At 63.2% G+C, this 54,751-nt stretch carries 57 protein-coding genes (2 of these 57 running past the window's edge); 25 read left to right on the forward strand and 32 right to left on the reverse strand.

Going from position 1 to position 54,751, the window contains the following annotated elements; translation table 11 throughout:
• Nucleotides 1-1,296, reverse strand: the 5' portion of a protein-coding gene (gene bchE / locus NKJ09_RS10050) for a magnesium-protoporphyrin IX monomethyl ester anaerobic oxidative cyclase (RefSeq protein WP_352495033.1). It extends 252 nt beyond the left edge of the window; the window shows 1,296 of its 1,548 coding nt (coding positions 1-1,296); the start codon lies at nt 1,294-1,296; its stop codon lies beyond the left edge, outside the window.
• Nucleotides 1,297-1,398: 102 nt separating this feature from the next.
• Nucleotides 1,399-1,875 (reverse strand): Lrp/AsnC family transcriptional regulator, encoded by a 477-nt coding sequence (locus NKJ09_RS10055; RefSeq protein WP_023718203.1) that lies wholly within the window; start codon nt 1,873-1,875, stop codon nt 1,399-1,401.
• A 140-nt stretch (nt 1,876-2,015) separates the two neighbouring features.
• On the opposite strand from NKJ09_RS10055, the gene phhA reads away from it, so the two are divergent.
• Nucleotides 2,016-2,849, forward strand: a complete 834-nt coding sequence (phhA, locus tag NKJ09_RS10060) for a phenylalanine 4-monooxygenase (RefSeq protein ID WP_023718202.1) — start codon at nt 2,016-2,018, stop codon at nt 2,847-2,849.
• Here the strand turns inward: phhA and NKJ09_RS10065 are convergent.
• A complete protein-coding gene (locus NKJ09_RS10065; protein WP_352484322.1) occupies nt 2,844-3,344 on the reverse strand; it encodes a MarR family winged helix-turn-helix transcriptional regulator in 501 nt (166 codons plus the stop codon). The two genes, phhA and NKJ09_RS10065, sit on opposite strands and share 6 nt — an antisense overlap.
• A gap of 93 nt (nt 3,345-3,437) precedes the next feature.
• On the opposite strand from NKJ09_RS10065, the gene NKJ09_RS10070 reads away from it, so the two are divergent.
• A complete protein-coding gene (locus NKJ09_RS10070; RefSeq protein WP_023718200.1) occupies nt 3,438-3,605 on the forward strand; it encodes a hypothetical protein in 168 nt (55 codons plus the stop codon).
• 70 nt (nt 3,606-3,675) lie between these two features.
• Here NKJ09_RS10070 and NKJ09_RS10075 read toward each other — a convergent pair whose 3' ends face one another.
• Entirely contained in the window at nt 3,676-4,437 is a 762-nt protein-coding gene (locus tag NKJ09_RS10075) for a GGDEF domain-containing protein (protein ID WP_023718199.1), read from the reverse strand.
• A gap of 161 nt (nt 4,438-4,598) precedes the next feature.
• Between NKJ09_RS10075 and NKJ09_RS10080 the strand changes: the two genes are divergently transcribed.
• Complete coding sequence (locus NKJ09_RS10080) at nt 4,599-5,306, forward strand: pyrimidine 5'-nucleotidase (RefSeq protein ID WP_023677476.1); 708 nt, start codon at nt 4,599-4,601, stop codon at nt 5,304-5,306.
• A 34-nt stretch (nt 5,307-5,340) separates the two neighbouring features.
• On the opposite strand, the gene NKJ09_RS10085 is transcribed toward NKJ09_RS10080, so the two are convergent.
• Nucleotides 5,341-6,180, reverse strand: a complete 840-nt coding sequence (locus tag NKJ09_RS10085) for an LOG family protein (protein WP_023718198.1) — start codon at nt 6,178-6,180, stop codon at nt 5,341-5,343.
• Nucleotides 6,181-6,325: 145 nt separating this feature from the next.
• On the opposite strand from NKJ09_RS10085, the gene dapD reads away from it, so the two are divergent.
• The 4 genes from dapD (at nt 6,326) to NKJ09_RS10105 (ending at nt 9,720) form a co-directional block, all read left to right on the forward strand.
• Nucleotides 6,326-7,180: a 2,3,4,5-tetrahydropyridine-2,6-dicarboxylate N-succinyltransferase gene (gene dapD / locus NKJ09_RS10090; RefSeq protein WP_352484324.1), complete on the forward strand. Its 855-nt coding sequence runs from the start codon at nt 6,326-6,328 to the stop codon at nt 7,178-7,180.
• Between the two features lie 24 nt (nt 7,181-7,204).
• Nucleotides 7,205-7,576: a DUF805 domain-containing protein gene (locus NKJ09_RS10095; RefSeq protein ID WP_031193743.1), complete on the forward strand. Its 372-nt coding sequence runs from the start codon at nt 7,205-7,207 to the stop codon at nt 7,574-7,576.
• A gap of 21 nt (nt 7,577-7,597) precedes the next feature.
• Entirely contained in the window at nt 7,598-8,386 is a 789-nt protein-coding gene (locus NKJ09_RS10100) for a hypothetical protein (RefSeq protein WP_352495034.1), read from the forward strand.
• A 233-nt stretch (nt 8,387-8,619) separates the two neighbouring features.
• Complete coding sequence (locus tag NKJ09_RS10105; RefSeq protein WP_023718195.1) at nt 8,620-9,720, forward strand: GGDEF domain-containing protein; 1,101 nt, start codon at nt 8,620-8,622, stop codon at nt 9,718-9,720.
• On the opposite strand, the gene NKJ09_RS10110 is transcribed toward NKJ09_RS10105, so the two are convergent.
• Nucleotides 9,710-10,741, reverse strand: coding sequence for a 2-dehydropantoate 2-reductase (locus NKJ09_RS10110; RefSeq protein ID WP_352495035.1), 1,032 nt, complete (start codon nt 10,739-10,741; stop codon nt 9,710-9,712). The two genes, NKJ09_RS10105 and NKJ09_RS10110, sit on opposite strands and share 11 nt — an antisense overlap.
• 129 nt (nt 10,742-10,870) lie before the next feature.
• Here NKJ09_RS10110 and dapE point away from each other — a divergent pair, with 129 nt between their 5' ends.
• Both dapE and NKJ09_RS10120 read left to right on the forward strand, forming a co-directional pair.
• The gene (gene dapE, locus NKJ09_RS10115; protein ID WP_352484327.1) at nt 10,871-12,070 is read left to right on the forward strand and encodes a succinyl-diaminopimelate desuccinylase; all 1,200 of its coding nucleotides are present in this window, start codon (nt 10,871-10,873) and stop codon (nt 12,068-12,070) included.
• A gap of 2 nt (nt 12,071-12,072) precedes the next feature.
• Entirely contained in the window at nt 12,073-12,681 is a 609-nt protein-coding gene (locus tag NKJ09_RS10120) for a hypothetical protein (RefSeq protein ID WP_023718193.1), read from the forward strand.
• On the opposite strand, the gene truA is transcribed toward NKJ09_RS10120, so the two are convergent.
• From truA to def, 4 genes are read right to left on the reverse strand one after another with little or no spacing between them, the layout of a single operon-like run.
• On the reverse strand, nt 12,663-13,418 hold the full coding sequence (truA, locus tag NKJ09_RS10125) for a tRNA pseudouridine(38-40) synthase TruA (RefSeq protein ID WP_023718192.1): 756 nt from the start codon (nt 13,416-13,418) through the stop codon (nt 12,663-12,665). The genes NKJ09_RS10120 and truA overlap by 19 nt on opposite strands.
• 18 nt (nt 13,419-13,436) lie before the next feature.
• The gene (locus NKJ09_RS10130) at nt 13,437-13,946 is read right to left on the reverse strand and encodes a GNAT family N-acetyltransferase (RefSeq protein WP_292662840.1); all 510 of its coding nucleotides are present in this window, start codon (nt 13,944-13,946) and stop codon (nt 13,437-13,439) included.
• Nucleotides 13,943-14,872, reverse strand: coding sequence for a methionyl-tRNA formyltransferase (gene fmt / locus NKJ09_RS10135; RefSeq protein ID WP_352495111.1), 930 nt, complete (start codon nt 14,870-14,872; stop codon nt 13,943-13,945). Before fmt ends, NKJ09_RS10130 begins: the two co-directional genes overlap by 4 nt.
• A 16-nt stretch (nt 14,873-14,888) precedes the next feature.
• A complete protein-coding gene (def, locus tag NKJ09_RS10140; protein WP_023718189.1) occupies nt 14,889-15,419 on the reverse strand; it encodes a peptide deformylase in 531 nt (176 codons plus the stop codon).
• Nucleotides 15,420-15,522: 103 nt separating this feature from the next.
• On the opposite strand from def, the gene NKJ09_RS10145 reads away from it, so the two are divergent.
• Entirely contained in the window at nt 15,523-16,785 is a 1,263-nt protein-coding gene (locus tag NKJ09_RS10145) for a DNA recombination protein RmuC (RefSeq protein ID WP_352495036.1), read from the forward strand.
• Nucleotides 16,786-16,828: 43 nt separating this feature from the next.
• On the opposite strand, the gene NKJ09_RS10150 is transcribed toward NKJ09_RS10145, so the two are convergent.
• From NKJ09_RS10150 to NKJ09_RS10160, 3 genes are all read right to left on the reverse strand, one after another.
• On the reverse strand, nt 16,829-17,233 hold the full coding sequence (locus NKJ09_RS10150; RefSeq protein ID WP_352484328.1) for a GFA family protein: 405 nt from the start codon (nt 17,231-17,233) through the stop codon (nt 16,829-16,831).
• A gap of 67 nt (nt 17,234-17,300) precedes the next feature.
• Nucleotides 17,301-18,263, reverse strand: coding sequence for a cation diffusion facilitator family transporter (locus NKJ09_RS10155; RefSeq protein ID WP_352484329.1), 963 nt, complete (start codon nt 18,261-18,263; stop codon nt 17,301-17,303).
• A 106-nt stretch (nt 18,264-18,369) separates the two neighbouring features.
• A complete protein-coding gene (locus tag NKJ09_RS10160) occupies nt 18,370-19,179 on the reverse strand; it encodes a transglutaminase-like domain-containing protein (RefSeq protein WP_023718185.1) in 810 nt (269 codons plus the stop codon).
• Between the two features lie 215 nt (nt 19,180-19,394).
• On the opposite strand from NKJ09_RS10160, the gene NKJ09_RS10165 reads away from it, so the two are divergent.
• Together NKJ09_RS10165 and sugE are read left to right on the forward strand one after the other, a co-directional pair.
• Nucleotides 19,395-19,520, forward strand: coding sequence for a hypothetical protein (locus NKJ09_RS10165; protein WP_013528464.1), 126 nt, complete (start codon nt 19,395-19,397; stop codon nt 19,518-19,520).
• Nucleotides 19,521-19,673: 153 nt separating this feature from the next.
• On the forward strand, nt 19,674-19,988 hold the full coding sequence (gene sugE, locus NKJ09_RS10170; RefSeq protein WP_352484330.1) for a quaternary ammonium compound efflux SMR transporter SugE: 315 nt from the start codon (nt 19,674-19,676) through the stop codon (nt 19,986-19,988).
• Nucleotides 19,989-20,071: 83 nt separating this feature from the next.
• Here sugE and NKJ09_RS10175 read toward each other — a convergent pair whose 3' ends face one another.
• Nucleotides 20,072-20,500 carry a DUF6481 family protein gene (locus NKJ09_RS10175; protein ID WP_352484331.1) on the reverse strand — a complete coding sequence of 143 codons (429 nt, stop codon included), beginning with the start codon at nt 20,498-20,500 and terminating at the stop codon, nt 20,072-20,074.
• Between the two features lie 231 nt (nt 20,501-20,731).
• Here NKJ09_RS10175 and NKJ09_RS10180 point away from each other — a divergent pair, with 231 nt between their 5' ends.
• The 3 genes from NKJ09_RS10180 (at nt 20,732) to NKJ09_RS10190 (ending at nt 24,228) form a co-directional block, all read left to right on the forward strand.
• Entirely contained in the window at nt 20,732-21,790 is a 1,059-nt protein-coding gene (locus tag NKJ09_RS10180; RefSeq protein ID WP_352495037.1) for an LLM class flavin-dependent oxidoreductase, read from the forward strand.
• 118 nt (nt 21,791-21,908) lie between these two features.
• Nucleotides 21,909-23,069, forward strand: coding sequence for an AI-2E family transporter (locus NKJ09_RS10185; protein ID WP_023718182.1), 1,161 nt, complete (start codon nt 21,909-21,911; stop codon nt 23,067-23,069).
• A gap of 157 nt (nt 23,070-23,226) precedes the next feature.
• Nucleotides 23,227-24,228 carry an LLM class flavin-dependent oxidoreductase gene (locus tag NKJ09_RS10190; protein ID WP_352495038.1) on the forward strand — a complete coding sequence of 334 codons (1,002 nt, stop codon included), beginning with the start codon at nt 23,227-23,229 and terminating at the stop codon, nt 24,226-24,228.
• 157 nt (nt 24,229-24,385) lie between these two features.
• Here the strand turns inward: NKJ09_RS10190 and NKJ09_RS10195 are convergent, their stop codons facing one another.
• A complete protein-coding gene (locus NKJ09_RS10195; RefSeq protein WP_352495039.1) occupies nt 24,386-25,009 on the reverse strand; it encodes a L,D-transpeptidase in 624 nt (207 codons plus the stop codon).
• 254 nt (nt 25,010-25,263) lie between these two features.
• On the reverse strand, nt 25,264-26,283 hold the full coding sequence (locus NKJ09_RS10200; RefSeq protein WP_352484335.1) for a LacI family DNA-binding transcriptional regulator: 1,020 nt from the start codon (nt 26,281-26,283) through the stop codon (nt 25,264-25,266).
• 217 nt (nt 26,284-26,500) lie between these two features.
• Between NKJ09_RS10200 and NKJ09_RS10205 the strand changes: the two genes are divergently transcribed.
• The 4 genes from NKJ09_RS10205 (at nt 26,501) to NKJ09_RS10220 (ending at nt 31,270) form a co-directional block, all read left to right on the forward strand.
• On the forward strand, nt 26,501-28,084 hold the full coding sequence (locus tag NKJ09_RS10205; protein ID WP_352762689.1) for a sugar ABC transporter ATP-binding protein: 1,584 nt from the start codon (nt 26,501-26,503) through the stop codon (nt 28,082-28,084).
• Entirely contained in the window at nt 28,081-29,394 is a 1,314-nt protein-coding gene (locus tag NKJ09_RS10210) for an ABC transporter permease (RefSeq protein WP_023718176.1), read from the forward strand. The genes NKJ09_RS10205 and NKJ09_RS10210 overlap by 4 nt, the downstream gene beginning before the upstream one ends.
• Complete coding sequence (locus NKJ09_RS10215; protein WP_023718175.1) at nt 29,391-30,356, forward strand: substrate-binding domain-containing protein; 966 nt, start codon at nt 29,391-29,393, stop codon at nt 30,354-30,356. Before NKJ09_RS10210 ends, NKJ09_RS10215 begins: the two co-directional genes overlap by 4 nt.
• 161 nt (nt 30,357-30,517) lie before the next feature.
• On the forward strand, nt 30,518-31,270 hold the full coding sequence (locus NKJ09_RS10220; RefSeq protein ID WP_352495041.1) for a DUF5131 family protein: 753 nt from the start codon (nt 30,518-30,520) through the stop codon (nt 31,268-31,270).
• Here the strand turns inward: NKJ09_RS10220 and NKJ09_RS10225 are convergent.
• The 7 genes from NKJ09_RS10225 to NKJ09_RS10255 form a co-directional block, all read right to left on the reverse strand.
• Nucleotides 31,267-32,118 carry a three-Cys-motif partner protein TcmP gene (locus tag NKJ09_RS10225; RefSeq protein ID WP_352495042.1) on the reverse strand — a complete coding sequence of 284 codons (852 nt, stop codon included), beginning with the start codon at nt 32,116-32,118 and terminating at the stop codon, nt 31,267-31,269. The genes NKJ09_RS10220 and NKJ09_RS10225 overlap by 4 nt on opposite strands.
• A 143-nt stretch (nt 32,119-32,261) precedes the next feature.
• Nucleotides 32,262-32,723: a MarR family winged helix-turn-helix transcriptional regulator gene (locus NKJ09_RS10230; RefSeq protein WP_023718174.1), complete on the reverse strand. Its 462-nt coding sequence runs from the start codon at nt 32,721-32,723 to the stop codon at nt 32,262-32,264.
• Nucleotides 32,720-33,304 carry an amino acid synthesis family protein gene (locus tag NKJ09_RS10235; protein ID WP_023718173.1) on the reverse strand — a complete coding sequence of 195 codons (585 nt, stop codon included), beginning with the start codon at nt 33,302-33,304 and terminating at the stop codon, nt 32,720-32,722. The genes NKJ09_RS10230 and NKJ09_RS10235 overlap by 4 nt, the downstream gene beginning before the upstream one ends.
• On the reverse strand, nt 33,297-34,172 hold the full coding sequence (locus NKJ09_RS10240) for a UPF0280 family protein (protein ID WP_352495043.1): 876 nt from the start codon (nt 34,170-34,172) through the stop codon (nt 33,297-33,299). Before NKJ09_RS10240 ends, NKJ09_RS10235 begins: the two co-directional genes overlap by 8 nt.
• Nucleotides 34,172-35,713, reverse strand: coding sequence for a 6-hydroxynicotinate reductase (locus NKJ09_RS10245; RefSeq protein WP_352484339.1), 1,542 nt, complete (start codon nt 35,711-35,713; stop codon nt 34,172-34,174). Before NKJ09_RS10245 ends, NKJ09_RS10240 begins: the two co-directional genes overlap by 1 nt.
• Complete coding sequence (locus NKJ09_RS10250) at nt 35,710-38,463, reverse strand: molybdopterin-dependent oxidoreductase (RefSeq protein WP_352762742.1); 2,754 nt, start codon at nt 38,461-38,463, stop codon at nt 35,710-35,712. Before NKJ09_RS10250 ends, NKJ09_RS10245 begins: the two co-directional genes overlap by 4 nt.
• A complete protein-coding gene (locus tag NKJ09_RS10255) occupies nt 38,463-39,323 on the reverse strand; it encodes an FAD binding domain-containing protein (protein ID WP_352495044.1) in 861 nt (286 codons plus the stop codon). The genes NKJ09_RS10250 and NKJ09_RS10255 overlap by 1 nt, the downstream gene beginning before the upstream one ends.
• A gap of 272 nt (nt 39,324-39,595) precedes the next feature.
• Between NKJ09_RS10255 and pncA the strand changes: the two genes are divergently transcribed.
• Both pncA and NKJ09_RS10265 read left to right on the forward strand, forming a co-directional pair.
• Entirely contained in the window at nt 39,596-40,195 is a 600-nt protein-coding gene (pncA, locus tag NKJ09_RS10260) for a bifunctional nicotinamidase/pyrazinamidase (protein WP_023718168.1), read from the forward strand.
• Between the two features lie 40 nt (nt 40,196-40,235).
• Nucleotides 40,236-41,663 carry a sodium:proton antiporter gene (locus tag NKJ09_RS10265; RefSeq protein WP_023718167.1) on the forward strand — a complete coding sequence of 476 codons (1,428 nt, stop codon included), beginning with the start codon at nt 40,236-40,238 and terminating at the stop codon, nt 41,661-41,663.
• Here the strand turns inward: NKJ09_RS10265 and NKJ09_RS10270 are convergent, their stop codons facing one another.
• The 8 genes from NKJ09_RS10270 to gcvA form a co-directional block, all read right to left on the reverse strand.
• Nucleotides 41,664-42,383 carry an ABC transporter ATP-binding protein gene (locus tag NKJ09_RS10270; protein ID WP_352495045.1) on the reverse strand — a complete coding sequence of 240 codons (720 nt, stop codon included), beginning with the start codon at nt 42,381-42,383 and terminating at the stop codon, nt 41,664-41,666.
• A complete protein-coding gene (locus NKJ09_RS10275; protein ID WP_023718165.1) occupies nt 42,376-43,104 on the reverse strand; it encodes an ABC transporter ATP-binding protein in 729 nt (242 codons plus the stop codon). Before NKJ09_RS10275 ends, NKJ09_RS10270 begins: the two co-directional genes overlap by 8 nt.
• Complete coding sequence (locus NKJ09_RS10280; RefSeq protein WP_023718164.1) at nt 43,101-44,063, reverse strand: branched-chain amino acid ABC transporter permease; 963 nt, start codon at nt 44,061-44,063, stop codon at nt 43,101-43,103. Before NKJ09_RS10280 ends, NKJ09_RS10275 begins: the two co-directional genes overlap by 4 nt.
• A complete protein-coding gene (locus NKJ09_RS10285; RefSeq protein ID WP_023718163.1) occupies nt 44,060-44,941 on the reverse strand; it encodes a branched-chain amino acid ABC transporter permease in 882 nt (293 codons plus the stop codon). The genes NKJ09_RS10280 and NKJ09_RS10285 overlap by 4 nt, the downstream gene beginning before the upstream one ends.
• An 86-nt stretch (nt 44,942-45,027) precedes the next feature.
• Nucleotides 45,028-46,332, reverse strand: coding sequence for an ABC transporter substrate-binding protein (locus NKJ09_RS10290; protein WP_352495046.1), 1,305 nt, complete (start codon nt 46,330-46,332; stop codon nt 45,028-45,030).
• 163 nt (nt 46,333-46,495) lie between these two features.
• The gene (locus NKJ09_RS10295; RefSeq protein ID WP_352495047.1) at nt 46,496-47,938 is read right to left on the reverse strand and encodes a hypothetical protein; all 1,443 of its coding nucleotides are present in this window, start codon (nt 47,936-47,938) and stop codon (nt 46,496-46,498) included.
• A gap of 168 nt (nt 47,939-48,106) precedes the next feature.
• On the reverse strand, nt 48,107-49,411 hold the full coding sequence (pncB, locus tag NKJ09_RS10300; RefSeq protein WP_352484344.1) for a nicotinate phosphoribosyltransferase: 1,305 nt from the start codon (nt 49,409-49,411) through the stop codon (nt 48,107-48,109).
• A 192-nt stretch (nt 49,412-49,603) separates the two neighbouring features.
• A complete protein-coding gene (gene gcvA, locus NKJ09_RS10305; protein WP_023722516.1) occupies nt 49,604-50,578 on the reverse strand; it encodes a transcriptional regulator GcvA in 975 nt (324 codons plus the stop codon).
• A 181-nt stretch (nt 50,579-50,759) separates the two neighbouring features.
• On the opposite strand from gcvA, the gene speB reads away from it, so the two are divergent.
• The 4 genes from speB to NKJ09_RS10325 all read left to right on the forward strand — a co-directional run bounded on the left by speB (nt 50,760) and on the right by NKJ09_RS10325 (nt 54,088).
• Complete coding sequence (gene speB / locus NKJ09_RS10310) at nt 50,760-51,821, forward strand: agmatinase (protein ID WP_352495048.1); 1,062 nt, start codon at nt 50,760-50,762, stop codon at nt 51,819-51,821.
• 138 nt (nt 51,822-51,959) lie between these two features.
• On the forward strand, nt 51,960-52,769 hold the full coding sequence (locus NKJ09_RS10315; RefSeq protein WP_352495049.1) for a transporter substrate-binding domain-containing protein: 810 nt from the start codon (nt 51,960-51,962) through the stop codon (nt 52,767-52,769).
• Nucleotides 52,770-52,775: 6 nt separating this feature from the next.
• Nucleotides 52,776-53,444: an amino acid ABC transporter permease gene (locus NKJ09_RS10320; protein ID WP_023722519.1), complete on the forward strand. Its 669-nt coding sequence runs from the start codon at nt 52,776-52,778 to the stop codon at nt 53,442-53,444.
• Entirely contained in the window at nt 53,441-54,088 is a 648-nt protein-coding gene (locus NKJ09_RS10325) for an amino acid ABC transporter permease (RefSeq protein ID WP_352484347.1), read from the forward strand. Before NKJ09_RS10320 ends, NKJ09_RS10325 begins: the two co-directional genes overlap by 4 nt.
• Nucleotides 54,089-54,104: 16 nt before the next feature.
• On the opposite strand, the gene NKJ09_RS10330 is transcribed toward NKJ09_RS10325, so the two are convergent.
• Nucleotides 54,105-54,751: the 3' end of an MATE family efflux transporter gene (locus NKJ09_RS10330; protein WP_352484348.1), read on the reverse strand. Its footprint extends 757 nt past the window's final position; 647 of the gene's 1,404 nt are visible here — the last part of the coding sequence; its start codon lies off the right edge, out of view; it ends in the stop codon at nt 54,105-54,107.

Here is a 54,751-nt window from a genome sequence, read left to right on the forward strand (position 1 = left end):
CTTGGGCCGCGACTGCACGGCCAGTTCGATCAGCTTGACGGCGAAGAACAACATCCACGGCTTGAGGCGGGTCATCTGCAGCACCTGGTGCTTGTAGTCCCACAGGCGGGCGTCCAGCTGGATCACCTTGCGATCCCTGGCAATCCTGAAGAACGGCGTCCAGCGGTGCGGCGTCACATAGAGCGCCTGGATCTGGTCGGGGTCATAAGCGATCAGCTGGCGAAAGCCGCGCCAGAGGTCGCGGAAACTTTCGTCCTCGAAACCGGCCACCCAGGTCGCCATCGACAAGATGCCGTTGAGGCGCAGCAGCCGTATCGCCTCGCGGTCGGATGAGGTGCTGCCGCCCTTGCGGATCAACTGGAGCGTCTGCTCGTCGGTATTTTCCATGCCAAGCAGCCAGCGGATGACGCCGGCCTTGCGATAGAGATGCAGGCTGCCGGCGTCGCGGACGATGTCGTCGGCGCGGGTGGAGCCGACGATCAGCACCGGCACATTCTCGGCGATCATCGCATCGAGAAAGGCGCGCCAGGCTTTTTTGGACGAGGTCGGGTTCTCGTCGGCAAGGTTGATCAGCTCGACGCGGTGCTCGCGGTATAGCCAGGCAATCTCCCGCGCGAACTTCACGGGGTCGCGGTGCCGCCAGCGCGTCCAGAACCCCCGCTGGCCGCAATAGTTGCACAGATGCGGACAGCCTCGCGAGAACTGCATGACCACCGCACGCTTGCCTCCCCAATAGCTATAGCGAGTGATATCGATCAGTTCCCAGCCGATGCGGTAGTCGTCGAGATTGGCGATCGTCCTTGCCGGGTTGGTGGCAAAAGGCCGGCGCAAATCGTCGCGAAAGGCGATGCCCGCCACATCCGACAGCGGCTTGCGTTTTTCAAGCGCTTCGACCAGCGCGACGATGGTCGCCTCCCCCTCGCCACGAACGATGAAGTCGAAGGCCTCCGTTTCGGCCAGTATGTCGCGCCAGTGATAGGTCGGAAACACGCCGCCATAAATCAGGATTGTCGCCGGATCGATGTGTTTGACCATGCCGGCGATCAGTAGGGCTGTCGGATGCGCAGAGGTCGAGCCGGAATGGCCGATCAGAATACAGTCGGGATGATCGCTCAAGGCGTCCCGGACCAGCGTGGCAAGCGGCATCGGCCCGAATTCGGCGTCCACAAGTCGCACTTGATGTCCCGCGTCGATCAGCGGACCGCCCAGTGCCAGCAAACCGAGCGGCGGCAGATGGTCGTCCGGCACACGGCTGCCGATGGCCGTATGTGGCGGGTTGATCAGGACGATTTTCATGGCGGACCTTATGCAATGGCGGTCCGCATGTCGTAGTCGGCGATCTAGCGCTGGAGATTGGCTCGCTTCAGCAGTTTGTGTGCAGCTTTTCCGCAGAAATGCCTACCGTCTGAGATGTGCAAGCGGGACATGGCCCGGCCCCTTGATGTTCTGCAGCACAAGCTGGGTGTGGACGTCGCGCACGCCTTCGAGCCGCATCAGCCGGTGCATGACGAAGGCATTGAGCTCGTCGACCGACGGCACCATCACATGCAACAGGAAATCATGATCGCCGGTCATGGTCCAGCATGAGGACACCTCGTCCATCCGCTGGACGGCGGCGATGAAGCTTTCGGGCGAGCCGTCGCTGTGGCTGGTCAGGCGCACCTGGATGAACACCTCGACCATCAGCCCGACGGCGCGACGGCTGAGCACCGCGGCGAAGCCCTTGATGATGCCCGCCTGCTGAAGCGCCTCGAAGCGCCGCGCGCAAGGTGTCGTCGACAGGCCGATCTCCTGCGCCAGTTCGGATACCGGCTTGCGCCCGTCGCGCTGCAGGCTGTCGAGCATCTTGATCTCGAATTCGTCAAACTGAGGCATTTTCACTCTCCCAAAGCTCGATCGTGGAGTCTTTTACCTCCAACCCCGCATTTGAGCCACCATCAAAGCTGATTTGCCTCACGCCATCCGGCTAGAATTTCCGACGATCCGCTGATCATGATTTCCAGGGAGAGCAAGCCATGACGATGAACGTTGCCGACTACGCCCGCGAATGCGCGGCGCGAGGCCTTCGCGGCGATTATTCGGTCTGCCGTGCCGATTTCACCGTGGCGCAGGGCTACAATTATAGCGACGAAGAACAGGCGGTGTGGCGCACGCTGTGCGACCGCCAGACGAAGCTGACCAGGAAGCTCGCCCACCATTCCTATCTCGATGGCGTTGCGGCGCTCGGCCTTCTCGACAAGATCCCGGATTTCGGTGAGGTCAGCGAGAAGCTGCGCAAGCTCACCGGCTGGGAGATCGTCGCGGTGCCGGGGCTCATTCCGGCCCAGCCGTTCTTCGACCACCTCGCCAACCGCCGCTTCCCGGTCACCAACTGGCTGCGAACCCAAAAGGAGCTCGACTACATCGTCGAGCCCGACATGTTCCACGATTTCTTCGGTCACGTGCCGATCCTGACGCAGCCGGTCTTTGCGGACTTCATGCAGATGTATGGCAAGAGGGCCGACAGCGTGATTGCGCTCGGCGGCGACGAGATGATCACCAGGCTTTACTGGTACACCGTCGAATACGGGCTGATACGCGAGCCGGGCCAGCCGCTGAAGGCGTTCGGCGCCGGGCTGATGTCATCCTTCACCGAGCTTCAGTTCGCGGTCGAAGGCGGCGACGCGCACGATGTCCCCTTCGACCTGGAAACCGTAATGCGCACCGGCTACGAGATCGACAAGTTCCAGCGTGCCTATTTTGTGCTGCCGTCTTTCGACGTGCTGCGTGATGCTTTCGAGACCGCCGATCTTGCGGCGATCGTGGCGCGCCGCAAAGGCGAGCCGGCGCTCGACCCGGCGAGCCTATAGGCTGTCGGCTGTTTCCAGGGCCTCGGCTTTCAGCCGGGCAAGCTGGTCGCGCTGAAGGTCGAGCGATGCGGTGACGAAGCGAAGGATCGTGGCCAGCTCGGTGTCGCTAAATGTGGCGATTACCCTTTCTCCCTCCTGCGCGATCGCACCATAATAGCGCGCCGATAGTTCTCGCGTGAGTTCCGTCGCCTCTATGACCACCTTGCGCCTGTCCTCGAGGCTGCGCGTTCGTGTCAGCAGGCCGCGCGCCTCCAGCCGGTCGATCAGCGCGGTGACTGCGGCCGGCGTCAACCCTGTTGCGGCCGCGACCTCGCCAGCCGATTGCGGGCCGCCATAGAGCAGCGCCAGGCAATGGCGTTCCGCCGTACTCAGCTCAAGCCTATCGCCTACTGCCTCGTCATAAGCCTGCGTCGCGTCCTGCCAGCCCATAATGGCGAGGCTGATGGCCGTCTTCATGTCGGCCCGATTCATGCTTGACGAATTTACTTCGATCATCTAACTATCAATTTGCCTAACATTACGGCTATTATAGTAATATGCTGCGTCGGGCGCAAGGCACGGCCTGTCGCAGCACGCAAGGAGTGGACAATGAACCAGAACCAGACGCGCGGCCCACTCACACCGGCCGAAGAATTCAAATACGCCAAGCTGGCGATGGAATGGTATGGCTGGGGTTCTCCCATTGGCCTTGGTATTGCACTGGTCGCGCTGGCGGCCGCTGCCCTGCTGTTCCGCATCGCCATCTTCGGATTTTGACAGCACTGGCCGCGGCGCGGTTGAATTCTGATAGGGTAGAATTTTTCCAGCACAAGGCTTAGGGTTGAGCTCACGCCGCTTCGGAAATGTCACGATCGATGATCGACAGGTTGCGGCCGCGATGCTTGGCCTCGTAGAGCCGCTGGTCGGCGGCGCGCATCAGCTCCGACACTGCGGCGTCCTCGCCGCAGGTGGTCCCGCCGATACTGACCGTCAGCGGAACGGTTCGTTCGTCGACGGGCCGGAAACGGATACGCTCTACTTCACGGCGGATGCGCTCGGCGACGCGCCTGGCTTCGTGTTCGGTGGCGCCGATCAGAAAGGCGCAGAATTCCTCACCGCCGATGCGGCCAAGGACATCGCCGCTGCGCACGCCACGCTCTATCGCACTTGCGATCAGGAGCAGCGCCTCGTCGCCGATCAGATGGCCGTAGCTGTCGTTGATGGTCTTGAAATGGTCGGCATCGACGATCAGCAATGCCCCGCGATCGGATTTACGCCGAGAGCCGTCGAGGGCGGCAAAGAAACTTTCGCGGTTGAGCATGCCGGTCATGTCGTCGCGGCTCGCCTTTTCCGCCAAGCGCCTGTGGGCGGCCGCGAGCTGGGCATGGGCGCGGGCGAGTTCGCGATGCGCGGTCTTCAACCTTTCGCCCTGCCAGACCGTATAGGCGCCGGCGCCCCAGGCAAGAGCCAGCGGGCATACGGTAGACGTCAACCAGATGGTGCGATTGATCGGAAAACCCATTGCCGGCACGACGATCAGCGTCAGCAAAAGTGAGACGGCGACGGAGGCGAAAGCGATGGCGGCAGACTTTAGAAATATGCGATTCATCGCTTGCTCCCACTGGTCCGTCTTGGTGCCAGCAAGCGCTGAATGTCACCTTTCGGCGATGCTTAAGATTTTAATCACGGCACCATTTTCACCACCCAGGGCGCGCATAGGTTGTGGATAAACCTCCTGTTAGAAAGATCGTTTCGTGCCATAAGGACGGTATGACCACGCTTCCCGACCCCGCCCGCTTTGCCCATGTCACCGACTGGGTGTTCGATCTCGACAACACGCTCTATCCGCACCATTCCAATCTGTTCTCGCAGATCGATGTGAAGATGACCGCCTATGTCGGAGAATTGCTGACGCTGCCGCGCGAGGAAGCACGCAAGCTGCAGAAGGAGCTCTACCGGGAATACGGCACGACACTGAACGGGTTGATGACGCGCCACGGCATCGACCCCGACGACTTTCTCGAGAAGGTCCACGACATCGATTATTCCTGGCTGGTGCCAGATCCCGTCCTCGGCACCGCCATACGCCAGCTTCCCGGCCGCAAATTCATCTTCACCAATGGCGATCGCCGGCATGCCGAACGCACCGCGCGGCAGCTGGGCATTCTCGAGCATTTCGACGACATTTTCGATATCGTCGCAGCCGGGCTGAACCCCAAGCCGGCGCGACAATCCTACGAGAAATTTGCCGAACTCCACGCCGTCACCGGGCAAAATGCGGTGATGTTCGAAGACCTCGCCCGCAACCTGTCGGTGCCGAAATCGCTGGGCATGACCACGGTGCTGGTGGTGCCGCGCAATTTCGAGCCGACCTTCTCGGAAATCTGGGAACGCGACCCGGCCAACGAGGACGACGTGGACTTCGTCACCGACGATCTCGCCGGCTTTCTCACGGCGATCGTCGAAGTCCCCGCTTGAGGCAGCCGGCGCGCTTCAAGTCCTTGCTTGCATGTCAAAGTTTATAGAAGCGGCTGACGATCCCCCAGGCCTCATCGGCGGTGTCGACGAAATCGATGATATCCTGGTCGCCGGGCGTGATCGTGCCTTGCTCGGCGAGGAAGTCGAGGTCGATAGCCCTTGCCCAGAAAGCCTTGCCGAACAGGATGACCGGCACGCGTTCCATGCGGCCGGTCTGGATCAAGGTCAGCGTCTCGAAGAACTCGTCCATCGTGCCGAAGCCGCCGGGAAACACCGCAACGGCCTTGGCACGCATGACGAAATGCATCTTGCGGACCGCAAAATAGTGGAAGTTGAAGCAGAGTTCCGGCGTCACGTAGGCGTTTGGCGCCTGCTCGTGCGGCAGCACGATGTTGAGACCGATCGACGGCGCGCCTACATCGTCGGCGCCGCGATTGCCGGCCTCCATGACGCCAGGCCCGCCGCCGGTCACCACGACGAATTCGCGATAGTACGAAGTGGCCGACTGCTGCGAGCAGAGGCGGGCGAATTTGCGCGCCTCCTCATAGTATTTGCTGTTTTGCTCGAGATTCTTCTTCTGCGTCTCGTTCTTGGCCGCCCAGGCTTCACCGCCGGGCTCGGGGATGCGCGCGCCGCCGAACAGGATGACGGTCGATTGGATGCCGCGCTCGGCCAGGATCATCTCCGGTTTCAGCAGTTCGAGCTGCAGCCTGACCGCGCGCAACTCGCGCCGCGTCATGAAATCGGGGTCGTTCCAGGCCAGCCGATATGTCTCCGCGCGCGTTTGCGGCGTGTCCGGCACGCTTTTCGACCGCTCCAGATCCTCGTCCGAATGCGGTAGCGGCGTCCACCCCGCCTTTTCCATGGGAGTCATATTTGCTTTACCCGTCCAATCATTCACTTGCGCCGTCCCGTGACGCTGCCGCGATTGACCCTCCCCAAGCCTTCACATAGGGTCCGCGCGACTTTCAAACAGGTTAAGGCGCCGGCCCTTAACAGCTTGGTAATGGAGCGAATTCATGTCGAAGCCCGATCTCGCGAGTCTCGAGAAGATCATCGAGAACGCCTTCGAGGAACGCGACACCATTTCGACCGCAACCCGCGGCGAGACGCGCGAGGCCATCCAATCGGCGCTCGACCTGCTCGACCGGGGCGTCGCCCGCGTCGCCGAGCGGCAGGCCGACGGCAAATGGCACGTCAACCAGTGGCTGAAGAAAGCGGTGCTGCTGTCCTTCCGGCTCAACCCGATGGAGATCATCAAGGGTGGTCCCGGTCAGGCGGTATGGTGGGACAAGGTGCCTTCGAAGTTCGACGGCTGGAGCGCCGTCGATTTCGAGAAGGCCGGCTTCCGCGCCGTGCCGTCGTCGATCGTGCGCCGCTCTGCCTATGTCGCGCCGGGCGCCGTGCTGATGCCGTCCTTCGTCAATGTCGGCGCCTATGTCGATAGCGGCACCATGGTCGACACCTGGGCGTCGGTCGGCTCCTGTGCCCAGATCGGCAAGAATGTGCATCTGTCGGGCGGCGTCGGTATCGGCGGCGTGCTGGAGCCGATGCAGGCCGGCCCAACCATCATCGAGGACAATTGCTTCATCGGCGCCCGTTCCGAAGTGGTCGAGGGCTGCATTGTTCGCGAGGGCTCAGTGCTCGGCATGGGTGTCTTCATCGGCCAATCGACCAAGATCGTCGACCGCGCCACCGGCGAGATCTTCTACGGCGAAGTGCCGGCCAATTCCGTCGTCGTCGCCGGCTCACTGCCGGGCAAGCCTTTTCCAAACAACGAGCCCGGCCCCAGCCTCTACTGCGCTGTCATCGTCAAGCGGGTCGACGCAAGAACCCGTTCCAAGACCTCGATCAACGAATTGCTGCGCGATTGATCTCCCGAGAACGGATGCACCGGGTTGACTGACAAACCTCAATTCCTATGGCTTTTCTTCAGCCTTTCTGGGCGGGTGAATCCGAGCGCTTATGTTTTGGCTGGCCTCTTGCCGGTCATCGTTCAACTCTTTCTGCTCTACCAGTTCGCGCGAACGCCGTTAGGCACTGCCGCGAGCCAGTATTGGGCGCTCGCCTTATGGATCGCTGTGTTCGTCTCGACATGGTCGACCTTTGCGCTAACGGCGAAGCGGTTCCATGATTTCGGCAAGCCTGCCTATTACGCATTGATCTCTCTCATTATCGGCTTCGTCCTGCTTTTTATCCTGGCTTTTTTCAAAAGTGACCCAGGCCCCAACCGCTACGGCAAGCGCACCAACGCACCGGCCGAACCCTGAGCGCCAATCGGACATTTCGTCATGCGCTACCGCTCGCTTGATTCGAAACTGATCCTCGAAACCGCCGAACGGCTGGAAGAGCGCGTCGCCGAGCGCTTTCCCGATGCAGGCCTGCGCGGCGTCGCCGCCGAGCTCGTGTCGCTGTCGCGCGATCTGGCAAAGGCAGCCAAGGCGCTGGAGGCGCCGATCTGGTGGCTGCGCGGCCTCATCATCGCCGCTTTCGTCATCGGAGCGCTGATGTTCCTGTTCGTCGGCACAATCCTGCCGCTCGGCCGCATCTCGGGAAACCACGATGCCTTCCAGTCGGTGCAAGGCATCGAAGCCTCCCTCAACATGATCATCCTCGCCGTGCTGGGCTTCCTGGCCCTGATCCGCTCCGAGGAGCGGATCAAGCGCAAGCGGGTGTTCCGCCAACTTCACGGGCTGCGGTCGCTCATCCACGTCATCGACATGCACCAGCTGACCAAGGATCCGGCAGCACTTTCAGCCAGTTTCAAGCCGACTGCACATTCGCCAGCCCGCATCACCAACGCCGCCGACCTTGCCCGCTATCTCGACTATTGCTCCGAAATGTTGTCGATCACCGGCAAGATCGCCGCGCTGTTTGCCCAGTCGGTCAATGACGCCGTGGTCATCGATGGCGTCAATGACATCGAGAACCTGGCGTCGAACCTGTCGCGAAAGATCTGGCAGAAGATCACGCTGATCGAAACCCCTCATGGGCAGCCGGCACATGCGAAGAAAACCGATCCCGAGCCGGGTCCGCCGCGTCGGCCTGCAGTCCGCAGACGACCGGGGCCGGCAAGCTAAGACCCGCGAGCCGGCGGCAGATCCGCTAGAGCGGCAGAGCGGGGAGTTCCGAAACCCCGGTTTTGCGCCGGACGCTCTAAGCGAATGTTAATCACCCTGGCCCAGCATGCCGGCGAAAACTGTGTCGACCGGCACGGAGCGCTCGACTGGCAAGCGACCTATCCCTGACCACCAAGGAGCCGCGCAAAACGTGGAGCGCCGCCGCTCGCCTGTTTGCCTGGTTCTCTTCGCCGATGAGATTGGAACCGGAAGCCGTCCGCGCCCGGCTTCTCGACACCACTTTCGACCGCAAATTCGCAGTCTTGTTCGGCACCATCAGCGTTTTGGTGGTTGCGGTCAGCGCCGCACTTGCCACGAAGGATTGGTGGCCCTACGCCTGGATCGCAGCCGACCTGATGCTTTTCGTCGTCCGCGTTCTGCTGATGCGGGAATGCGAGCAGGCCCGCAGGCGCGGCTCGAAAGGGCCGCTGGCGGGCCTGATGGCAGCCAGCGGTGTATGGTCGGTCGTTTTCGGCCTCGGCTGCTATGGCTGTGTTGCCAGCGGGAATATGGCGCTTTCCGTACTTGCCGCCTTGAATGTCGCAGGTGTCGTTGGCGTGGTGTCGTCACGCAATGCGGCCACCCCGCGCTTCGCCATATTCGTCATGTTGGCCGTAAGCCTGCCTTACGTGGTCGGTGCATTGTTTTCCGCAGCGCCCGGAATGCCGATCGTCGGAATTCAAACGCCGTTCTATGTGGCCGGCGTCATCATCGTGCTGCTTCAGAACCACGCAATCAACGCCCGCATGATCCGCGCCGAGCTGGACAATCGCGACCTAGCGATCAAGGACGCGCTGACCGGCCTGCCAAACCGCATCTTCCTGCAGGAAAAATTGCGCGACATGTGCCGCGACCTTGCGGCGCCGGCCGCCAATGGCGGCAAGCCGTTTGCCGTGCTCAGCATGGACCTCGACGGCTTCAAACAGGTCAACGACCGTTTTGGTCATGCGGTCGGCGACGTGCTGCTGCGCAAGGTGGCCGAACGATTGAAGCGCGGCTTCCGGCCGGGGGACGTGGTCTTCCGTATCGGCGGCGACGAATTCGTCATCCTTTTGCCCGCAACCTCGGAGATCGAGGCCACCTATCTGGCAAAGCGGGCCATCGAAAAGGTCTCGGTGCCTTTCGACCTCGGGGTCGGTTCCGCCATCCATGTCGGCTTGAGCGTCGGCAGCGCCTTTGCACCCGCCGACGGCGGCGATCCGGAAATCCTGCTCACCTGTTCCGACCATGCACTCTACGAAGCCAAGCGCACCGGCAAGGGCCGTTATTGGGCGCCTGTGCGGGCTACGATCTGACGGTCGCAGCGACAGCTTCCGGCGGCAAGCAAGGCGATCCGCGCCTCTCCTGCTCGGCCGCGCGCACCAGTGCAGTGACATGCTTCAGCAAAGGCGCCGGCGTGCCGGCCTTTTCGGCCAAACGCAGGACCGCGCCTTGCAGTTCGCCGATCTCCGTCGACCGGCGGCGCCGCAGGTCATCCCACATCGACGAACGCGCGGCCGGATCGATGGCAAGCATCCGCCGCGCCAAGAACTTGAACAGCCCGTCGGGCAGGCGAAGCACTTTCGGCAGCAGTGCGGGACGCAGGCCGGCGATGCGAGCGGGTTCGATGCCTGTCGCCGTCATTGCCGCCAATGCTTCGTCGATCTGACCGGCCAGGATCAGCCGCCAGCGGCGATCGGCAAGCTCTGCCGCCAGCGGCAGACCGGAAAGCGCCACCAGCGCGTTGTTGAGGTTGAGCAGCAGCTTGTCCCATAACACCGCGTCGATGTCACCATGCGTCGCGACGGCAAACCCCTCGACATCAAGCAGTTCGTCAAGGCCCGCCGAGCCCTGTTCGATCATCACTTTGCCGCCGCTGGCGCGGTGCAGGCGAAGCGGCAATTCGCCCTCCGGCGATTGGACCACGTTGAACGGCACCATGCCCGCGAGCACCGGCTGGGCGGTGAGATGGGCTCGCAATTTATCGGCATTGTCGACGCCGTTCTGCAGGCTGAGTATCACCACGTCCGGTCGGGCATGGGCGGCAATCAGCCCGGCCATGTCTTGCGTCGCGCCGCTCTTGACCGTTACCAAAATGACATCGGCATCGGAGAATGCTACCGCCGGATCGGCGGTGACCGACAATGCGTCCGGTTTGACAGAACGGTCGCGGCCGTCAGGGTCGGTGATGCGCAATCCAGCTTCTTGCAGGGCCTTCTCGACGCGCGGTCGCGCCAGCAGAAACACCTTTCGCCCGGCAAGTATCAGGCAGCCGCCGGCGTAGCAGCCGATACTGCCGGCACCGGCGATTACGATCGTCTTGCCACGCGTGACCATGCGATGGCCCTGTTCTGGTCGAGAGACCTTGCCGCAATTATACGACATGAAAACCATAATGTCGGCGGCATGGCTGGCCCTCACGTCTGGCCGTGACAGACCTTGCGCTTTCGACTATCGCTTTTGCCCATGATGCTGCCTACCGATCCGGTTAGAAATCTCGCTGCACTCATCCGCTGTGCTTCCGTGACGCCCGCCGAAGGCGGTGCGCTGCGCGCGCTGGAGGCGATGTTGAAGCCGCTCGGCTTTGCGGTCGAGCGACCGGTGTTTTCCGAAGCCGGCACACCGGACATCGAGAACCTTTACGCGCGGCGTTCCGGCAATGGCCCGCATCTGATGTTTGCCGGCCATACCGACGTGGTGCCGGTGGGCGACGAGGCAGCCTGGACGCACCCGCCCTTTGGCGCCGAGATCGCCAATGGCGAGATGTTCGGCCGCGGCGCCGTCGACATGAAGGGCGGCATTGCTTGTTTCGTCGCGGCGGTGGCGCGACATGTCGAGCAGAAGGGCGGCCCGAAGGGGTCGGTCTCGCTGCTGATAACCGGCGATGAGGAAGGCCCGGCGATCAACGGCACGACGAAGCTGCTCGAATGGGCGGCCGCCAAAGGCGAGAAATGGGATGCCTCGATCGTCGGCGAGCCTACCAATCCCGACGCGCTTGGCGATATGATCAAGATCGGCCGGCGCGGCTCGCTATCGGGCACGGTCGTCGTCAACGGCCGCCAGGGCCACGCCGCCTATCCGCAGCTAGCCGACAATCCGGTGCGCGGCCTGGTGACGCTGGTCGACGCCTTGCTGCACCCCGTCTTCGACAACGGAACAAGGGATTTCCAGCCGACGAACCTTGAGGTGACCTCCATCGATGTCGGCAATCCCGCCACCAACGTCATCCCGGCGAAGGCAGCAGCTACCTTCAATATCCGCTTCAACGACACATGGACCGCCGAGACGATCCAGGCCGAGATCCACAACCGCCTCGACCGGGCGGCGAAACGCAAGAAATACCGCGCCGGCAAGAAGACGCCGGTCGACTACGAGATCGTCTGGCGCGACGGGCCGAGCCATGTTTTCCTGACACGCGACGACAGGCTGATCGAGACGCTTGGCGGTTCGGTCAAAGCGGTGACCGGCAGGAAGCCGGCGCTCTCCACCTCCGGCGGCACCTCCGATGCCCGCTTTATCAAGGATTATTGTCCGGTGGTCGAATTCGGCCTGGTCGGCAAGACCATGCACATGGTCGACGAACGTGTGGCGATTGCCGATCTCGAGACGCTGACGCAGATTTATCTGCGCTTCGTTGAAGACTGGTTTGCGCAGGACATATCCTAGGGATGCTTTCAGCGGATGAAACCTATGCTTCGCTTGCCGGCGCCTGGCGGCTGATGCTCGGCAAGGCCGACGGATTTCGCCTGCTCGACCTTTCGGCGGACGGTTTCTGGAACTCCTTTTTTGCCATCGTCGTCGCGGCGCCGGCATTGATCGTCGGCTGGGTCGGCATTGCCAACGAGATCGGCGATCCCGACGCATTCGTCGGCCGTTTCAGCATGTTGATCCGGCTGGCCACCGTCGATATCGGCGCCTGGGTGCTGCCGCTCATCGGCCTGGCCCTGGTCGCGCCGCGGGTCGGCGTCGGCAGCCGTTTCGTCCATTATGTCGTCGCCAGCAACTGGGCCTCGGCGATCATCGCCTGGATGATGCTGCCATCGGCGTTGATCCGGCTTTTCCTGACATCGGCCAACGAAGTCTCCGGGCTGGTGTCGCTGCTGCTGTTCGCGCTGTCAATGGTATTGACCTGGCGGATGACCAACGTTGCCATCGGCAGGGGTGCGGCTGTCGGCAGCGCTGTTTTTGCCGGCATGTTCGTGGCGTCGCTGATCGTCCTGTTCGGCCTGCAGGCGCTGCTCGGTATCAGCGTGCCGGATCAGCCAGGCGTCGGATAATCGACGCCGACTAGAAACAGCCCGTCGGGCGGCGCCACCTGACCGCAGGCCGCACGGTCGCGCGCCTCGAGCGCGGCCTTGAGGTCGGCAATGGCCCAGCCGCCTTCGCCGACACGTTTGAGCGAGCCGACCATCGAGCGCACCTGGTTGTGCAGGAATGACCGCGCCGAAGCGCGGACTTCGATGAAATCGCCCGCCCGGCTGACATCCAGCCGGTCGAGCGTGCGGACCGGGCTGGTGGCTTGGCACTGGGTCGAGCGGAAGGTGGTGAAATCATGCCGGCCAAGCAGCACTTTTGCCGCTTCGTGCATGGCGGCGGCATCGAGCTGCTTCGGTACCCACCAGATCTTGCCCTTGTCGAGCGCTGCTGGCGCGCGGCGGTTGACGATACGGTAGAGATAGTGGCGGCCGATCGCCGAGAAACGCGCATCGAAGCCATCCGGCACGACGGCGGCCTTCAGGATGGCGATGTGCGCCTTGGCCGCTTGCAGATGCGCGTTGACGGCGTCGCGCACCTTGTCGCCGGGCCATGCCTTGACCAGATCGACATGCGCCACCTGAGCGGTCGCATGGACACCGGCATCGGTGCGGCCGGCGGCGCGCAGAGAGACCTGCTCGCCGCAGAACTTCTCGATCGCCTGCTCGATCGCCTGCTGCACCGAAGGCTGATTGGCCTGGCGTTGCCAGCCGGCAAAGAGACTGCCGTCATATTCGATGTCGAGGCGAAAACGCGGCATTCCCGGATCGAGGCGAAATCAGGCGGCGAGGGCTGAGCCGAAGGCCGAGGCGTAGACCAGCCTGCCGGTCTCCGGCGCCTCGCCCCAGGCAAGCGCCTGCAAAGCCTCGCCTTGGTAGTCGCTCTCGAATTTCGCTGCACGGGCGCGGCTGTAGCCGAAGCGGCCATAGTAGGCCGGATCGCCGAGCACCACAGCGAGCGTCTCGCCGGCGGCTTTCAGGCGGATATGAGCCTCTCGGACCAGGGCACCGCCGATGCCGGTGCCGTGGAACGACGGCTCGACTGCCAGCGGCGCCAGCGCGACTGCCGGGAAGCTCTTGCCGCCATTCTGCACGAAGAGCCGTGAAAACAGGATATGGCCGACCACTTGCCCGTCTTCGTCCGCCACCAGTTCGACGACGGCATCACCGCCGGTGACCAGCGCGTCGACCAGTCCGGCCTCCGCCTGCTGGCCGAATGCGTGTTCTTCGACAAGGCGGATCGCCTCGCGGTCCCGCGGCGTCGCCGCGCGTATGGACATCATGCTCATGACAATTTCATCCCTTTTTCGAGCTTGGCCCCGCGCAGAAACTCCTGCGCGGCAATGGGCCTTCCGCCCGCACGTTGAACTTCGACCAGCCTGATCGCGCCTGACCCGCAGGCAACCGTCAGCCGGTCATCGAGAATTCCTCCCGGTTCGCCGGCGCCTTGCGAGAGCGTCGAGCGAAGCAGTTTCAGCCGTTCCATGCGGCCGCCGATTTCGGCCTCGCACCATGCACCGGGAAAGGGCGACAGGCCGCGAATCTGGTTGTGCACGTCGCCGGCAGGTCGCAGCCAGTCTATGCGAGTCTCCGATTTATCGATCTTCTTGGCGTAGGTCACCCCCACCTCCGCCTGTGTGGTAAATGTCAGCGTATTCCGCTCGAGCCGTTCGAGCGCTTGCACCATCAGCGCAGCACCCAGGATCATCAGCCGGTCGTGCAGATCGCCGGCCGTCATGTCGGGTCCAATGGCGCATTTTTCAACCATTGCCACAGGCCCGGTGTCGAGGCCTTCCTCCATCCGCATCACCATCATGCCCGTCTCGGTATCGCCGGCCATGATGGCGCGCTGGATAGGGGCAGCGCCGCGCCAGCGCGGCAATAGCGATGCGTGGCCATTGAGGCAACCGAGCCGCGGCGCCTCGAGAATAGGTTTGGGCAGAAGCAGCCCGTAGGCGACGACCACGGCGACATCGGCGCGCAAGGTGCGGAACGCCTGCTGCTCCGCCTCGCTCTTCAGCGACACCGGCGACCGCACCTCGATGCCAAGCCGCTCCGCCTCACGCTGCACCGGCGACGGCGTCAGCTCGAGCCCGCGCCGGCCTGCGGCGCGCGGCGGCTGCGTGTAGACGGCTGCCAATTCATGCCCTGCCCCGGCGATCGCTCGCAGCGTCTGCACGGAGAATTCGGGCGTACCCATCAAGATGACACGCAGGGGCATTCGTCGACCCCTATCCCACCATCTTGCCCGGCGCCTTGTCCCTGGCGAGCTTCTTGAATTTCTTCACCACCATGTCGCGCTTCAGCTTGGAGATGTGGTCGATGAACAGCACGCCGTTTAGGTGGTCGATCTCATGCTGCAGGCAGGTCGCCATCAGCCCCTCGGCCTCGATCTCCTGCAGCTTGCCGTCGCGATCGAGATACTTCACCCGCACCGCTGCCGGACGCTCGACCTCGGCATAGTAATCCGGGATCGACAGGCAGCCTTCCTCGTAGACCGAACGCTGGTCGGAGCTGTCGAGGATTTCGGGATTGATGAAGACGTGCGGTGCCGGCGTCTCGTCCTCCTTGGCGAGGTCGATCACCAGCAAGCGCAAGGGTTCGCCGACCTGGATCGCCGCGAGGCCGATGCCGGGCGCGTCATACATGGTGTCCAGCATGTCGCCGGCCAGTTTACGCAAATCACCGTCGACACGCTCGACCGGTTTTGAAACCTGACGCAGGACGGGATCGGGGAGGATGATAAGCGGCTTGATCGACATGGCGTCTCACCTAAGACCTCGCAGGAAAAGCGTCAACCGGGACGCCTTCTGGTCGTTCACGTTTTGATCTGTGCCGCCAGACCGAATCATCTATGCTGTCGGCATGAACGATCTGGCCACCATCCTGTCCGAACCTGTCGCCCGCCTCGGCGCCACCACGATCACGCTCGGCCATGCCCTGGGTTTCGGCGCAATGCTGTTCCTCGGCCTGTTCGTGGCGCTCGTCATTGCGCTCTGGCGATCGGCCAAGGCGCGTGCAATGGCGACCGCCGAAGCCGCCGACCACGCCCGCGACGCCGAGGTGCGGATGGCCGGCATCTTGGCAAGCCAGGCGGAAATGCAGGGCCGTATGGGCGCTATCGCCGAAGTGTTCGGGGCGCGTCAGGCCGAACTGACCCAGTCGATCGGCCAGCGCCTCGACGCCATGACCGGCCGCCTCGGCCAGACCATGACCGAGCAGACGAGATCGACGCATGAGAGCCTCGCCAAGCTGCAGGAGCGGCTGGCGGTCATCGATATCGCGCAAGGCAACATCCAGTCGCTGGCCGGCCAGGTCGTGCAATTGCAGGCGATCCTTTCCAACAAGCAGACGCGCGGCGCCTTCGGCCAGTCGCGTATGGAAGCCATCGTCGCCGACGGATTGCCCCACGGCGCCTATGAATTCCAGGCGACCTTGTCGAATGGCAGCCGGCCCGACTGCCTGGTGAAGATGCCGAACGGCGCACCGTCGCTTGCCATCGATGCAAAGTTTCCACTCGAGGCCTGGAATGCCATCCGTGCCGCCGAAGGCGCCGACCTGCAGAAGTCCGCCGCTCAGGCTTTCCGCCGCGACATCGAGGTGCATGTCCGGGATATTTCCGAAAAATACCTGATCCAGGGCGAGACGCAGGACACTGCCTTCATGTTCGTGCCCTCGGAATCGGTGTTCGCCGAAATCCACGAGAATTTCGAGGCCGTTGTCCAAAAGGCGCATCGATCGCGGATCGTCATCGTCTCGCCATCGCTTTTGATGCTGTCGATCCAGGTCATCCAGGCGATCCTCAAGGATGCCCGTATGCGCGAGCAGGCGCACCTGATCCAGGGCGAGGTCATCCGGCTGATGGAAGACGTCTCTCGGCTCGACGAGCGGGTGCGCAAATTGCAGACGCATTTCGGTCAATCGGCCAAGGATATCGAGGACATCCTCGTCTCGACATCGAAGGTGACCAGGCGCGGACAAAAGATCGAGGCGCTGGAGTTTGGCGTGCAGCCGGCGGAGGACACCGCTGGGTCGAATGGCAGCGGAGCAAAAGCGGAAAGCAGCGCGCGTGTTGCCGATTCGAAAACCGGGCAGCTGAGGCTAAGGGTCGTCGAAGGCGACGATTGAGAGCTACGCCGGAACCGGAGCCGAGGCTTCGCCCGGTCTGGCGCTACTGCTCCTCGATGATGGTTGTGCCTTCGAATTCCGGCAGCCAATGCAGCGCCGAGCGATGCCAGATCTGCTTTCTCGGCACCAGTTGATCGCGCTGCCATGCCGTGCCGACCCTGATGCCGTAAACCTTCGGTCCCGCGCCCGCCGACGTGGCGTAGAGATGCGAGCCGCACTCACCGCAAAATGCCTGAGCGCGCTTGGCACCACTCGAACCGGTCTTGATGTAGATTTTCGGCGCGCCCTTGGTGATCGTGTAATTGTCCTCGGACGCCGGCACGGTGACGCGAAAGGCCGTTCCGGTTAGCTTCTGACAATCGATGCAGTGACAAATGGTGGTCTTTTCCGGATCGACCTCGGCCTCGTAAGTAATGGCGCCGCAATGACACCCGCCGTCGATTTTCATCTTCGTTCCTCCTGGAGCTTTTGCGCGCAATCATAACCGGGACTGCCCGATGGCGCAGCCATTTTCCTCAGGCCGGCTCCCCTCCGGACGCCGCCAAGGCCTTGCTCCGCCGTTCCCAGGTGCCGGTGGTCTGCGGCTTGACGAACAGGCGCGTGACCTCCGGCATCTCCGCCTTCAGCCGTGTCTCGAGGCGTTCGACGCAGGTCTCTATCTCGGGCGCCGACAAGTGGTCCTCGAACTCGATGCTCAGAGCGGCGACGATCTCCTGAGGCCCCATATGGAGCGTCAGTACGCCATTTGCCCGCCGCACCGCCGGGTCCTGCTGGACAATGGCCAGCACTTTCATTTGCACCTCGGGCGAGGCCGGCTCGCCGAGCAGCAGGCTCTTGCTTTCGCGGGCCAGGAAGATCGCGGTCGCGCCCAGGATCAGCGCGATGCCGATCGACGCGGCGCCGTCGAGCTTCGGCATGTCCAGCAGTTCCGCCGCCAATATGCCGGCGAAGGCGACAACGAGGCCGAGAAGTGCCGCGCTGTCCTCGAAGAGTACGGTGTAGACACTCGGGTCCTTGCTGAGCTGCACCGCCTCGAGCCAGCCGTGGCTGCCTTTTTGGTGGCGGAACTCGTTCAGCGCCACCAGCCAGGAGGTGCCTTCGAACAGGAAGGAAAGGCCAAGTACAGCGTAGTTCACCTTTGCGTTGGCAATCGGCTCCGGCGCCATGATGTGCGTCACGCCTTCGTAGAACGATATGCCGGCGCCCAGTGCAAAGACGAGGAGCGCGACGATGAAGCTCCAGAAATACAGCTCGCGACCATGGCCTAGCGGATGCGTCCGATCGGCCGGCCGGGCGGCGCGGTGCATGCCGTAAAGCAGCAGGCTGCCATTGCCGGTATCGACGAGCGAGTGGACGCCTTCCGAGAGCATTGCCGAGCTGCCCGTGAACAAGGCAGCGGCGAATTTGGTCAGGGCGATCGCAAGATTGCCGGCGAGCGCCGCATAGATCACTTTTTTCGACCCGCCATGCGCCGCCATGGTGTGCTGCCTTGGTTGATGCACCGAGATTAGCGGAGCACGCCCACGCTCCACAGCTTGAACAACGCCCGAAGTGTCGAGTTGTTCAAAAGGGCAGCGCGAGAGGCTATTCGATGACCTCCTCCGTCCAGACCTTGAAGCCAGCCAGCGCGCCCGGTCCAAAAATGTGGGTGAGTGGGACATCGGCGGCATCGCGTCCGGAGGCAATCAGGATGCGGCCGATGCGCGGCGCGTTGTTGCGCGGGTCGAACGCGTGCCAGCGGCCGCCGAGATAAACCTCCATCCAGGCGGCGAAATCCATGTCCGACCACGGCTTTGGCAGGCCGATATCGCTGATATAACCGGTGCAGTAGCGGGTCGGGATGTTCAGGGCGCGGCAGAAGGCGACTGCGAGGTGGGCAAAGTCGCGGCACACACCACTCTGCTCGCGATAGGCTTCGGCTGCGGTGCGTGTCGGCCGTGCATTGAAATAGTTGAAGACGATATGGTTATGGACGAAGTCGCAGACCGCCTGGACGCGCGGGATGCCGAGCGGCGTATTGCCGAACAGCCGCCAGGCTTCGTTCGCCAGCACGTCGCTCTCGCAATAGCGGCTGGGCAGCAGGAACAGCAGCGTCTCCGACGGCAGATCGCGCACCTCATGCTGCCATGCCGTCAGCTCGCGCGTCTCGAAGGAGCCGGGGTCGCGGATGACCGCGTCCGTGCCGAACGCAAAGCGCCCGGCCGGCGCAACGAGACGGTTGCACCAATTGCCGAAACTGTCGCGATAGCTTTCGATCGGCACCGGCGGGTTCGACGTCAGGAAGTCCGGCCGCTCGAGATCGGATGCGCGCGAATAATGGACGTTGAGCATCGCGATCAGCGGTGTTTCCTGCGGGAAGTCGAAGCTCATCTGGCAACCGATGTGGATCCGCATTGTCGTCCTGACCGGACTGCGCGATCATCAGCCGGCGAAACGCAAGGGCTGATGCTGCAGTGCGAAGAGGACCATCGCACGGACCGCTGCGGTTTACGAGGGAATTAGAAACCGGTTGACAGCCATCGGCCAAGGCGACTGCACGGCAGCGGCCTCTTGCAGTCTAGCGTTTTCTCTTGTTTCACTTCGCCAGACATCAACCGGAGGAACGAATCATGGCTAAAGGTGCGATGAAGGCAGGCAAGGAAGCCCGCAAGCCGAAGAAGGACGCGAAGAAACCCGCTCCGGCGCCGGCCCTGAAGGCACCGCCGGTGAAGGCGATGAAGCTGAAGGACAAGTAGGGCCGCAGCTACCGTTTTGGCTTATTTCGACCGGCCGCAAATGCGGCCGGTATTGTTGTTCATTAAGCGCACGAGCATCCCATATGGATGCGGCGAAGATAGTTTTTGCGCTTTCAAGAGATCGGCCGGGAGCCATCGAAACGGAGCGTTCCGATGTCGTGGATTTTCCTGTTCTTCGCCGGCCTGTTCGAGATCGGCTGGGCGATCGGCCTAAAATACACCGACGGATTCTCGAAGCCGCTGCCAACCGTCCTGACGGTAGCCTCGATGATTGTCAGCCTGACCTTGCTCGGCCTGGCGCTGAAGGCACTGCCGGTCGGCACAGCCTATGCGGTATGGACCGGCATCGGCACCGTCGGCACGGCGCTGTTGGGGATATGGCTGCTCGGGGAGCCGGCGACCGCGATCAGGCTGGCCTGCATCGCGCTCATCGTTTGCGGCATTATGGGACTGAAGCTCGCGGCTTAAGTCGGCCCGACAGACCAAACGCCTTCAGGGCCGCTGCAAGGCGGCCCTGATTCTTGAATTCGGCCGATCAGCGCCGGAAGGCGCTATCGGGCGGAGAAGCCGGGCGGCGTCCTGCCGGTGCGCTGCTTGCGCGCGGCATAGCGTGCGTCACGCTTGGCCTTGCGTTCGGCCTCGTCGGCAAGAAAACGGGCGATGCGCTCGTTCTCTTCAGCTTCCCGGATCTTCGCTTCGGCCTGTGCTGCCTCTTCGGCGGCAATGCGTGCCGCTTCGGCAGCTGCCTCGCGCTCGGCCTTTTCGGCCGCTTCGCGCGCCAGCTTTTCCTGCTTCAGCCTGGCCTTTTCGGCCTCGCGTATCGCGCGGGCCTCGAGGACTGCCTTGCGCTCGGCCTGTCGTGCCAGCACCGCTGGATCATCTGCCGCCGGCTTTGCCTTGAAGCGCTCCAGAAGCGCCTTCTTTGCCTCGTTTGCGGCATTGCGCCGCTCGAAAACGTCTTTTTCCCTGTAGATAGCCAAGTCCACTTCCCTGGAGTCAATTTGCGAGGCTTACATACGCGTGAAAACCGAGAGTTCAAGCGCCAAAACGGTATGCCAGCCATGAAATTCTGATCTGTTGCAACCGGGAGACGCCATTTCGATCGAATTCGGCTGAAAGCCACCCGCACTGTTCACCATCCAGGCCTCTGGCGGCGCAGCGGACTGATCGCTACCTGTAGCGCCAAGACAAAACGCTAGGATGACACCACTATGGAACTCGGTCTCTACACCTTCGCTGACGTCAGCCCGGAACCGGGTCCCGGGGCGATCGGTGCGCATGAGCGGCTGCGCAACCTGATCGAGGAGATCGAGCTCGCCGATCAGGTCGGGCTGGACGTCTTTGGTCTCGGCGAGCACCACCGTCCCGACTATGCTGCCTCCGCTCCGGTGGTGGCGCTGGCGGCGGCTGCCGAACGAACCAAGCGCATAAGGCTGACCAGCGCGGTCACCGTTTTGTCCTCCGACGATCCGGTGCGCGTCTTTCAGCAGTTTGCCACCCTCGATCTTCTGTCCGGCGGCCGGGCCGAGATCATGGCCGGGCGCGGCTCGTTCATCGAATCCTTTCCGCTGTTCGGCTATAATCTCGAAGACTATGACGAGCTCTTTGCCGAGAAGCTCGACCTGCTGCTCGCCATCCGTGATCATGTCAAGGTGACCTGGTCGGGCAGTCTGCGCGCGCCGATCAACGATCGCGGCGTCTATCCCCGGCCCTTTCAGGACAAATTGCCGATCTGGATCGCGATCGGTGGTACGCCGCAATCGGCGGCGCGGGCTGGCGTACTCGGGTTGCCGCTGGCTCTGGCGATCATCGGCGGCGAACCGGCGCGGTTTGCACCACTGTTCGACATCTACAGGGATGCAGCCAGGCGGGCCGGCAGCGATCCGGCGAGCCTTGCCACCAGCCTCAACGTGCACGGCTTCATCGCCGACACCGCCGACCAGGCAGCCGACGATTTCTACAGGCCGCAGGCCGAAGTGATGAACCGCATCGGCCGCGAGCGCGGCTGGGGGCCGACGTCGCGGGCTCATTTCGACCAATCGCGCGGCCCGAACGGCGCCCTGTTCGTCGGCAATCCAGAACAGGTGGCGCACAAGATCATTGCCCAGCACAGGATATTCGGCAACGACCGCTTCCTGCTGCAAATGGCGATCGGCACCATGCCGCACGCCAAGGTCATGAAGGCTATCGAACTCTACGGCACCAAGGTGGCGCCGATCGTGCGCCGGGAAACTGCGAAGGCCGTCGCCGCGGCAGCGCCGGTTGCCTGATTCACCAGCAAAGCCGCGAGGCGGCCTTGCCGGTGACGCCGGCTAACGGAACCTTGAAGCCGCAGAGGCGTTTTCGCCAACGGTCTACACCAATCGCGGTGTGCCGCCGAGGGTCAGAATGAAGGCCGAACCCGCCGCTTCGGGCGCAAGCGCTGCCGAAAGCCCGGATTCGCGCGTCGAGGCGCGGGCGGATGCGCATCTGATGCGTTCGCTGCTCGTCGGCATCTTCATCCTCATGGCGATCTACGCGCTTTACTTCGCCCGCGCCTTCTTCATGCCGGTCATTCTGGCTTTTCTGCTGGCGCTGACGCTGACGCCGATCGTTCGCTTCCTGCGCAAGCATGGCATGCCCGATGTCATTTCGGCGACACTGCTGGTGCTGCTTTCGTTTTGCCTCGTCGCCGTCGCGGGATATCTGCTCAGCGGCCCGGTCATCGACCTCATCAACAACACCTCGACGATCGGCCAGCAGCTTACCGAACGTCTGGCACAACTGCGCCGTCCGTTCGAACGGATCGTGGAGATTTCGCGCCAGATCGAGGGCCTGACACAGACGTCCCAGGAGCCGGGCGTTCAGAGGGTGGCGATGGCGCCATCGGGTATTCTCTCGCAGGCCGCCGGCAATGTGCTGTCGGCCGGCGCCAGCGTCACCATCGTCTTCGTCCTGTCGCTGTTCCTGCTCGCCTCGGGCACGATGTTCTATGAAAAGATCGTCCAGTCCTTCCCCAGTCTAAGCGAAAAGAAGCGGGCGCTGCGCGTAGTCTATGACGTCGAGCGTGAAATCTCGCACTATCTGCTTACTGTCACGGTCATCAATACATGTCTCGGCGTGGTCATCGGGCTCGGCCTGTGGGCACTCGGCGTGCCCAACGCGCAGGTCTGGGGCGCGGCAGCGGCCTTGCTCAATTTCCTGCCCTATATCGGGGCGCTGACCACCATCACGCTGGTCACGATCATCGCGCTGATCAGCTTCGACACGATTTCCTATGCGCTGCTGGCGCCGGCCTTCGTCCTCTTATGCGACGTCGTCGAAGGCCAGTTCGTGACGCCGACGGTGGTCGGCCGCCGTCTCGAGATCAACGCCGTGGCGATCCTGATCGCCATCGCCTTCTGGTCGTGGCTATGGGGTTTCGTCGGCGCGCTGATGGCGGTGCCGCTGCTGGTCGTCATCAAGGTATTCTGCGATCATTTCGACGGTCTCAGCCATGTCGGCAATTTCCTCGCGGCGCAGCACACGGCGGTAATCGAGGATGAAGAGATTTCCGAGCCAAAAAGGTAGCGGCTTAAGAGCCCAAAAGCGTCACTGATTGGTGTGCATATCAACGACCTTGCATCGGTTGCACATCCGTCAGGCGCACAGCGCTCGATCAACATTTTGAATTTGCCGCCCCGGCAACGGCTTCCTACATCCGTCCGGTCCACAGGAATCCCCGCCGATGACCGCTCTTTCCGTTCTCGACCTGTCGCCGATCGTCGAAGGCAGCAATGCTTCGCAGTCGCTCGCCAATTCGCTCGATCTCGCCCGTCATGCCGAGCGGCTGGGATATAAGCGCTACTGGCTGGCTGAGCATCACAACATGCCAGGCATCGCCAGCGCCGCCACCTCGGTGGTCATTGCCCATGTGGCCGGAGGTACCCGTACGATACGCGTAGGCGCCGGCGGCGTCATGCTGCCCAATCATTCGCCACTTGTCATCGCCGAGCAATTCGGCACGCTCAACGCTCTGCATCCCGGCCGCATCGATCTCGGCCTCGGCCGGGCGCCCGGCACCGACATGCCCACGGCACGGGCGCTGCGCCGCAACCTCGACGCTGGCGCCGACAATTTCCCGCAGGACGTCGTCGAGCTGATCGGTTACTTCCAGCCAGCCGAAGACGGCCAACGCATCCGCGCGGTGCCCGGCGAAGGCGAAAAGGTGCCGATCTGGATTCTCGGCTCCAGCCTCTACGGCGCGCAGCTTGCCGCCACGCTCGGCCTGCCCTACGCCTTCGCTTCGCATTTTGCGCCGGCCGAGCTCGACCATGCGCTGGAGATCTACCGCTCGCGCTTCCAGCCTTCGGAGCAGCTCGACAAGCCCTATGTGATGCTCGGCCTCAATGTCTTCGCTGCTCCTTCCGATGCCGAGGCGCGGCTGTTGTTCACCTCGCTGCAGCAGGCCTTCGTCAATCTGCGCACCGGCCGGCCCGGCCGATTGCCGCCGCCGGTCGAAGGATATGAGCGCGACCTCGATCCAATGGCCAAGACCATGCTCGGCCAGGCGCTTTCCTGCGCCGTCGTCGGCTCCCCCGAAACGGTCAGGCAAGGCATCGAGGCATTCGTGCGCCGCACCGGCGCCGACGAACTGATGGTCACAGCGCAGATTTTCGACCATGCGGCGCGGGTGCGCTCGTTCGAGATCCTGACCGACGCCCACAAATCGCTGTCGGAAGCTGCCTGAGAGCTGGTTCGCCACTTGGCACTGTTGCGGGCAAGGCCGGCCTTAGGCAGGGAACATCGCGAACAGGTGTGCGAAGACATCGCGAACAGTTCGCGCGCTTTACGCGGAGAGTTTTCGATCCGTCATGCTCGTCTGTTAGACGGAAACGCGGCGTCTACTAAATGACGATCACCTTGGTGCCGATTGTGGAGCGGTTGTAGAGATCGATGATGTCCTGGTTCATGAGGCGAATGCAGCCCGCCGACACAGCTTTGCCGATGGACCACCATTCAGGGCTACCGTGCAGGCGATATCCAGTGTCACCTTTCTCGTTGAAAAGATAGAGCGCCCGCGCCCCGAGCGGGTTCATGAGTCCGCCCTCCATATGAGCCGGTATGATGCGGCCCCGCTTCTGCTCGCGTACGATCATCGCAGACGGCGCGCTCCAATCCGGCCATTCGCGCTTCCTCGCAACGTGAGCAGTGCCATGCCACTCGAAGCCCGCCTTGCCAACGCCGATTCCGTAGCGCAGCGCCTGACCGTCTCCCAACACGTAGTAGAGGAACTTCGCTCCTGTATCGACAATGATGGTGCCAGGCGCCTCTTCAGTCGCATAAGGCACTGTCTGCCGATGGAACTTTTGGTCAACCTTGTAGATCGGAACCGGCGGAACGCGAAAACCGGCGTCGGTGAGGCCGCCATAGGCCGAGGGGAAAGTCTTTAATGCGCGGCCGGTGGTGCAGCCGAAGAATGCGACCATCCCAGCAAGTACCAGCCCGATTAGGATCGATTTCACGCACATGACTCAAGCCGGCGCCCGTGTAGGCGATCAGCCGCATCTCGTCATATTCCTAATCCGACATGCTTCGATTGCCAAGATTTTCCTGCTTGTCGGCGGGCTGATTGTTGCCCACTTGGCTCGATCGGCGCCGCGTCCTTCAATTGCTCGGTTTTCGAACGACGAACGCCCGTAGCGGCTGCGAAGGGCCGGGGTCGGCAGGACAGGGGGAGCGCTGTCCGTCCGGCATTACAACGTTTCTGAACAGAGCCCAAGCGCTACGCGCTGACGCTTTGTGCGATCGCGCCAAGTGGCCGGCATGAATTGCGGATCATCAGGCGTCCCTTGAGCGTCAGCTTGCGCGGCGGCGCATCCCTGTTGCCGGCGAGCCGGTCGAGCAGCAGATTGGCCGCCTGTTCGCCAATCGCCTGCACCGGCTGTGCGACCGTGGTCAATTGCGGCCGGAACACATCCGACCACGGAAAATCGTCGAAGCAGGCGACCGAAATATCCTCCGGACAGGACAGGCCGATATCGCGGATGGCCTTCATCGTGCCGATCACCATCGGGTTGTTGGCCGAAAAGATGGCGCTCGGCCGGTCGTGCAGCGAAAGCAGCTGCATGGTGGCGTTGTAGCCATCGACTTCGTGGAAATTGCCGAAGCGGACGAGCTCGGGCTCGGCCGGCAGGCCCGCGGTCTGGAGGGCTTCCCGGTATCCCGCCATGCGGTCATTCATCGGCGAGATATCGAACGAGCCGGAGATGTAGCCGATGCGCCGATGGCCGAGATCGATCAGATAAGTGATGGCGTCGAACACCGCGCGCTGATTGTCGAGAACGACGGCATCGGTGTCGACACCCTGGCAAACACGGTCGAGTAGCACGACCGGCACATTGGCGTCGTCGACAATCCCTTTGAGGATCGCGCCGTCGCCGACACGCGCGACGATCAGCCCGTCCACCTTCCGGTCGAGCAGCAGCCTGATCTGATCGTCCTGCGTGTTCAGGTGCTCGTCGGTGCAGCACAGCATGACGGCGTAGCCGGCCCTGTCGAAAGCCTGCTGGATCACCGAAACCACGTCGGTAAAGAACGGGTTGGTGATGTGTGGGACGGTGAGCCCGATGGTGCGTGTGGTGCCCATCTTGAGGCTGCGGGCGATGGCGTTGCGCTTGTAACCGATGTCGCGGATCGCCTGTTCGATGCGCTGGCTGAGCTCGGGGCTGACGGTCGCGGTGCCGTTGATCAACGCCGATACGGTGGCCACGGAAACACGCGCCGCTTCGGCCACGTGAAGCATGGTCGGTGCAGTGGATTTGCGCTGCTTTTTTCGTCCTGACGCTGTCATTTTCGAAACGTTTCACCACTCCGCGGCAGCAATACGTACGGAATCTTATGGTTTTGCGCAAGAATTGAAATGGAACAATCTTCGACACCAGATATTGGCTTGACATGATCGAAACGTTTAGATTAGCGTTTGAGGCGTTCGGTGACGACGGAGGGAGGCCGTCCTTGTCATGCAGCACGGCAATTCCATCCCTGCGGAAGGCGTTATGGCGGACGGCTCGGCTATCGTGCTGAGCGCCGAGCACATCTCCAAGTCCTTCGGCGGCATCGCCGCGCTTGTCGATGTCGGCTTCGAACTGCGGCGCGGCGAGGTCCATGCGCTGATGGGCGAGAACGGCGCCGGCAAGTCGACGCTGATGAAGATACTATCCGGCGTCTATACGGACTATAACGGAACGGTCAGTATCGATGGCCATCCGGTGCGCTTTGCCGGCGTCCGCGAAGCCGAGCGCGCCGGCATCGCCATCATCCACCAGGAGCTGAACCTCGTTCCCGAACTCAGCGTCGCGGACAATATCTTTCTCGGCCGCGAGAAGCTGATCGCCGGGCTGATTGTCGACCGCAAGGCGAGCAGCCGCGCTGCCGGCGCGCTCTTGCAAAGGCTCGGCATCGAGCTCGACCCGGATGCGCGCGTCGGTGCCTTGCGCGTCGGCGAACAGCAGCTGGTCGAGATCGCCAAGGCGCTGTCTATGTCGGCGCGCATTCTGATCATGGACGAGCCGACCTCGGCGCTGTCGCCAGCCGAATGCCAGCGGCTGTTCCGCATCATCCGCCAGCTCGCCGATAGCGGCGTGGCGATCGTCTACATTTCGCACCGCATCGACGAGGTCATGCATCTGGCCAGCCGGGTCACCGTGTTTCGCGATGGACGCCACGTCCTGACGCAGACGATGGACAAGCTCGACGAAGACGCCATAATTTCGGCGATGGTCGGGCGAAACCTGCTTGCTTCCTCCCAGGAGCACCGCATCCCCGGTGGCAACACCATCCTTTCCGTAAGCGAGCTGTCGCTATCGAAGCCCAATCGCCATGGCTGGCGCACCGTGCTCGACGGCGTCAGCTTCGATCTTGCCGCAGGAGAAATCCTCGGTATCGGCGGGCTGCTGGGCTCGGGCCGTACCGAAATCCTGGAAACGATCTTCGGGTCCAGCGGAGGACGTGCTGGCGGTGAGATCAGGCTCGATGGCGAGGCAGTAGAAATCCGTTCGCCGCGCGATGCGCGCCGGCTCGGCATCGCCCTGGTCACAGAAGACCGCAAGACGCAAGGCCTGCATCTCGAGGCCTCGATCACCGACAATGTCGCGCTGGCGCTGGTCGGCGCGCTGGCGCGGTTCGGCCTGCGCTCGCCGGCCGGCGAGCAAGGGCTGGCACGGGACGCCGTCAAGGCGCTCGGTATTCGCTGCGAAACCGTCGAGCAGCCGGCCGGCACGCTGTCCGGCGGCAACCAGCAGAAGGTCGTCATCGGCAAATGGCTGGCGACGAGGCCACGGGTGCTGCTGCTCGACGAGCCGACGCGCGGCATCGATGTCGGCGCCAAGCGGGAAATCTACGATCTCATCTTCAAGCTGGCGCGAGACGGGCTGGCGATCGCCGTCATCAGCTCGGAATTGCCGGAGCTGCTGCATCTTTCCGACCGTATCCTGGTCATGGCCGATGGCCGCCAGACGGGAATCCTGTCCCGCGCGCAAGCCAGCGAGGAGGCCATCATGCGGCTTGCAGCGCCGCGACGGACCATGACGAGGCCTGCCGCATGAGCATTTTGCATATCCTGTCCCGGACGAAGCTCTATTGGGGCCTGATCGCCATCTTCCTGATCGGCGTGCTCGGCTCGCCGATCAGCTCCAAGGGCAACAATATCTTCCTGTCCTATGGCAACCTGCTCGACGTGCTGCGCCAGGTGTCGACCACCGGCCTGATTGCCACCGGCATGACGGCGGTGATCATCACTGGCGGTATCGACCTTTCCGTCGGCTCGCTGATGGCGATCTGCACGGTGGTCTGTGCCATGCTGCTGACGGTCCCCGGCGTGACGCCGGCGGTGGTGCTGGGGGTGCCGACAGTTGCCGTGGCAGCCCTTTGCCTCGGCATTCTCGTCACCCGTTTCATCCTGCTGAACATCGAAAAATCCCGCGCCGGCGCGCAGGCCACGCACGACATCAGGTTGGATAGCGTTCGTGGGCTGGTTACCCCCGGCATTGTCGGGGTGATCCTGTGCAGTCTGGTGCTGTGGTTCCTGCTGCCGCAGGTAGGCTCAAAATTCGGCGTGCTCGGCGTGCTGCTGGTGGCGCCTTGCGTCGGCCTGCTGTTCGGCGCGCTCAACGGCTTCATCATCGTCGCCGGGCGGCTGCAGCCCTTCATCGTGACGCTGGCGATGATGGTCACTGCGCTCGGCATCGCCCGGCTGACCGCCGGCCAAAACAATGCGGTGCTGCCGGTCTATACCGGTTCGAACGCCACGGCCGATTTCGAAATGCTGCGCTCGCTGGTGTTCGGCGTAATCCCGATGCCGGGCCTGTTCTTCCTCGGCGCGATCCTGATCTACGGCGCCGTGCTGCGCTTCACGCCGTTTGGCCGCTATGTCTATGCCATCGGCGGCAATGAGGAAGCGGCCCGGCTGTCCGGCATCGCCGCCGGCCGCGTCAAGATCGCCACCTACGCGGTTTCGGGGCTGCTGGCCGGCATCGCGGCGGTGCTCTATGTCGCGCAATACCGGCAAGGCAAGCCGGACGCCGGCGCCGGGCTGGAGCTCGACGCGATCGCCGCCGTGGTCATCGGCGGCACCAGCCTGATGGGCGGACGCGGCAGCCTCACCGGGACGTTCTGCGGCGTGCTGATCTTCGGGCTGCTCTCTAACATCCTGCAGCTGCACAACATCAATTCGAACCTTCAGCTGGTGCTGAAGGGGATGATCATCATCGGTACCGTGCTCGTACAGGAGCGCAATGCCGGCGATCTTCTCTTCTATCTGCGATTGCCCGGTGGGCAAGCGCACAAGGAAACGGCCGCGGCAAAGCGGCCGTCGCAAGAGACCGCGTCTCTGAATATTGGAGGAAACAAGAAATGAAACGACGTGAATTGTTGAAGCTTGCCGCGCTGACAGCGGCACTCCTGACCACGACCGCGATGCTTGCCAGCGGTGCCCACGCGCAGGACAAGAAATGGAAAATCGGCTTCTCGCAGGTTACGACCATCGAACCCTGGCGTGCCCAGTTCAACAAGGACATCCTGGCCGAAGCGGCCAAGCATCCGGAAGTCGAGCTGATCGTAACCGACGGCGAGGACAAGACCGAGAAGCAGGTCGCCGATGTCGAAAACCTGATCCGTCAGGAGGTCGATGCGCTCTTGGTGTCGCCGAAAGAGTCCGCCGGCCTGACCGGTGTCGTGCAGCAGGCGATCGATGCCAAGATCCCGGTCTTCGTGCTCGACCGCAACGTCGAAACCAACGACTACACGCAGTTCGTCGGCGGCGACAACAAGCTGATCGGCCGGGCTGCCGGTGAATATGCCGTCGAGCTGCTTGGCGGCAAGGGCAAGGCCGCCGGCAACGTCGTCGAAATCTGGGGCGGCATGGGCACCCAGCCGGCGCATGACCGCCATGACGGCTTCCATGAATTCACCGACAAGGAGCCGGGTATCAAGAACCTGCTCGACCAGCAGTCGGGCGACTGGAAGCAGGACCAGGCCTACAACATCATGGCCACGGCGCTGCGCAACAACGAAAAGATCGATCTCGTCTACGGCCACAATGATCCAATGGCCTATGGCGCCTATCTTGCCGCCAAGGACGCCGGACGTGAGAAGGACATCAAGTTCATCGGCATCGACGGCCTGCCCAATGAAGGCGTGCAACTCGTCGCCAATGGCGAGCTGACGGCGACGTTCACTTATGTGACGCCGGGCGCCGAAGGGCTGCGGCAGGCGATCAAGTTCCTGAACGGCGAGAAGGTGGAAAAGACCATCATCCTGCCGACGCAGAAGATCACCAAGGAAAATGCTGCCCAGATCCTGAAGGACAACGGCCTCTGAAGCCTATTGCCGGAGAAGGCGGCTCCGGTGTTCAGGATTCGGCCACGGCTCTCCTGCTCTTTGGGTGGGAAAGCTGTGCCGAACCCTACTCAGTCGTCAAAACCCGATAACGGAAGCTTCATCACCTTGAATTAACCATCAACGTGAAGGAGAATCTTCCTATGGCTGAGACCTCAATCGAATGGACCGACGCGACGTGGAACCCGGTGGCCGGCTGCACGATCCTAACCGCCGGCTGCACGAACTGCTACGCGATGCGCATGGCGGCACGGCTAGAAGCCATGGGCGTGAACAAATATCAGGGCCTGACGCGCAAGACGGGCGGCCGAGCGAAGTGGACCGGCAAAGTAATGACCGATCCGAAATCACTGTCGATCCCTGTAACTTGGTCGAAACCACGCCGCGTTTTCGTGAACTCGATGTCTGATCTCTTTCATGTCGACGTGCCGGCAGATTTCATTCGACAGGTATGGGCTGTGATGGAAGAGACGCCGCGGCATACGTATCAGATTCTGACGAAGCGCCCGGAAGTTATGGCCAAGGTTCTGACTCGTGGCGACTTTCCCGTTCTGCCGAATGTCTGGCTCGGGACCAGTGTTGAAGATCATCGAGTGCTGGGTCGGCTGGATGACCTTCGCCGTGCACCAGCAGCAATCCGGTTCGTTTCTCTAGAGCCGTTGATCGGGTCTGTAGCCGGTGCCAATCTCACCGATATTCATTGGGCGATCGTTGGCGGTGAAAGCGGGCCAGGGGCACGATATATGAATCCTCACTGGGTCGACGAGATCCAAACGATGTGCCGACGCGCGGGCACGGCATTCTTCTTCAAGCAGTGGGGAGGCAATAACAAGAAAGCCGCCGGCCGCACGCTCAATGGTCGTATCTACGATGAAATGCCGGCAGCTACCGCCTAGAAAAGGTTGCCTTGTCTCTGCTTGTTAGCCGCGACCTTCCAAAACGCCAGAGCGAGTTCATGCTTGGCGACTAGCAGGAGCCAATAAAGCGGCTGGTTGCCGGGCCCGGTTATTAGCTTGGGTTCCGGGGAGGGCCACACGCCAAGTCGCCCAACAAGCTCGGACCAATAGCGCAAAATTGCCTGGCGTGTTGCCTTGGCGTTTCCCGCTTTGATGGCGCTACGCCAGCCAGGAATGAAGGCATCGAAAACCGCCGAGTCGCCCGACGAGTATTTGTCGAGGTTTCGCTGCAGGTCCATCTGACTGACATGTACGAGTATGTCGACGTATCGGAGGTCTGACAGCGTCCTAATCATCTCGAAATTGAGAGTCTCCAGGTTGTAAGGATCCAGGTATGCGAAGTTCCGGCTATGAGGATTCACAAGGCTGACGATCGTCTTGATGGTGGCAACAGCATTACCCGTGATAGCCACGACCGGAGCGTTCAGCGCGCGTAGCCGTTTCTCGCAAGCCTCAACCCGCTCGGTTTCGATGTCTCCGATATATACCGCGGAGAATGGCGTTTTGCTGTCGGCGCTCTTTTTCCAGGCGGCAACCACACCGCCATCAATAAATTCGCTGGTACCGCGAATCCTGCACCTGCCTGGTCCACAGAACGGATCAATCAGAGTTGCGCCAGCTTTTCCCTGGTCGAGCCATTTCGATCGAACACCGCGACTGATGTCGACATAGCGACATAGATACTCGTGCTTGGTTTTGGCCCAAGCGCCGACCACCTCTACAGGCGATCCATCGTCGCCTTCAATAAGCTCCCCCACCAACGCCCCCGTTTTGATCGATCCAACCACCTTTAGTGTCAATCGACAACCGAGGAGCTAACCACATCCTCCTAAGGCACCCCCCGACTGATACGCCGCCACCCTTCCCATTTCATGTGGACGAGCAAGCTAAGCCTTGCCAAGTCAGGCCATTCTCTCGTGGCAGCGCCGCCCTAAGCCAGCTTGGCCAGCAGCTTCATGAAAATGGCCGCCTCCTTGGCGGAAAGCGGTGCCAGCGTTTCCTGCGTAATCTCGCGGGCAAGCGGAATCAGCCGCTCGATCGCGTCGCGCCCCTCGGCCGTCAGATTGACCAGCAGGCGCCGTTTGTCGACTTCGTGTTTGCTAAGTTCGACAAAGCCTCGCGCTTTCAGCCGGTCGATGACACCTTTCACCGTCGCCGCATCCATGGCGATCAGGCTGCCAAGCTGGTTCTGCGAGGTCTCGCCGACGTCGCGCAATTTGGCCAAGGCGGCAAATTGCGGCGGCGTCAGATCGGCGATGTGTGCGGCGAAGATCGAGACATGGCGCTGGTGCGCCTTGCGCAGGATAAAGCCGACCTGCTCCTGCAAGCGATAGTCGTTTTCGTCAGGTTCCTCGGCCTCGACCAGCTTGAGCAGATTGTCTTCGGCGCTCACCTCAGCCCATCCCATGCCTTGATGTCCTTGGCAGCCAGCCCGCCCATGCGGTCATGCACGCGCGGGCCGCAGGTCATTGCGAGGCAAAACAGGATCTCGTCGGGACGCGGGCCATCGCTGATGCCGATTTCCATGGCATCGAAATGGCTGCGCACATAGGCCGCGTTGATGTGGCCGAGCGGCACATCGAGCCGCGCGCCGAAGCCGCCGACCTTCTTCGACGACGGCACGATCGACTTGGCGTCGCCAAGCCGTTCGCGCATGGCATAGCCGCCCGGCACATGCCACAGCGCGCCATGCTCCAGCTCGCCCGCCGCGCCGACGATGGCACCCTTGCCATAACCGTCGATCTGTTTCACGTCGCCGCCCAATGCGGCAATGAGCCTGTCGGAGAGCAGCAGCCCGAGCGGCTTCAAATCCTCCATCGCGCTCTGCAGTTCCTCGACGTAACGGCCGGCGAACGGGTTCTTCACCACGGCCATGGCCGCGGCGCGGCGCCGCGGCACCTTCGCCACCGGCCCGCCTTCGTGAAAAATCTCTTCGGTCAGCACGGCGATCTTGCGGATCGGAAACTCAGGCATGGGCAATTTCCCTCTCTAAAACTTTATTGGCGAGCGCCATCGGACCTGCGATGCGCGCCTGACCGTCGAGGAAAAGCGCCGCGGCGGCAATCAGGCCGCGCCGCCGAAAGTCTTCCGCCACGGCAAGCCCGCTGTCCAACGCGGTAGCGATTTCGACGGCGGACAGTGGCCCTACGTCTTGCGTCACCTGTCGGTCGCCCAGATCGCTGTCCGGGGCGAGATCGCGCGCCCGTACGCGCGTAACGGCGGGATGACCGGGCAGATCGACGGCGTTGGCGATCAAGGTCGCGGCGGCGTCGGCTTCAGCACCCGTCCGCGCCAGCACGGTGACAGCGTCGGCGATGCCGAGCGAAAACGAACGGCCGCGCCAGCCGCTTGTTGCGACGCCGCGGATCCCGTCTTCGGCGCGGATCGTGAGACGGTCTGCCAGTCCGTGACCTGTTCGGGCAATGGCAAGCGTCATCGACTGGCCGTGGCCGAGATGGATCGCGCTGTCGCCGCCATTGTTGACATAGGCGCGCTCGAGCCGGCGGCCGGCGAGCAGCGCGCCAAGCACTTCGTCGGCTACCGAGCCGGCGACGGCCGCCATCGGTGTGATAAATTGATTCGCTAGCGGAACGACCGCCGCTTCCATGCGACGTGCCGTCGGGCCGACAAACATGCGAGGACGCAGCGGCGCCTGGCGACGCAGTTCGGGCAACTCTTCGACCAGTTCGGGCAGGATTGTCTGGAAGCGCGTTGCCGCCTGATGATAGGCGGCGCGGCATTCGCTCGCCTCGCCGAAGGCCTCGACGATCAGATCGATCGGCCCATGATTGAGGTGAAGCCTTCGGCCGTCCTCGAGCCAATGCGCCTGCGGGCCGTTCATCACCCTGCCCCATTTGTCGTCGCGCGCCGCAGCTGCACCAGCGGCGGCCAGGGATTGTCGCGAGGTGCGGCCTTACCGCGGCGCGGGTTGAGATACTCGCCGCCCTTGGCCAGGATATCGTCGACGCTGCGGATTTCGGCTTCATAGCCGCCGAGCCTGACATAATCGTCGCGGCGCATGGTGAATTCGATGGGCGCCACCAGCGCCGGCGTCGGGACATAGCCGAAGGCGCCTTCCGGCACGCGGATGACGTCGACCATCAGCGTGATGCCGCCGCCCGGCCAGACATAGACCGGCGCGCCGCCGACCGTCACATAGGTCTTGAGGCCCTGCACCGAGCGGGTCAGATTGACCGGGTTCTCGGTGACGCCGGCGCGCAGCGAGCCGCCGGCGCCGCCGACGAAAAGCACGGTGCAGAGCGCCGGCTCGCAATTGTCCTCGATCAGTTCAACCGACTTCCGCAGCCGCTCCGGGAACGGTTTCTGCACCGGCTTCAATTCGTCGTCGAGCTCGTAATAGGCGAATTGCTCACCGGTGGTCGAGACCATCAGCAGCGACATGCCGGGGCGCGCACCCTTTTTGGCGCTCCATTCACCAAGGATCGACAGCGGGTCGGAGATATTGGTGCCGCCCCAGCCGAGGCCGGGCTCCGACACCTTGAAATAGCGGCCCGGCGTCGAACGGCGGCCGATGATCTTGATGCCGGTATCCTGCCAGCCAAGCACCTTGCCCGCCTGATGCTCGGAGACGACGCCGGTGATGTGGTCGTCGACCACCACCACCTCGTCGACAAGGCCGCGCCACTGGGTGGCGAACATGCCTATGGTGGCCGAACCGCAGCCGACGCGCATGCGCTGCTCGAGTTTGCCGTCGATGACAGGCGGTTTGCCGGCTTCGACGATGACGGTGGCGCCGCCGTCGATGACGAGCTCGACCGGCTTGCGGTTGCACAGCCTGAGCATGGCATCACAGGTGGCGCGCCCTTCAGCCTTTGAGCCGCCGGTCAAATGATGCACGCCGCCCAGCGACAGCATCTGCGAGCCGTATTCGCCGGTGGTGACATGGCCGATCGCCTCGCCTTCGGCACGGACCGTTGCCGTTTCGGGGCCGATATGACGGTCGGTGTCGATCTTCACCTTGACGCCGCAATAGGAGAAGATGCCCTCGGTGACGACGGTGACCAGATCGACGCCCTCGACCTCCTGGCTGACGATGAAGGGCGCCGGCTTGTAGTCGGGATAGGTGGTGCCGGCGCCGATCGCGGTGACGAAGCGGCGGCCGGTGTTGACCAGTTCGCCGTCCCAGCCCTTGCCTTCCTCGGCAAAGGGCACGACCGCGCCGCCTGTCTCGGCCGCGTGGTCGAGGATGGTCAGCGGATCCATCCGCACGATCCTGCCGCCAACATTGCCGTAGCGATCGCAGGCGCCGGTGCGGCCATCGGCGATGTAGCACATGACCGGACAGGCATCGCAGCGGATCTTCTCCGCCACCAGCTTCTCGCCGGGATCGTGTGTCTCGAATCGTTCGGCAAGCTCGCTCATCGGCGCGCCTCCTTGTCGAGGATGGCGGCGCGGATGCGGGTCGGCGTCGCCGGAATTTTGGTGACCACCACACCGGCGGCATGGCGTATGGCGTTGAGGATCGCCGGCGCCGTCGGGATCAGCACATGCTCGCCCAAACCCTTGGCGCCGAAGGGTCCTTCCGGATCCGGAACTTCTATCAAGATGGTCTCGATCGGCGGCACGTCGCCGATCGTCGGGATCAGATAGTCGTGCAGGTTTTCGGTGCGGCCGGGGATGTATTCTTCCATCAGCGCCATGCCGATGCCCTGGGCGATTCCACCCTCGATCTGGCCTTCAGCAAGCAAGGGATTGATGGCCTTGCCGACATCGTGCGCGGCGGTGATTTTTATCAGCTTCACGGTGCCGAGCCTGAGGTCGACCTCCAGTTCGGCGATCTGGGCGCCATAGCCATAGACGGCGTAAGGCTTGCCCTGACCTTTTGCATCGAGCGGCTGCGTCGGCGGGTCGTAGCTTTCCTCGGCCCGGAAGACGAATCCTTCGGCGTCTGCCTTCAGCGAGGAAAGATCGATGCGGCGCGTCGCTTCGCCTTCCCCGATGCTCAGACTTGTGCCGTCCAGCGCAATCGCCGCCTTTTCCGAGACATTGGCGAAACGCAAGATCTCATCGCGCAAGGCGCGGCCGGCCTTTTCGGCGGCCTTGCCGGTGACGAAGGTCTGGCGCGAGGCCGATGTCTTGCCGGCGTCGGGGGTGATCGCCGTGTCGGCGCCTTTCAGCCGGAGCTTTTCAAGCGGAAGCCCCAACGCGTCGGCGCAGATCTGCGCGATGACAGTGTTCGAACCTTGCCCGATATCGACCGCCCCCTGATGCAGGACGACTTCACCCGATACCGAGATGCCGACCTTGATGGTCGACGGATTGGGCAGCGAGGTGTTGCCGCAGCCGTACCAGCAAGAGGCCACGCCGACGCCGCGTTTTTTGATGCTGCTGCCGGCATTGAACGCTTCGGCATCGCGAAGGGCACGCTGCCAATGTGAGCGGAGGGCCTCCAGGCAGTCGGCGATGCCGACGCCCGACTCGAGCCGCTGCCCGGTAACTGTTTCGGATCCGTTCCGAAGGCAGTTCTTCAAGCGGAAGTCGAGCCGGTCCATGCCGAGCTTGTCGGCCAGCTCGTCATAAAGGGTCTCCTGCATGATCGTCGCCTGCGGCACGCCGAAGCCGCGAAAGGCGCCGGCAATCGGGCCATTGGTGTGGATGGCGCGGCCTTCGGCGCGATAGTTCGGCGTCGCATAGGGGCCGGAGGCGTGCACCGGCACGCGGTTGGCGACCGTCGGCCCCCAGCTGGCATAGGCGCCGGTGTTGAAATCGCCGGCGAAGACCATGCCGGTGACGCGGCCGTCGGCATCGGCGCCGATGCTCGCTCTCATCCGAGCGGGATGGCGCTTGGTGGTCGAGATCATCGATTCGGTGCGGGTATAGGCGAGTGCCGCCGACCGGCCGGTTTTCATGGCGACGAGGCCGATGAGCGGTTGCAGCGAGACATCGAGCTTGGAGCCGAAGCCGCCGCCGGTGGCGGTCGGCACGATGCGCACCTTTTCCGGGGCAAGGCCGAGCACTTTTGCCGTGTCGTCGCGGTCCATATAGGGGGCCTGCGTGCAGGCGACGACGACCAGCGTATCGCCGTCCATGAAGGCATAGCCGGCTTCCGGTTCGATATAGGCATGCTCGACATAGGAGGTGTCGATGGCGCCGGAAACGACGAAAGCCGCACCGGCAAGGGCGGCCTCGGGGTCGCCACGCTCGACGAAGCCGGAGGTGAGCAAGTTCGAGGGCCGGTTTTCATGGACCAGTGACGCAGCGCCGGCCTGTGCTTCGCAAGGCTCCAGAAAATGCGGCAATTCGGTCCAACTGACAGGAAAATCGGCAAGGTCGAGATCGACGATGGCCTCGCGTTCGCCGGCAACCAGCGCCACCGCCTCGCCGCGAAAGCGCGAAAATGCTTCGGCCAGCGCCGGCTGGTCGGCGAAGGGCGCGATGACGCCGAAACAATTCTTTCCCGGAATGTCGGCGGCGGTAAAGACGCCGGCAATGCCGGGACGGGATTTCACCCAGCCATCGAGATCGCCGAAGCTGAAGGCCGCATGATAATGCGGCGAGCGGATCACCAGCACCGACAGTGCATCCATGGGAAAGGAATCGCCGCCGAATTTTTCGACGCCGGTGACTTTCGGCACGCCATCGAGGCGGATCGGAGAGGAGCCGACGGCATGGCCGGACAATGGCATGCGCGGATCGAGACCATCGGCGTGGCGCCAAGCATCCATCACCGCGGCGACGATCTTGCGGTAGCCGGTACAGCGGCAGAGCACGCCGCCCAGCGCATCCTGCGTTTCGGCCTCGCTCGGGTAAGGCGTCCTGTCCAGGAGTGCCGTTGCGGCGACCAGCAGGCCGGGCGTGCAGGCGCCGCATTGTGCTGCGCCATGGCTGAGAAACGAGGCCTGCAGCGCCGACAGCCTGCCATCGCCGAGACCTTCGACGGTCGTCACCACGGTGCCGGAGGCGGAAGCCGCCGGCATCAGGCAGGCGCAGACCGGCTCGCCGTCGACCAGCACCGTGCAGGCGCCGCAGTCGCCGGCATCACAGCCGATTTTGGTGCCGGTCAGCCGCAGCTCGTCGCGCAACACGGCGGATAGCCGCCGCACCGGCGGCACGCAAACGCTGACGGCGGCGCCGTTGACCTGGAAGGCGATGTCGGCGCGCTCCATGCCCATCATGCTGCCACCCTTTCGCCGGGAATAGCGCCCACAGCACCAAGCACGGCACGGGCAACGATCTCGCGCGCCGCATCCAGCCGATATTCGGCGCTGCCGCGCACGTCGCCGATCGGCGACAGCTCGTCCATTGGCGCGGATTGGATGGCAGTGGCCAGCGCGGGGCCGACCGGACGGCCGCGCAGCGCCGCCTCGACGCCCGCCAAGCGCATGGCGACGACCGAGCAGGACCCGACGGCGACGACCGCGTTCCTGACGATGCCATCTTCGATGGCCAGGCGTGCGGCAGCCATGGCGATGGAGATGACGAGATAACGCCGTGCGCCAAGCTTCACGAAGGCGGAGCTGCCGGCGGTCGCGGGTTTGGGAATGCGGATTGCCGTGACCATTTCGCCGGGCTGCAGAGCGGTGCGACGGTTGCCGAGGATGAATTCTGCAAGGGGCAGATGCCGGGTCGCCACCGAGGAACGCAGTTCGACCTCGGCGTCGAGCACCAGCAGCGCCGGCACGCCGTCGGCGGCCGGCGAGGCATTGCAAAGATTGCCGGCAATCGAGGCAACGTTCTGGATCTGCACCGAGCCGACTTCCCGCGCCGCCTGCTTCAGCGCGTCGAAAGCCGCCGGCAGCGGATGGCGGACGAGATCGGTCCAGGTGGTGCGCGCGCCAACGAGCCAATGGTTCTCGGCTTCGGCAATGCCGCGCAATGCCGCCAAGCCATTGATGTCGAGGACATTGTCGCGGAAAGGCTTGCTGCCCTGTGCCGGATAGAAGTCGGTGCCGCCGGCGAGGATGCGCCATTGTCCTTCGCCCAGCAAAGCGAGGGCCTCGTCGACCGTGGTGGGTTTTGCGTAACGGATCACGCTTTGCCTTCCCAGAATGGACTTCCCGAGAGGGGATCCTGCCGAAAGATTTTCCCGAGCATGCAAGGCAGGAAATTCATTCGTATGCAAATGATATCAAGCCGGCAGGAATTGTCAAAGCCAGAGTTTGCACGGCTATGGGCACCGGTGCGCCCGGAACGCATTTGTTATGCCGTGAGAGGTTGACGCAGCCGGCCATCTGGTCAAGTTTCTGCGTCCGGTCGCGTTTTCATTGGAGCCTAAGCTCAAGACCAAGAAAATAAGGAGGCTCCATGGCCGACGAAGCGCTTGTCGTCATCGACCTGCAGAACGATTTCTGCCCGGGTGGCGCCCTGGAAGTGGCCGGCGGCGACGAAATCGTGCCGTTGGTCAACGACCTGATCCGGCGGACCGAGCACGTCCTGCTGACGCAGGACTGGCACCCTGCCGGCCATTCCAGCTTTGCCTCCAGCCACCCCGGCAAGCAACCGTTCGAAACGATCGATGTGCCTTATGGCCACCAGACGCTGTGGCCGGATCACTGCATCCAGGGCAGCCTGGGATCGGATTTCCATTCGGGCCTCGCCTGGAGCAAGGCCGAGCTGGTGATCCGCAAAGGGTTCCGTCCTGCGATCGACAGCTATTCGGCATTCTTCGAGAACGACCGGACGACGCCGACCGGCCTTGCCGGCTATCTTCGGGATCGGAACATCGAGACGCTGACCCTGGTCGGCCTAGCGACGGATTTCTGCGTCGCCTTTTCGGCGCTCGACGCGGTCAAGCTCGGTTTTGAGACGTCCGTGCGGCTCGACGCCTGCCGCGGCATCGATCTCAACGGCTCCGTGGAGAGGATGCTGGGCCGGATGCGCGATGCCGGCGTGGCACTGATTTGAACGTCATCCAGCCGAACCTGACAGACTTTTGAGGGGCTTCATGCGGTTTGCGGCGTTGACGGCAAGTGCTGCACTGATTGCCGCAATCTTTTCTCCGGGAGCGGTTCTCGCGGCCGAAGCGCACGAATTGCCGGGCGCCGCCATGTCGCTGTGGTGGGTGCTGCCGTTTGCCGGGCTATTGCTTTGCATCGCGACCGGGCCGTTGCTCTTCCGTCATGCCTGGGAGCACCATTACGGCAAGATTGCCGCTTTCTGGGCAGCGTTGGTGATCGGGCCGCTGGCGCTCGCCTTCGGCATCCCGTCGGCAACGCAGGCGGTGCTGCACGCGCTGCTCACCGAATATATGTCGTTCATCATCCTGTTGTTCGCACTGTTCACCATTTCGGGCGGCATCTTCGTTGCCGGCAACATCCACGGCACGCCGCTGGTCAATGCCGGGCTGTTGCTGGGCGGCGCTGTGCTTGCTTCGATCATCGGCACAACCGGCGCCTCGATGATCCTGATCCGGCCGCTCATCCGCGCCAACGACAACCGGCGCTTCAACGCCCATGTCGTCATCTTCTTCATCTTCCTGGTGTCCAACATCGGCGGGTCGCTGACGCCGCTCGGCGATCCGCCGCTGTTCGTCGGCTTCCTGCGCGGCGTCGATTTCTTCTGGACGACAGTTCACCTGTTGCCCGAGACACTGTTCGTCGCCGGCGTGGTGCTGGCGGTTTTCCTGGCGATCGACATCATCATGCATCACCGGGAGGAAGGCGCGCCGAAGATCAAGGATCCGACGCCCGACAGCAAGGTGCGCATTCGCGGCCTGGCCAACATCCCGCTGCTGGCAGGGGTGATCGCCGCGATCCTGATTTCCGCTGCCTGGAAGCCGGGAGTGAGTTTCTCTTTTCAGGGCGTCAGCCTCGAGCTGCAGAATCTGGTGCGCGACGCCGCCATCCTGATACTGGCCTTCACGTCGCTTGTCGTCTCGCCAAAGGAGTTTCGCGGCGCAAACGCCTTCAGCTGGGGGCCGATTGCCGAGGTGGCGAAGCTGTTCGCCAGCATCTTCATCTGCATCGTGCCGGTCGTCGCCATATTGCGGGCCGGCCTCGACGGCGCGCTGGCGCCGTTGGTGCTGCTGGTCAGCTCGCCGACCGGCGCGCCCGACAATCTCGCTTATTTCTGGCTGACCGGGGCGCTGTCGTCCTTCCTCGACAATGCGCCGACCTATCTGGTGTTCTTCGAGCTGGCCGGCGGCGATGCGCAGCATCTGATGACCGAGCTCGCCTCGACGCTGGCGGCGATCTCGGCCGGCGCGGTGTTCATGGGTGCCAACACCTATGTCGGCAATGCGCCGAATTTCATGGTCTATGCCATTGCCAGGCATCGCGGCATCAAAATGCCGAGCTTCTTTGGCTACATGGCGTGGTCGGGCGCCGTGCTGATCCCGACTTTCCTGCTCGCCGGCTTGCTGTTTTTTGCCTGATCAGCCGACGCCGACATAGCGGCGGACCGCCGAGGGATCAGCACGCAGTTCCTCAACGTCGACCGTCTCGCGATTGCGGCCGTTTTCGATGAAGCAAACGCGGTCTGCGACCGAGAGCACGGCATCGACGCGCTGCTCGACAAGGATTGTCGACACGCCAAGCGCACGCAGCTTCGAAACGGTTTCGCGGATCTTGGCGATCATCGACGGCATCAGCCCTTCGGTCGGCTCGTCGAGCAGGAGCACCTGCGGTTCCAGACACAGGGCGCGGGCCATGGCCAGCATCTGCTGCTCGCCGCCCGATAGCGTGCCGGAACGCTGCCTGAGGCGCTGGCGCAGCAGCGGGAAGAGATCGAGCACGTTTTCGCGCGTCGCCCTGCCCTTGTTGCGGGCCATCAGGCCGATCTCGATGTTTTCCGCCACTGTCATCTCGGCGAACAGCCGCCGGCCCTGCGGCACATAGGCGACGCCGGCCTTGGGCACCTCGTGCGCCGGCAGGCCGGTCAATTCCCGCCCTTCGAGCCGGATCGAGCCGGCGCTTGCCGGCACCAGGCCCATGATCGCCTTCAGCGTCGTCGTCTTGCCGGCGCCGTTGCGGCCGAACAGGCAGAGCACCTCGCCCTCGTTCAAGACGAGATCGAGGCCATAGAGCACCTGGACCTCGCCATAGAAGCAATCAAGCCCGGAGATCGTCAGTGCCCTGGACTGGGCCTCAGCCATGGGTCGTCCCCAGATAGGCGTCCTGCACCGCGGCATTGGCGCGGATCTGCTCGGGCGTGCCTTCAGCTAAAATCCTGCCGGCGTTGAAGACGGTGATGCGGTCGGCGAGCTGCATGACCACCGGCATGTTGTGCTCGATCAAAAGCACGGTGGCGCTATCGGCGATCTCGCGCACCAGCTCGATGAAATTGTCGATCTCGCTGTCGGCCAGCCCTTGCGTCGGTTCGTCGAGGATCAGCAGCCGCGGCTTCAGTGCCAGCCCCATCGCCACTTCCAACAGGCGCTGGTGACCGTAGGACAACTGCCCGGCCGGCATTTGCGCCCAGTCGGCAAGTCCGGTGCGCTCGAGCGCCGCCATGACGCCGGTGTGAACCGCGCCCTTCGAGCGGCTGTCGGTCAGCGTGCGCTGCACCGGCAGGGCAACATTGTCGTAGGCGCTGAGATTGGCAAAGACGCTGGTGATCTGGAATGTATAGGCGATGCCAAGGCGAACCCTGGCGTAGGCAGGCAGGCTGGTGATATCGGCGCCGTCGAAGATGATCGTGCCCGACGAGGGCTGGATGCGGCCGCTGACCAGGCTGACGAAGGTGGTCTTGCCGGCACCGTTGGGGCCGATGACAGCGCGGATCTCGCCCGGCATCAGCGCGAAGTCGACGCCGTCGACGGCGCGCAAGCCGCCGAAACTGCGCGACAGGTCTTTGGTGGTCAAAAGCGGCATCATGGCAGCCATCCGAGCCAGCGCTGGCGAATGCTGCCGAGAATGCCTTTTGGGAAAAACAAAACCAGCAGGATCAGCGCGATGCCGACGATCAGCAGATAGGCGGAGGTGTAGCCGCTAGCGACGTCGATGACATAGTACATGAACAGCGTGCCGATCAGCGGCCCGAGCGTGGTGGCAGCACCGCCCAGCAGCACCCAGAGCAGCGGCAGGATGGAATACTGCACCGAAGCGAAGCTCGAGCCGACATAGCCGAACAGCAGCGCATAGGCGGCGCCGGAACCCGCGCAGATGGTGCCGGAGACGATGACGGCGGCGAGCTTGTTGGAAAACGTATCGTAGCCGAGCATTTTTGTCCGCTCCTCGTTCTCGCGGATGGCGACCAGCACGCGGCCATAGCCGGAGCGGACTATGGCCAGGCTTATAAGCAGCACGATCGAGAACAGCGCCAGCGCGCTCATATAGCGCACGGTCGGGTTGGTGAGGTCGAGCGACGTGCTGCCCAGGACAAGGACACGCATCGACTGCGGTACGACCATGCCCTGGTCGCCGCCGGTCCAGGCGGCGAGATAGAGGATGACGAGATAGAATACCTGAGCGAACATCATTGTTACGATCATGAAGGCGACGCCGGAGGTGCGCAGCGCCAGCAGCGCGATCACCAGCGCGAGAAGTGCGCCGCAGGCAAGCCCGGCTGCGAAGGCGGCCGATACGCTCCAGCCGAGATGAATGACGGCGAGGCCGGCGCCATAGAGCCCGGCTGAAAAAAACATGGCATGGCCGAGGCTGAGCAGCCCGACATAGCCGAACAGCAGATTGTAACCCATGGCGAAGACCGCCAGCACCATGATGCGAGCGAGCAGGCCGTGATGGTATTCCGGCAAGACGAAGCTCAGGGCGAAAAGCAGGGCGATGACGCCGAGGTGCAGCGCATATGGCTTTGCCGGCGAAGCATCCTTCATCGCGATGCCGTCCCGAACAGGCCCTGCGGCCGGAACACCAGCACCATGGCGACGAGCAAGGTGGCGATGATCTTGGCCAGCGTCGGTGAGAAGAACACCGAGATGATGCCGTCGGAAAGGCCGATCAGCACCGCGGCGACGACCGTGCCGCGCAGCGAGCCGAGGCCGCCGATGATGACGACGATGAACGACAGCAACAGCGGGTCTTGTCCCATCAGATAGTGGGCCTGGCTGATCGGCACGATCAGCACCGCGGCCACAGCCGCCAACATGGCGCCGAGCGCGAAGACGCCGGCATAGACTCTGGTCACCGGAATGCCAAAGGCCTGCGCCGTCTCGCTGTCATATTGCGTGGCGCGCATGATGAGGCCGATTTTCGTGCGCGTCAGCACCAGCCAGGTCGCGACCAGAAGCAGCGCGGATGCGGCGATGATCGACAGCTTGTAGCCGGAATAGCCGAACCACGGCAGGAGGATGCGGTAGCTGAACGGCGGCTCCACAGGCCGCGCCTCCGGGCCGTAGAAGGTCAGCGCCAATTGCTGGATGATGTAGAGCATGCCGATGGTGGCGACGATGGTGGCTTCCGGATTGTAGTTGAGCCGGCGCAGGACCAGCCGTTCGGCGAGCAGTGCGATCAAGCCGACGATCAGCGGCGCCAGCACCAGGGCGGCCAGGAAGCCGAGCGCCGGATGGCCGGATATCGCCGTAGAAATCGCCCAGGCAAGCACCGCGCCCAGCATGAAGAACTCGCCATGCGCGACATTGACGACGCGCATGACGCCGAACACCAGCGACAGGCCAAGCGCCGTCAGCGCCAGGACGGCGGAGGTGACGAGGCCTTCGAGGGCGGCGAGGAGCAGGTGGGGTCCGAAGTGCATCGGCTAAGCACCGGCGGATGCGCGAAGCACCCCCCTCTGGCCAGAGGGGGGTGTCTTGGCGCTCACGCTTGCTGCAGCAGCCAAGCTCACAGCGCCTGCGTCGTGTAATCCCCTTCCGGCTCGTAGAGGCCGTCCTCGATCTTGGTCTTGTGGACGACATTCAGCCGGTCGCCTTCGACCTTGGAGATGTTCTGGATACCAAAACACTGGTGGATCTTGCCGTTGAAGGTTTTCGGTCCCTGCGGATGCTCGGGCCCCTCGGCGAACTCGGTCAACGCCTCGGTCGCCTCGACCAGCTTGGCGCGGTCTTCCGGGCCCTTATAGCCGGCATCCTCCATCGCCTTCTTGACGACGTAGAGCGTTTCCCAGCAGCCGAACATGTGCGCGGCGGTGGAGACGTCCTTGGGATCGCCGACAGATGCACCATTGTCGTCGATGCCGACGGCGGCACGATAGGCCTTCTGTGCAGGGGAGTCATCGGGCTGCGCATAACGTGGCGAGCCTTCCCAGAAATGGCTGCCGTCGAGGAATTCGAGGCCGGGGCTGTTGATGTCGGTGGCTTCGAGCGAATCGATGAAGCCGAACAATTGCGGCCGGTTGGAGCCGTAGAACTCGCCGAGTTCCTTGACGAAGGTGAGCACCGCCGGGCCGACCATGACGTGGTAAATCACCTCGGTCTCGGCCGGGATCTGCGGAAAATATTTGGTGAAGGAGGATTCCGTCGGCGGGATGGCGATCTGCGCGATGACCTCGGCGCCTTGCGCCTTCAGCGCCGGCGGCAGGTAGTCGCGATGATCGTAGCCGAAAGCGAAATCGGGGAATATCTGCGTCACCTTCTTGCCGGCATTGGCGGCAATCCACGGCGCCATCGACTGGATCTGGCTCTTCACGTCGGTGATGCCGGGCTGGAAGACGTAGCGGTTCAATTTGGTCGACGCGACGTGGTGACCTTCACTGACGACGAAATAGGGCATCTTGGCCTCGCCGGCGGCCGGCGCCGAGCCGATGACGACATGCGAAAACAGCGTGCCGTAGACGATGTCGGTCTTGTGCTGGGAGGCGAATTTGCCGACCACTTCGGCGCCCCGGCCGGGATCGGTGCCGTCATCCTCGATGATCACCTCGACCGGCCGGCCGTTGATGCCGCCGGCATCGTTGATCGCCTTGACCGCCGCGGCCGTGGTCTCCTCGTACCAGCGGCCATAGGCGGCGCCGATGCCGGTGCGGTGCGACTGGAAGCCGATCTTGATCGGCGCCGAGCTCTGCGCCTGGCTGTAGCGCACGAAGCCCGGCGCGACGGCAAGACCGGCGCCGGCGGCAAGGACCTTCAGCGCCGTGCGGCGGGTGAGAGCGGATCTGGAGAGATCGAAAAACCCATTCTTGTCAGTCACGGCAGTTCCCCTTGTTTTTGAGCTTTGACCAATGGCTGTAGCGAGGCGGGCCACTCTTGCTAAGAGGGCCGAAAATTGCATGTGTACAAACTAAATCACCAAAGCTCTGACGTGGCAAGCGAGCTTTCCCCAAGGTTCGATTGACGGGCATCGCGCATCTCGTTCACCCGGCTGTTGGCGTCGCAAGCAGCCACAAGCCGAAGACGGTGTAGGCGATCATCAGCGCGGTGAGCGGGAACTGGCTGAGCGCGGCGCGAGCGGGAACGGGATGCAGCCGCCCGGCCAAACCGTGGGCGACAAGCACTGCAAACATGTGACCGGCTATGATGACGCCGGCCTGGAGGTTCCACAGCCACCAGGCCGAGCCGGCGCCGGCGACGACGCCGGCTTCAATTGGCATGTCGGCGGTACCGAACAGGTTCCAGCCCAGCGCAAACGGGTCGGAGAGCGCGGCAATCGCATATTGGCCGTCGACCAGCAGCGCCGTCAGATAGTGCGCGAAGTGGTAGGCGAGCGCGATCGGCACGATCGACCGGACCAGCAGCCCTGCGGCGTGAGCGAGGGAATGCTTGCTGCCGGCAAGGTGCTGGCCAAGAAAGACGGCAAGCGCGAACACGGCCGCAAGCACAACAAAGGTCAGCACAAGGCCGAAACTGCCGATGCCGATCAAGGCGGTGCGTCCCGGAAACTCCAGCGGATTGATGCCGAACCGGCCTAGCCAGAAGAAGGTTTTCGACAGGCCGTCGAAGGATACCGACGACAGCGCAAGCAGCAGGAAAGCGACGCCGCTGAGCGACAGCGGCGCAACCTCGAGCAGCTTAGCGCCCGGCCAGCAGAGTTTGAGCCGGCCGTCCTCGTTGCGTTCGACAATGGCGAAGCGCGCCACCATCGAAAAGAACACTGTCAGGAACTCACCGCTGCGGGTCCAGCCGCGGTAGCCGAAGACCTGCATGGCCGCGAAGCTTAGCAGCCAGTAGACGCCGGCGGCCCAGGCCAGCCGCGCCGGGTCATCGGGCGCCGGGTCGATCAGCTCGAACCAGGCGAAGGCGAAGAACAGCACGAAAGCCGGCCAATAGCCGAGCCACTGGGGCGGCCGCCGTGGCTCGGTTCTGTCGGACAGGCGCGAGACGACGCGGCAAGGCCCGTACCACGGATTGAGCCACGACCAGAGATCGCCGCCGAGCCCTTGCAGCAAAGCCAGCCCAACCCAGAGCAATGTCCATACGGTCAGCGGCAGCGGATTGGAGAGCGGATCGCGGCTACCGAACAGGCCGGCGGCAATGAGAATTGCAAAGCCGGCAAAGGATATCAGGCTGACGGCAGTCCGCGCGCCGTCGCCGAAGGTGAAAAGCGGCAGGCGTTTGTGCCAGAAGCGGTCGAGGGAGTCCGGCTGCAGTAGCGCCAGGACAAGGAAACTGGCGGCGACGGCGAGCGCGCCACCGGCGAGGTAGTAGCCGGTGGGAAGCAGTAGCACGTAGCCGCGGTCGGAGGCATGGGCGAAGGCGGGCGCGGGTGACAGGAGAGCCACCGAAGCAACGAGGCCGGGAAAGGGCCTGATTGCAGAAATGCAGCGCTCTGCGGCGCCCCCCTCTGTCCTGCCGGACATCTCCCCCACTTGGGGGGAGATCGGCGGTTCCGCCGTCGGCTCTCCTTCTGCAACTTTAGCGATTGGCGAAAGCAGCAATGAGGGCGCAATCTCCCCCCTCGTGGGGGAGATGTCCGGTAGGACAGAGGCGGGCGAGAAGGAACTCATACTACGCAAGAGTTCCCTACCTCACACCTTCACCAACTGCTCCACGCGGTCCTTCTGGCCGAAAATGCGCAGATAGCGCTCGATCTCTTTCTCGTCGCCTGTCGACTTGGCCGGATTGTCGGAAAGCTTGACCGCCGGCCTGCCATTGGCCTCGGTGACCTTGCAGACCAGCGAGATGGCGTCGAGCCGGTTGGTCTCGGTCGGTGCGCAGCCTTCGAAATCATTGGTCAGGTTGGTGCCCCAGCCGAAGGACATGCGCACCTTGCCGCGGAAGTGGCGGTAGGTCTCCTCGATGGTCTCGACCTCAAGCCCGTCGGAGAAGATGAGCAGCTTCTGCTTGGGGTCCTTGCCCTTTTCGCGCCACCAGGAAATGATCTTCTCGCCGCCCTCGATCGGCGGCGCGCTGTCGGGGCGGAAGCCGGTCCAGTCGGCGACCCAGTCCGGCGCATCGCGCAGGAACGCCGCGGTGCCGAAGGTGTCCGGCAGCACGATCAGCAAATTGCCGCCGTAGTAGCGCTGCCAGTCCTGCAACACCTTATAGGGCGACTGCTTCAATTCCTTTTCCGAATTGGTGAGCGCGGCGAACACCATCGGCAGCTCATGCGCGTTGGTGCCGAGCGCTTCGAGGTCGTTGTCCATGGCGAGCAGGACGTTGGAGGTGCCGGTAAAGGCCTCGCCGATGCCCTCCTTCAACGCTTCGACGCACCAGCGCTGCCACAGGAACGAATGACGGCGGCGGGTGCCGAAATCCGAGATGCGGATGCCGGGCAGCGCCTTCAGCCGCTCGGTCTTGGCCCACATCTTGGCCTTGGCGCGGGCATAGAGCACGTCGAGCGCGAACGGCCCGAACGCCCGCATGGCCGCGCGAGATCGAAGTTCATTGATAATTGCCAGCGCCGGGATCTCCCACAGCGTCGTGTACATCCACGGGCCGCTGAAGGCGAGTTCGTATTGGCCGTCGCGCCTGGAGAGCTCGTATTCGGGCAGCCGGAAATTTTCCAGCCAGGCGAGGAATTCCGGTTCGAAGATCTGCTTGCGGCCATAGAAGGTGTTGCCGCCGAGCCAGATCATCTCTTTCTTCGAGAAGCGCAAGGTGCGGGCATGGTCGAGCTGCTCGCGCAGCTCCGTCTCGTCGATCTCCTCGGCAAGGCGGACCGAGGTGGTACGGTTGATCAGCGAGAAGGTGGCGTCGACCTTGGGATACATGCCCCAGATCATCTGCAGCATCAGAAGCTTGTAGAAATCGGTGTCGAGCAAGCTACGCACGATCGGGTCGAGCTTCCAGGTGTGGTTGTAGACGCGCCGCGCTATATCGGTCTTTGCCATCGCTCAATGCGCCTTCGCTGCTCGTTCTAGCTTTTGTCTAGCGCAATTCCGGACGGAAAACCGCTGCGCACTTTTCCTGGAATTGCTCCAAATGCCTCTTAGCATCGAATTTTTGAACGCGCCTCCCGCTTTGCGGGCTGGCCCGACAAAAAGAAGCCCCTGCGGCAAGCGGCGCCCACGGCAGTTTCGGCCTCAGGATGCGGTCTTGGCGCCGACCACCTTGAGCGCTGGACGCTTGCGGCGAAAGCCGATGCGGCCTGCCACCGGCGCGTCGGCGCGGCGATCGGCCTGCTCTTTCTCGGCAAACAGCCAGTCGATGAACAATTGCACGATCGGCGCCGACCGCATCTCGTTGCGGCAGACGACGTAGAAATCGTCGACGGCCGGCACGGAAAGGCTGAATGGCGCGACAAGCAGACCCCTGGCGAGCAGTCCGCTTGCCGTCACCGTGTCGCCGAGCGCCACGCCATGGCCGTGGACTGCGGCCTCGGTCGCCATGCGCGCGTCGCCGAGATGGTGGCGGCGGCCGCGCTCCAGGTCCAGCGCATCGGCGGCGGCCAGCCAGGTGTGCCATTCGCGGCCGTCGTCGCCATGCAGGAAGACGTGATCGGCGAGGTCGCGGACGGTGCGGATCGGGCGGTTGTTGATCAGCGTCGGGCTGACCACCGGGAACAGTTCGAGACCCGACCATTTGCGCATCCAGCAATCGGTCCAGCTGCCGTCACCATAGTGCACGCAGACATCGATATGCGGTGCGCGGACGTCCTTGGCATCATTGGATGGGATCAGCGTCAGCCGGATATCCGGATATTGCGAAGTGAAGCTGCCCAGCCGCGGGATCATCCACAGCAATAGCAGCGCCGGCACGCAGGATACCGATAGCGCGCCGGTGCTGGCCGGCCGTGTCATGCGCTGCGTGGCGGCGGCAATGCCGTCGAAGGCTGTCGACACCGCCGGCAGCAATTCGGCGCCGTGCGGCGTCAGCTTCACCCGCTGGCCGGCACGCTCGAACAGCTTGACGCCCAACGATTGCTCGAGCGCCTTGATCTGATGGCTGATGGCACCGTGGGTGACGTTCAGCTCGGCCGCCGCCTTGGTCAGCGAGGCATGGCGCGCCGTCGCCTCGAAGGCGCGCAGCGGGTTGAGCGGTGGCAAACGCTTGGCCATTTGGAACCTAAGCTCTGTGAGATTTTCTCACAGCGAACACCCTAACAATATCAATTGATTTTTCAATGCAGCTACAGGACACTTTGCCCAAGCATTGCATCAAGACGTGAAATCTGCAGGCAGCCAACGGCTGCGGCTATCGAGGCCGCCGTCCGCGCTGCACCAGCCATGGAGGACCGACATGGGTTATGACCGCGGCAAGCTCGAAGCGCTGCGCCGCAAATACGGCGAGAGCCATGGCGGCGAAATGTTCGACCCGAAATTCCAGCGTGTCGCCGACAAGATCTTCTCCAAGACCGGCACGCGGCTGGCGCCCTATTCCGGCATCCCGACCTTCCTCGCGGCGCCCTATCGTGAAATCGCCGCCGACAATCCGGATTTCGGCGATCTTCAGGTGGCGATGATCGGTGTGCCGATGGATCTGGGCGTCACCAACCGGCCGGGCGCCCGTTTCGGGCCAAGGGCGCTGCGCGCCATCGAGCGCATCGGCCCCTACAATCATGTGCTGGAATGCGCACCGACGCATGAGCTGAAAGTCGCCGACATTGGCGACATGCCGTTCCAGAGCCGCTACCGGCTGGAGACCAGCCATGACGACATCGAACGCCGCACCAACCAGATCGTCGACGCCGGCGTCCTGCCCTTGTCTGTCGGCGGCGACCATTCGATCAGCCACCCGATCCTGAAGGCTGTCGGCAAGAAGGCGCCGGTGGGCATGATCCATATCGATGCCCATTGCGACACCAGCGGCCTGTTCGACATGACCAAGTTCCACCATGGCGGTCCGTTCCGCAACGCGGTGCTGGACGGCGTGCTCGACCCGAGCCGCACCATCCAGATCGGCATTCGCGGCTCGGCCGAGTACCTTTGGGAGTTCACCTATGAGTCCGGCATGACCGTGGTGCATGCCGAAGAGGTGACCGGCCTCGGCATTCCCGCCATTATCGAGAAGGCGCGCAGGATAGTCGGCGACGGCCCGACCTATGTCTCCTTCGATATCGACAGCGTCGATCCTGCCTTCGCGCCGGGCACCGGCACGCCGGAGGTCGGCGGGCTGACGACGCGCGAAGTGCTCGAGCTGCTGCGCGGCCTGAAGGGCCTCAATATCGTCGGCGGCGACGTCGTCGAGGTGGCGCCGCAATATGACGCGACCACCAACACGGCGCATGCCGGCGCGCAGGTGCTGTTCGAGATCCTCAGCCTGATGGTCTTCAGCCCGGCAATCACCAGCAAGGCGGGCTGACACGCTCGACCATGATCCCGAAAAGTGGGAACCGGTTTTCGGAGACGATCATGGTCCACTAGAAAATCCCAAAGGCGACCGCCGCGCTGGAGCCGGCGGTTACACTCACACAAACAAGCTTCCAGCAGGGGAACGACAATGACACTTCACATGAAACTCAAATCATCCATCGCCGCCGTGCTGATGCTCGGAGCAACCGGCTTTGGTTTCACTACCCAGGCCGCCAATGCCGACGCTATCGACGACATCACCAAGGCCGGCGCCATCTATGTCGGCATCTTTTCCGATTTCCCACCCTTCTCCTCGGCCAGCGCCGACATGAGCATCAAGGGCTACGACATCGACGTGGCGCAATCCATCGCCGACCAGCTCAAGGTCAAGCTCAATCTGGTCAGCGTGACCGGCCAGAACCGCATCCCATATCTTACCGACAAGCGCGTCGACCTGCTGATGAGCGTCGGCTATTCCAAGGAGCGTGAGCAGGTGATCGATTTCGCCGCCGCCTACGCGCCTTACTACATCGCCGTCATCGGCCCGGCAGCACTTGCGGTCAAAGGCAAGGAAGACCTTGCCGACAAGTCGATCGCCGTCAATCGCGGCACGCTGGAGGACACCTCGCTGACCGAGGCAGCACCCGCCTCGGCCGACATCCGCCGCTTCGACAACTACAATTCCGTCATCCAGGCCTTCATTTCGGGCCAGACCCAGCTGATGGTGGTCGGCAACGATGTCGGCGCCCAGGTGCTCGCCCGCCAGGAGGCGCTGAAGCCGGAACAGAAATTCCAGCTTCTCACCTCGCCATCGCATATCGGCCTCAACAAGAAGGAAGACCGCCTCAAGCAAGCGGTCAACGATGCGGTTGCCAAGATGCTGGCCGACGGCAAACTGGACGAAAGCTCGAAGGCCTGGCTGAAGACACCGCTCGATCCCGCCAATCTCAAGGATTGACGGCTGGTGACCTATAGCCTCGACTTCGGCTGGCTTGCCGGGGCGACAGGGGCGATCGCGCGCGGCGCGGCCACGACGATCCTGTTGATCGCCGTGACCACGCTGGCGGGAACGTTGCTCAGCATCCTCGGCGCCGCAGGGCGGCGGAACGGCCCGCTGCTGCTCAAGCGGGCGATCGGCGTCTATGTCGAGGTGATCCGCAACACGCCGTTCCTGGTGCAGCTGTTCTTCATCTTCTTCGGGCTGCCAAGCATCGGCGTGAGGCTCGATCCCGTGCTGGCAGCCATGCTGGCGATGACGCTCAACATGGCGGCGTACACGATCGAGATCGTTGGCGCCGGACTCGACGCGGTGCCGCCCGGGCAGACGGAAGCGGCAATGGCGCTTGGGCTCAGGCCGCGCCAGGTCTTCATCAAGATCGTGCTGCCGCAGGCGCTCAAGGTGATCTATCCGGCGCTGACCAGCCAGATCGTCATCATGATGCTGGAATCCGCCGTCGTGTCGCAGATCGCGGTGCGCGAGCTGACCTACGAGGCCGACATGCTGCAGGCGCGCACGTTCCGGGCTTTCGAGACCTATTTCGTGGTGACGGTGGTCTATCTCATCCTGTCGATTGGGCTGCGCCGTCTGCTGATTGGCGGCGGACGCCGGCTTCTCGGAGCCGGCGTATCATGATCGAATTCACCTTCTGGGATATTCTGCGCAACCTGCTGCTGGCGGCGCGCTGGACGGTGCTGTTGTCGTTGGCTGCCTTTGTCGGCGGCGCCGTGGTCGGCATGATCGTGCTGTTCCTCCGGATCGCCAAGAATAAATGGGCGCGCCGGTTTGCCTCCGGCTACATCGCGCTTTTCCAGGGCACGCCGCTGCTGATGCAGCTCTTCCTGATGTTCTTCGGCTTGCCGATGCTGGGCCTGCGCATCGAGCCGTGGACCGCGGCGGTGCTTGGCCTGACCTTCTTTGCCAGCGCCTATCTCGCCGAGATCTGGCGCGGCGGCGTCGATGCATTGCCACGCGGCCAGTGGGACGCCGGCGCCAGCCTCGGCCTGCACTATCTGCAGGAACTCCGGCTGATCATCCTGCCGCAGGCGTTTTCGATCACCCGCGCGCCGACCGTCGGCTTCCTGGTGCAGCTGATCAAGTCGACCGCGCTGACCTCGATCATCGGTTTCGAGGAGCTGGTGAGGACATCCAACGCAATCAACAATGCGACCTTCGAACCGTTCAAAGTCTACGGGCTGGTAGCGCTGATCTTCTTCGTCATGTGCTTTCCGCTGACGCAATACGCACGTTCGCTCGAGCAGCGGGCGGCGGCCCGCTGAGCGGGCGACCAGCAATTCAACGCCCGAACACCAGCGGCGGCGCGATCCTGTCCCGCCGCAGCCAGCGTCCCAGCAGGAGCGCGGCGACCACCGCCAGCCCGGACGACAGGCCGATCCAGATGCCGACGCCGTTGAAGCCGAAATGGAAGGCGAGCAGCACGCCGAGCGGCAGGCCGATGCCCCAATAGCCGATCGCGGCATAGATCATCGGTACCTTGGTGTCGTGCAGGCCGCGCAGCATGCCGCTGGCGACCGCCTGCGCACCGTCAAAAACCTGGAACAGCGCGGCAAAGGCGAGGAACGACACGGCAAGCGCCACCACCTCGGCATTAGCCGGATTGCCCAGATCGATGAAGGCGCCGATCAAGAGATGCGGCCACAGGATCATCACCAGCCCCATCAGCGCCATGAAGGAGACACCGACGACATACGCGGTCCAGCCGGCCCGGCTGACACCTTCCGGATTGCCGGCGCCGTGGGCAAGTCCGACGCGCACCGTCACCGCCTGGTTGAGGCCGAGCGGCACCATGAAGGTGATCGAGGCGATCTGGATGGCGATCGCATGGGCGGCAAGCGAAGCCGCATCGATCAGGCCCATGAGAAAGGCCGCCGCGTTGAAAATCGTCACCTCAAACGCCAGCAGGCCGGCGATCGGCAGGCCGA

The sequence above is a fragment of the Mesorhizobium sp. M0189 genome (assembly GCF_040322135.1).
Classification (GTDB): domain Bacteria; phylum Pseudomonadota; class Alphaproteobacteria; order Rhizobiales; family Rhizobiaceae; genus Mesorhizobium.

What these genes read in the sequence shown, in the direction of transcription:
- NKJ09_RS10145 (WP_352495036.1), top strand. Translation starts at nt 15,523, where the DNA reads ATGAACGATCTGGCCACCATCCTGTCCGAACCTGTCGCCCGCCTCGGC.
- NKJ09_RS10185 (WP_023718182.1), top strand. Translation starts at nt 21,909, where the DNA reads ATGAAGGCCGAACCCGCCGCTTCGGGCGCAAGCGCTGCCGAAAGCCCG.
- NKJ09_RS10250 (WP_352762742.1), bottom strand. Translation starts at nt 38,463, where the DNA reads ATGGGCATGGAGCGCGCCGACATCGCCTTCCAGGTCAACGGCGCCGCC.
- NKJ09_RS10075 (WP_023718199.1), bottom strand. Translation starts at nt 4,437, where the DNA reads ATGAATCGCATATTTCTAAAGTCTGCCGCCATCGCTTTCGCCTCCGTC.
- NKJ09_RS10195 (WP_352495039.1), bottom strand. Translation starts at nt 25,009, where the DNA reads ATGTGCGTGAAATCGATCCTAATCGGGCTGGTACTTGCTGGGATGGTC.
- NKJ09_RS10155 (WP_352484329.1), bottom strand. Translation starts at nt 18,263, where the DNA reads ATGGCGGCGCATGGCGGGTCGAAAAAAGTGATCTATGCGGCGCTCGCC.
- NKJ09_RS10160 (WP_023718185.1), bottom strand. Translation starts at nt 19,179, where the DNA reads ATGCGGATCCACATCGGTTGCCAGATGAGCTTCGACTTCCCGCAGGAA.
- NKJ09_RS10085 (WP_023718198.1), bottom strand. Translation starts at nt 6,180, where the DNA reads ATGACTCCCATGGAAAAGGCGGGGTGGACGCCGCTACCGCATTCGGAC.
- def (WP_023718189.1), bottom strand. Translation starts at nt 15,419, where the DNA reads ATGTCGATCAAGCCGCTTATCATCCTCCCCGATCCCGTCCTGCGTCAG.
- NKJ09_RS10325 (WP_352484347.1), top strand. Translation starts at nt 53,441, where the DNA reads ATGATCGAATTCACCTTCTGGGATATTCTGCGCAACCTGCTGCTGGCG.
- NKJ09_RS10215 (WP_023718175.1), top strand. Translation starts at nt 29,391, where the DNA reads ATGAAACGACGTGAATTGTTGAAGCTTGCCGCGCTGACAGCGGCACTC.
- NKJ09_RS10270 (WP_352495045.1), bottom strand. Translation starts at nt 42,383, where the DNA reads ATGGCTGAGGCCCAGTCCAGGGCACTGACGATCTCCGGGCTTGATTGC.
- phhA (WP_023718202.1), top strand. Translation starts at nt 2,016, where the DNA reads ATGACGATGAACGTTGCCGACTACGCCCGCGAATGCGCGGCGCGAGGC.
- pncB (WP_352484344.1), bottom strand. Translation starts at nt 49,411, where the DNA reads ATGGCAAAGACCGATATAGCGCGGCGCGTCTACAACCACACCTGGAAG.
- NKJ09_RS10240 (WP_352495043.1), bottom strand. Translation starts at nt 34,172, where the DNA reads ATGAACGGCCCGCAGGCGCATTGGCTCGAGGACGGCCGAAGGCTTCAC.
- NKJ09_RS10180 (WP_352495037.1), top strand. Translation starts at nt 20,732, where the DNA reads ATGGAACTCGGTCTCTACACCTTCGCTGACGTCAGCCCGGAACCGGGT.
- speB (WP_352495048.1), top strand. Translation starts at nt 50,760, where the DNA reads ATGGGTTATGACCGCGGCAAGCTCGAAGCGCTGCGCCGCAAATACGGC.
- dapD (WP_352484324.1), top strand. Translation starts at nt 6,326, where the DNA reads ATGTCGAAGCCCGATCTCGCGAGTCTCGAGAAGATCATCGAGAACGCC.
- NKJ09_RS10235 (WP_023718173.1), bottom strand. Translation starts at nt 33,304, where the DNA reads ATGCCTGAGTTTCCGATCCGCAAGATCGCCGTGCTGACCGAAGAGATT.
- NKJ09_RS10110 (WP_352495035.1), bottom strand. Translation starts at nt 10,741, where the DNA reads ATGGTCACGCGTGGCAAGACGATCGTAATCGCCGGTGCCGGCAGTATC.
- NKJ09_RS10080 (WP_023677476.1), top strand. Translation starts at nt 4,599, where the DNA reads ATGACCACGCTTCCCGACCCCGCCCGCTTTGCCCATGTCACCGACTGG.
- NKJ09_RS10055 (WP_023718203.1), bottom strand. Translation starts at nt 1,875, where the DNA reads ATGCCTCAGTTTGACGAATTCGAGATCAAGATGCTCGACAGCCTGCAG.
- NKJ09_RS10165 (WP_013528464.1), top strand. Translation starts at nt 19,395, where the DNA reads ATGGCTAAAGGTGCGATGAAGGCAGGCAAGGAAGCCCGCAAGCCGAAG.
- NKJ09_RS10065 (WP_352484322.1), bottom strand. Translation starts at nt 3,344, where the DNA reads ATGATCGAAGTAAATTCGTCAAGCATGAATCGGGCCGACATGAAGACG.
- NKJ09_RS10105 (WP_023718195.1), top strand. Translation starts at nt 8,620, where the DNA reads ATGAGATTGGAACCGGAAGCCGTCCGCGCCCGGCTTCTCGACACCACT.
- sugE (WP_352484330.1), top strand. Translation starts at nt 19,674, where the DNA reads ATGTCGTGGATTTTCCTGTTCTTCGCCGGCCTGTTCGAGATCGGCTGG.
- NKJ09_RS10210 (WP_023718176.1), top strand. Translation starts at nt 28,081, where the DNA reads ATGAGCATTTTGCATATCCTGTCCCGGACGAAGCTCTATTGGGGCCTG.
- NKJ09_RS10150 (WP_352484328.1), bottom strand. Translation starts at nt 17,233, where the DNA reads ATGAAAATCGACGGCGGGTGTCATTGCGGCGCCATTACTTACGAGGCC.
- NKJ09_RS10120 (WP_023718193.1), top strand. Translation starts at nt 12,073, where the DNA reads ATGCTTTCAGCGGATGAAACCTATGCTTCGCTTGCCGGCGCCTGGCGG.
- NKJ09_RS10205 (WP_352762689.1), top strand. Translation starts at nt 26,501, where the DNA reads ATGCAGCACGGCAATTCCATCCCTGCGGAAGGCGTTATGGCGGACGGC.
- NKJ09_RS10265 (WP_023718167.1), top strand. Translation starts at nt 40,236, where the DNA reads ATGCGGTTTGCGGCGTTGACGGCAAGTGCTGCACTGATTGCCGCAATC.
- NKJ09_RS10280 (WP_023718164.1), bottom strand. Translation starts at nt 44,063, where the DNA reads ATGAAGGATGCTTCGCCGGCAAAGCCATATGCGCTGCACCTCGGCGTC.
- NKJ09_RS10220 (WP_352495041.1), top strand. Translation starts at nt 30,518, where the DNA reads ATGGCTGAGACCTCAATCGAATGGACCGACGCGACGTGGAACCCGGTG.
- NKJ09_RS10285 (WP_023718163.1), bottom strand. Translation starts at nt 44,941, where the DNA reads ATGCACTTCGGACCCCACCTGCTCCTCGCCGCCCTCGAAGGCCTCGTC.
- NKJ09_RS10190 (WP_352495038.1), top strand. Translation starts at nt 23,227, where the DNA reads ATGACCGCTCTTTCCGTTCTCGACCTGTCGCCGATCGTCGAAGGCAGC.
- NKJ09_RS10100 (WP_352495034.1), top strand. Translation starts at nt 7,598, where the DNA reads ATGCGCTACCGCTCGCTTGATTCGAAACTGATCCTCGAAACCGCCGAA.
- NKJ09_RS10130 (WP_292662840.1), bottom strand. Translation starts at nt 13,946, where the DNA reads ATGAGCATGATGTCCATACGCGCGGCGACGCCGCGGGACCGCGAGGCG.
- NKJ09_RS10200 (WP_352484335.1), bottom strand. Translation starts at nt 26,283, where the DNA reads ATGCTTCACGTGGCCGAAGCGGCGCGTGTTTCCGTGGCCACCGTATCG.
- NKJ09_RS10275 (WP_023718165.1), bottom strand. Translation starts at nt 43,104, where the DNA reads ATGATGCCGCTTTTGACCACCAAAGACCTGTCGCGCAGTTTCGGCGGC.
- truA (WP_023718192.1), bottom strand. Translation starts at nt 13,418, where the DNA reads ATGCCGCGTTTTCGCCTCGACATCGAATATGACGGCAGTCTCTTTGCC.
- pncA (WP_023718168.1), top strand. Translation starts at nt 39,596, where the DNA reads ATGGCCGACGAAGCGCTTGTCGTCATCGACCTGCAGAACGATTTCTGC.
- NKJ09_RS10070 (WP_023718200.1), top strand. Translation starts at nt 3,438, where the DNA reads ATGAACCAGAACCAGACGCGCGGCCCACTCACACCGGCCGAAGAATTC.
- dapE (WP_352484327.1), top strand. Translation starts at nt 10,871, where the DNA reads ATGATGCTGCCTACCGATCCGGTTAGAAATCTCGCTGCACTCATCCGC.
- gcvA (WP_023722516.1), bottom strand. Translation starts at nt 50,578, where the DNA reads ATGGCCAAGCGTTTGCCACCGCTCAACCCGCTGCGCGCCTTCGAGGCG.
- NKJ09_RS10245 (WP_352484339.1), bottom strand. Translation starts at nt 35,713, where the DNA reads ATGAGCGAGCTTGCCGAACGATTCGAGACACACGATCCCGGCGAGAAG.
- NKJ09_RS10295 (WP_352495047.1), bottom strand. Translation starts at nt 47,938, where the DNA reads ATGTCCGGCAGGACAGAGGGGGGCGCCGCAGAGCGCTGCATTTCTGCA.
- NKJ09_RS10315 (WP_352495049.1), top strand. Translation starts at nt 51,960, where the DNA reads ATGACACTTCACATGAAACTCAAATCATCCATCGCCGCCGTGCTGATG.